Origin of the sequence: Halapricum salinum (assembly GCF_004799665.1) — an archaeon.
GTDB lineage: Archaea > Halobacteriota > Halobacteria > Halobacteriales > Haloarculaceae > Halapricum > Halapricum salinum.
Window position 1 is genome coordinate 3,374,911 of sequence record NZ_CP031310.1, and the last position, 55,901, is coordinate 3,430,811.

58 protein-coding genes (2 of these 58 only partly in view) are annotated in these 55,901 nt (G+C 64.5%); 41 read left to right on the top strand and 17 right to left on the bottom strand.

Translation table 11 applies throughout. From position 1 onward, the window contains the following. The 3 genes from DV733_RS16595 to DV733_RS16605 all read left to right on the top strand — a co-directional run. Window positions 1–327: the 3' portion of an arsinothricin resistance N-acetyltransferase ArsN1 family B gene (locus tag DV733_RS16595; protein ID WP_049993082.1), read on the top strand. Its footprint begins 273 nt before the window's first position; 327 of the gene's 600 nt are visible here — the last part of the coding sequence; its start codon lies beyond the left edge, outside the window; it ends in the stop codon at window positions 325–327. A gap of 62 nt (window positions 328–389) precedes the next feature. Continuing rightward, window positions 390–992: a DUF420 domain-containing protein gene (locus DV733_RS16600; protein WP_049993083.1), complete on the top strand. Its 603-nt coding sequence runs from the start codon at window positions 390–392 to the stop codon at window positions 990–992. Between the two features lie 52 nt (window positions 993–1,044). Next, complete coding sequence (locus DV733_RS16605) at window positions 1,045–2,100, top strand: ATPase domain-containing protein (RefSeq protein WP_049993084.1); 1,056 nt, start codon at window positions 1,045–1,047, stop codon at window positions 2,098–2,100. Here DV733_RS16605 and DV733_RS16610 read toward each other — a convergent pair. Next, window positions 2,095–3,366: a heptaprenylglyceryl phosphate synthase gene (locus DV733_RS16610; protein WP_049993085.1), complete on the bottom strand. Its 1,272-nt coding sequence runs from the start codon at window positions 3,364–3,366 to the stop codon at window positions 2,095–2,097. The genes DV733_RS16605 and DV733_RS16610 overlap by 6 nt on opposite strands. 73 nt (window positions 3,367–3,439) lie before the next feature. Beyond that, window positions 3,440–4,639: a hypothetical protein gene (locus DV733_RS16615; protein WP_049993086.1), complete on the bottom strand. Its 1,200-nt coding sequence runs from the start codon at window positions 4,637–4,639 to the stop codon at window positions 3,440–3,442. A gap of 158 nt (window positions 4,640–4,797) precedes the next feature. Between DV733_RS16615 and DV733_RS16620 the strand changes: the two genes are divergently transcribed. The 3 genes from DV733_RS16620 to DV733_RS16630 all read left to right on the top strand — a co-directional run bounded on the left by DV733_RS16620 (window position 4,798) and on the right by DV733_RS16630 (window position 7,829). Continuing rightward, window positions 4,798–6,078, top strand: coding sequence for an FG-GAP repeat protein (locus tag DV733_RS16620; protein WP_079979380.1), 1,281 nt, complete (start codon window positions 4,798–4,800; stop codon window positions 6,076–6,078). Window positions 6,079–6,168: 90 nt separating this feature from the next. Further along, window positions 6,169–7,005, top strand: coding sequence for an aldo/keto reductase (locus DV733_RS16625; protein ID WP_049993088.1), 837 nt, complete (start codon window positions 6,169–6,171; stop codon window positions 7,003–7,005). A gap of 80 nt (window positions 7,006–7,085) precedes the next feature. Then, window positions 7,086–7,829, top strand: a complete 744-nt coding sequence (locus DV733_RS16630; protein WP_049993089.1) for a hypothetical protein — start codon at window positions 7,086–7,088, stop codon at window positions 7,827–7,829. On the opposite strand, the gene DV733_RS16635 is transcribed toward DV733_RS16630, so the two are convergent. Further along, window positions 7,826–8,545, bottom strand: a complete 720-nt coding sequence (locus DV733_RS16635; protein WP_049993090.1) for a hypothetical protein — start codon at window positions 8,543–8,545, stop codon at window positions 7,826–7,828. The genes DV733_RS16630 and DV733_RS16635 overlap by 4 nt on opposite strands. Window positions 8,546–8,789: 244 nt before the next feature. Here DV733_RS16635 and DV733_RS16640 point away from each other — a divergent pair, with 244 nt between their 5' ends. Continuing rightward, window positions 8,790–11,447 carry a valine--tRNA ligase gene (locus DV733_RS16640; protein ID WP_049993091.1) on the top strand — a complete coding sequence of 886 codons (2,658 nt, stop codon included), beginning with the start codon at window positions 8,790–8,792 and terminating at the stop codon, window positions 11,445–11,447. Here the strand turns inward: DV733_RS16640 and DV733_RS16645 are convergent, their stop codons facing one another. From DV733_RS16645 to DV733_RS16655, 3 genes are all read right to left on the bottom strand, one after another. After that, window positions 11,448–12,404 (bottom strand): zinc-dependent metalloprotease, encoded by a 957-nt coding sequence (locus DV733_RS16645; protein WP_049993092.1) that lies wholly within the window; start codon window positions 12,402–12,404, stop codon window positions 11,448–11,450. Between the two features lie 75 nt (window positions 12,405–12,479). Then, the gene (locus DV733_RS16650; protein ID WP_049993093.1) at window positions 12,480–12,752 is read right to left on the bottom strand and encodes a hypothetical protein; all 273 of its coding nucleotides are present in this window, start codon (window positions 12,750–12,752) and stop codon (window positions 12,480–12,482) included. A gap of 40 nt (window positions 12,753–12,792) precedes the next feature. After that, window positions 12,793–13,227 carry a plastocyanin/azurin family copper-binding protein gene (locus DV733_RS16655; protein WP_049993094.1) on the bottom strand — a complete coding sequence of 145 codons (435 nt, stop codon included), beginning with the start codon at window positions 13,225–13,227 and terminating at the stop codon, window positions 12,793–12,795. A gap of 118 nt (window positions 13,228–13,345) precedes the next feature. Between DV733_RS16655 and DV733_RS16660 the strand changes: the two genes are divergently transcribed. Both DV733_RS16660 and DV733_RS16665 read left to right on the top strand, forming a co-directional pair. After that, window positions 13,346–13,870 (top strand): metal-dependent hydrolase, encoded by a 525-nt coding sequence (locus DV733_RS16660; RefSeq protein WP_049993095.1) that lies wholly within the window; start codon window positions 13,346–13,348, stop codon window positions 13,868–13,870. 88 nt (window positions 13,871–13,958) lie between these two features. Further along, window positions 13,959–15,815: a PINc/VapC family ATPase gene (locus DV733_RS16665; protein ID WP_049993096.1), complete on the top strand. Its 1,857-nt coding sequence runs from the start codon at window positions 13,959–13,961 to the stop codon at window positions 15,813–15,815. 16 nt (window positions 15,816–15,831) lie between these two features. Here the strand turns inward: DV733_RS16665 and DV733_RS16670 are convergent, their stop codons facing one another. Next, the gene (locus tag DV733_RS16670) at window positions 15,832–18,714 is read right to left on the bottom strand and encodes a GAF domain-containing protein (RefSeq protein ID WP_049993097.1); all 2,883 of its coding nucleotides are present in this window, start codon (window positions 18,712–18,714) and stop codon (window positions 15,832–15,834) included. A 204-nt stretch (window positions 18,715–18,918) separates the two neighbouring features. After that, window positions 18,919–19,242, bottom strand: a complete 324-nt coding sequence (locus tag DV733_RS16675; protein WP_049993098.1) for a response regulator — start codon at window positions 19,240–19,242, stop codon at window positions 18,919–18,921. Window positions 19,243–19,336: 94 nt separating this feature from the next. Here DV733_RS16675 and DV733_RS16680 point away from each other — a divergent pair, with 94 nt between their 5' ends. Together DV733_RS16680 and DV733_RS16685 are read left to right on the top strand one after the other, a co-directional pair. Further along, window positions 19,337–19,768, top strand: a complete 432-nt coding sequence (locus DV733_RS16680) for a universal stress protein (protein WP_049993099.1) — start codon at window positions 19,337–19,339, stop codon at window positions 19,766–19,768. 216 nt (window positions 19,769–19,984) lie between these two features. Beyond that, window positions 19,985–20,497: a CinA family protein gene (locus DV733_RS16685; protein WP_049994281.1), complete on the top strand. Its 513-nt coding sequence runs from the start codon at window positions 19,985–19,987 to the stop codon at window positions 20,495–20,497. A 147-nt stretch (window positions 20,498–20,644) separates the two neighbouring features. Here DV733_RS16685 and ligA read toward each other — a convergent pair whose 3' ends face one another. Further along, window positions 20,645–22,798, bottom strand: a complete 2,154-nt coding sequence (ligA, locus tag DV733_RS16690) for an NAD-dependent DNA ligase LigA (protein ID WP_049993100.1) — start codon at window positions 22,796–22,798, stop codon at window positions 20,645–20,647. A gap of 61 nt (window positions 22,799–22,859) precedes the next feature. Next, window positions 22,860–23,735, bottom strand: a complete 876-nt coding sequence (locus DV733_RS16695; protein WP_237560477.1) for a universal stress protein — start codon at window positions 23,733–23,735, stop codon at window positions 22,860–22,862. 193 nt (window positions 23,736–23,928) lie between these two features. On the opposite strand from DV733_RS16695, the gene ptsH1 reads away from it, so the two are divergent. The 5 genes from ptsH1 to DV733_RS17425 all read left to right on the top strand — a co-directional run bounded on the left by ptsH1 (window position 23,929) and on the right by DV733_RS17425 (window position 27,640). Then, window positions 23,929–24,201 (top strand): phosphocarrier protein HPr, encoded by a 273-nt coding sequence (ptsH1, locus tag DV733_RS16700; RefSeq protein WP_049994282.1) that lies wholly within the window; start codon window positions 23,929–23,931, stop codon window positions 24,199–24,201. Then, window positions 24,194–25,888 (top strand): phosphoenolpyruvate--protein phosphotransferase, encoded by a 1,695-nt coding sequence (gene ptsP, locus DV733_RS16705; protein WP_049993102.1) that lies wholly within the window; start codon window positions 24,194–24,196, stop codon window positions 25,886–25,888. The genes ptsH1 and ptsP overlap by 8 nt, the downstream gene beginning before the upstream one ends. Window positions 25,889–25,948: 60 nt before the next feature. Next, a complete protein-coding gene (locus tag DV733_RS16710) occupies window positions 25,949–26,371 on the top strand; it encodes a DUF2391 family protein (protein ID WP_049993103.1) in 423 nt (140 codons plus the stop codon). A gap of 67 nt (window positions 26,372–26,438) precedes the next feature. Continuing rightward, a complete protein-coding gene (gene fba / locus DV733_RS16715) occupies window positions 26,439–27,434 on the top strand; it encodes a class II fructose-bisphosphate aldolase (RefSeq protein WP_049993104.1) in 996 nt (331 codons plus the stop codon). Window positions 27,435–27,490: 56 nt separating this feature from the next. Continuing rightward, window positions 27,491–27,640 (top strand): DUF7557 family protein, encoded by a 150-nt coding sequence (locus DV733_RS17425; protein ID WP_170178717.1) that lies wholly within the window; start codon window positions 27,491–27,493, stop codon window positions 27,638–27,640. Here DV733_RS17425 and DV733_RS16720 read toward each other — a convergent pair whose 3' ends face one another. Beyond that, the gene (locus tag DV733_RS16720) at window positions 27,641–28,102 is read right to left on the bottom strand and encodes a DUF5799 family protein (protein WP_049993105.1); all 462 of its coding nucleotides are present in this window, start codon (window positions 28,100–28,102) and stop codon (window positions 27,641–27,643) included. A gap of 74 nt (window positions 28,103–28,176) precedes the next feature. On the opposite strand from DV733_RS16720, the gene DV733_RS16725 reads away from it, so the two are divergent. Continuing rightward, window positions 28,177–29,064, top strand: coding sequence for an NAD(P)-dependent oxidoreductase (locus DV733_RS16725; RefSeq protein ID WP_049993106.1), 888 nt, complete (start codon window positions 28,177–28,179; stop codon window positions 29,062–29,064). 6 nt (window positions 29,065–29,070) lie between these two features. Here DV733_RS16725 and DV733_RS16730 read toward each other — a convergent pair whose 3' ends face one another. After that, window positions 29,071–30,126, bottom strand: coding sequence for a hypothetical protein (locus DV733_RS16730; RefSeq protein WP_049993107.1), 1,056 nt, complete (start codon window positions 30,124–30,126; stop codon window positions 29,071–29,073). Window positions 30,127–30,193: 67 nt separating this feature from the next. Continuing rightward, window positions 30,194–30,904 carry a metal-dependent hydrolase gene (locus DV733_RS16735; protein ID WP_049993108.1) on the bottom strand — a complete coding sequence of 237 codons (711 nt, stop codon included), beginning with the start codon at window positions 30,902–30,904 and terminating at the stop codon, window positions 30,194–30,196. A 33-nt stretch (window positions 30,905–30,937) separates the two neighbouring features. Between DV733_RS16735 and DV733_RS16740 the strand changes: the two genes are divergently transcribed. Then, a complete protein-coding gene (locus DV733_RS16740) occupies window positions 30,938–31,762 on the top strand; it encodes a hypothetical protein (RefSeq protein WP_218960984.1) in 825 nt (274 codons plus the stop codon). A gap of 43 nt (window positions 31,763–31,805) precedes the next feature. Here the strand turns inward: DV733_RS16740 and DV733_RS17780 are convergent, their stop codons facing one another. The 3 genes from DV733_RS17780 to DV733_RS16750 all read right to left on the bottom strand — a co-directional run bounded on the left by DV733_RS17780 (window position 31,806) and on the right by DV733_RS16750 (window position 35,199). Next, the gene (locus DV733_RS17780) at window positions 31,806–31,940 is read right to left on the bottom strand and encodes a hypothetical protein (protein WP_257217570.1); all 135 of its coding nucleotides are present in this window, start codon (window positions 31,938–31,940) and stop codon (window positions 31,806–31,808) included. An 84-nt stretch (window positions 31,941–32,024) separates the two neighbouring features. Beyond that, a complete protein-coding gene (locus DV733_RS16745) occupies window positions 32,025–34,028 on the bottom strand; it encodes a hypothetical protein (RefSeq protein ID WP_049993110.1) in 2,004 nt (667 codons plus the stop codon). A 106-nt stretch (window positions 34,029–34,134) separates the two neighbouring features. After that, a complete protein-coding gene (locus DV733_RS16750) occupies window positions 34,135–35,199 on the bottom strand; it encodes a hypothetical protein (protein WP_049993111.1) in 1,065 nt (354 codons plus the stop codon). Window positions 35,200–35,539: 340 nt separating this feature from the next. Between DV733_RS16750 and DV733_RS16755 the strand changes: the two genes are divergently transcribed. The 23 genes from DV733_RS16755 to DV733_RS16865 all read left to right on the top strand — a co-directional run bounded on the left by DV733_RS16755 (window position 35,540) and on the right by DV733_RS16865 (window position 55,650). Beyond that, window positions 35,540–36,049, top strand: coding sequence for a FlaD/FlaE family flagellar protein (locus DV733_RS16755; protein ID WP_049993112.1), 510 nt, complete (start codon window positions 35,540–35,542; stop codon window positions 36,047–36,049). A 145-nt stretch (window positions 36,050–36,194) separates the two neighbouring features. Then, the gene (locus DV733_RS16760; protein WP_202594267.1) at window positions 36,195–37,022 is read left to right on the top strand and encodes a phosphatase PAP2 family protein; all 828 of its coding nucleotides are present in this window, start codon (window positions 36,195–36,197) and stop codon (window positions 37,020–37,022) included. A 213-nt stretch (window positions 37,023–37,235) separates the two neighbouring features. After that, window positions 37,236–37,685 carry a universal stress protein gene (locus tag DV733_RS16765; RefSeq protein WP_049993114.1) on the top strand — a complete coding sequence of 150 codons (450 nt, stop codon included), beginning with the start codon at window positions 37,236–37,238 and terminating at the stop codon, window positions 37,683–37,685. Further along, the gene (locus DV733_RS16770; protein ID WP_049993115.1) at window positions 37,678–39,930 is read left to right on the top strand and encodes an amino acid permease; all 2,253 of its coding nucleotides are present in this window, start codon (window positions 37,678–37,680) and stop codon (window positions 39,928–39,930) included. Before DV733_RS16765 ends, DV733_RS16770 begins: the two co-directional genes overlap by 8 nt. Window positions 39,931–40,123: 193 nt before the next feature. After that, window positions 40,124–40,777 carry a serine O-acetyltransferase gene (cysE, locus tag DV733_RS16775; RefSeq protein ID WP_079979381.1) on the top strand — a complete coding sequence of 218 codons (654 nt, stop codon included), beginning with the start codon at window positions 40,124–40,126 and terminating at the stop codon, window positions 40,775–40,777. After that, window positions 40,777–41,370: a DNA-3-methyladenine glycosylase family protein gene (locus tag DV733_RS16780; protein ID WP_049993116.1), complete on the top strand. Its 594-nt coding sequence runs from the start codon at window positions 40,777–40,779 to the stop codon at window positions 41,368–41,370. Before cysE ends, DV733_RS16780 begins: the two co-directional genes overlap by 1 nt. Window positions 41,371–41,432: 62 nt before the next feature. Continuing rightward, window positions 41,433–42,284 (top strand): aldo/keto reductase, encoded by an 852-nt coding sequence (locus DV733_RS16785; protein ID WP_049993117.1) that lies wholly within the window; start codon window positions 41,433–41,435, stop codon window positions 42,282–42,284. 51 nt (window positions 42,285–42,335) lie between these two features. Beyond that, the gene (gene coaBC / locus DV733_RS16790; protein WP_049993118.1) at window positions 42,336–43,496 is read left to right on the top strand and encodes a bifunctional phosphopantothenoylcysteine decarboxylase/phosphopantothenate--cysteine ligase CoaBC; all 1,161 of its coding nucleotides are present in this window, start codon (window positions 42,336–42,338) and stop codon (window positions 43,494–43,496) included. Window positions 43,497–43,645: 149 nt separating this feature from the next. Next, window positions 43,646–44,737, top strand: coding sequence for a monovalent cation/H+ antiporter subunit E (locus DV733_RS16795; protein ID WP_079979382.1), 1,092 nt, complete (start codon window positions 43,646–43,648; stop codon window positions 44,735–44,737). Next, window positions 44,730–45,005, top strand: a complete 276-nt coding sequence (locus tag DV733_RS16800; protein WP_049993119.1) for a cation:proton antiporter — start codon at window positions 44,730–44,732, stop codon at window positions 45,003–45,005. Before DV733_RS16795 ends, DV733_RS16800 begins: the two co-directional genes overlap by 8 nt. Beyond that, window positions 45,002–45,319: a monovalent cation/H(+) antiporter subunit G gene (mnhG, locus tag DV733_RS16805; RefSeq protein ID WP_049993120.1), complete on the top strand. Its 318-nt coding sequence runs from the start codon at window positions 45,002–45,004 to the stop codon at window positions 45,317–45,319. The genes DV733_RS16800 and mnhG overlap by 4 nt, the downstream gene beginning before the upstream one ends. 31 nt (window positions 45,320–45,350) lie before the next feature. Beyond that, entirely contained in the window at window positions 45,351–45,887 is a 537-nt protein-coding gene (locus tag DV733_RS16810; RefSeq protein WP_049993121.1) for a DUF4040 domain-containing protein, read from the top strand. Beyond that, window positions 45,884–46,378 carry a Na(+)/H(+) antiporter subunit B gene (locus tag DV733_RS16815; protein ID WP_049993122.1) on the top strand — a complete coding sequence of 165 codons (495 nt, stop codon included), beginning with the start codon at window positions 45,884–45,886 and terminating at the stop codon, window positions 46,376–46,378. Before DV733_RS16810 ends, DV733_RS16815 begins: the two co-directional genes overlap by 4 nt. Further along, window positions 46,375–46,737, top strand: a complete 363-nt coding sequence (locus DV733_RS16820; protein ID WP_049993123.1) for a cation:proton antiporter subunit C — start codon at window positions 46,375–46,377, stop codon at window positions 46,735–46,737. Before DV733_RS16815 ends, DV733_RS16820 begins: the two co-directional genes overlap by 4 nt. Beyond that, a complete protein-coding gene (locus tag DV733_RS16825) occupies window positions 46,730–48,220 on the top strand; it encodes a monovalent cation/H+ antiporter subunit D family protein (RefSeq protein WP_049993124.1) in 1,491 nt (496 codons plus the stop codon). The genes DV733_RS16820 and DV733_RS16825 overlap by 8 nt, the downstream gene beginning before the upstream one ends. A 2-nt stretch (window positions 48,221–48,222) precedes the next feature. Further along, complete coding sequence (locus DV733_RS16830; RefSeq protein ID WP_049993125.1) at window positions 48,223–49,926, top strand: cation:proton antiporter; 1,704 nt, start codon at window positions 48,223–48,225, stop codon at window positions 49,924–49,926. After that, window positions 49,926–51,707: a Na(+)/H(+) antiporter subunit D gene (locus DV733_RS16835; RefSeq protein ID WP_049993126.1), complete on the top strand. Its 1,782-nt coding sequence runs from the start codon at window positions 49,926–49,928 to the stop codon at window positions 51,705–51,707. The genes DV733_RS16830 and DV733_RS16835 overlap by 1 nt, the downstream gene beginning before the upstream one ends. Before the next feature lie 205 nt (window positions 51,708–51,912). Next, window positions 51,913–52,380, top strand: a complete 468-nt coding sequence (locus DV733_RS16840; RefSeq protein ID WP_049993127.1) for a type IV pilin — start codon at window positions 51,913–51,915, stop codon at window positions 52,378–52,380. Window positions 52,381–52,549: 169 nt separating this feature from the next. After that, window positions 52,550–53,296, top strand: a complete 747-nt coding sequence (fabG, locus tag DV733_RS16845) for a 3-oxoacyl-[acyl-carrier-protein] reductase (RefSeq protein WP_049994284.1) — start codon at window positions 52,550–52,552, stop codon at window positions 53,294–53,296. Then, a complete protein-coding gene (locus DV733_RS16850; RefSeq protein ID WP_049993128.1) occupies window positions 53,296–54,462 on the top strand; it encodes a thiolase domain-containing protein in 1,167 nt (388 codons plus the stop codon). The genes fabG and DV733_RS16850 overlap by 1 nt, the downstream gene beginning before the upstream one ends. After that, entirely contained in the window at window positions 54,459–54,842 is a 384-nt protein-coding gene (locus tag DV733_RS16855) for a Zn-ribbon domain-containing OB-fold protein (protein WP_049993129.1), read from the top strand. Before DV733_RS16850 ends, DV733_RS16855 begins: the two co-directional genes overlap by 4 nt. A gap of 82 nt (window positions 54,843–54,924) precedes the next feature. Beyond that, the gene (locus DV733_RS16860) at window positions 54,925–55,221 is read left to right on the top strand and encodes a toxin-antitoxin system TumE family protein (RefSeq protein ID WP_049993130.1); all 297 of its coding nucleotides are present in this window, start codon (window positions 54,925–54,927) and stop codon (window positions 55,219–55,221) included. A gap of 21 nt (window positions 55,222–55,242) precedes the next feature. Continuing rightward, the gene (locus DV733_RS16865; RefSeq protein WP_049993131.1) at window positions 55,243–55,650 is read left to right on the top strand and encodes an HVO_A0114 family putative DNA-binding protein; all 408 of its coding nucleotides are present in this window, start codon (window positions 55,243–55,245) and stop codon (window positions 55,648–55,650) included. Window positions 55,651–55,652: 2 nt separating this feature from the next. On the opposite strand, the gene DV733_RS16870 is transcribed toward DV733_RS16865, so the two are convergent. Beyond that, window positions 55,653–55,901, bottom strand: the end of a protein-coding gene (locus DV733_RS16870; RefSeq protein WP_049993132.1) for a GNAT family N-acetyltransferase. The gene runs 930 nt beyond the window's last position; 249 of the gene's 1,179 nt are visible here — the last part of the coding sequence; the start codon falls outside the window, past its right edge; it ends in the stop codon at window positions 55,653–55,655.

A 55,901-nucleotide genomic window follows, 5' to 3' on the forward strand; every position in this document is an offset into this window, starting at 1 on the left:
CAGGGTAACGGGATCGGAACGGCGCTGTACACTGCGCTGCTCGATATCCTTGCTGAACAGGGATTTTTCAACGCCTACGTCGCGATCACGCTCCCGAACGAGGCGAGCGTCGCCCTGCACGAGCGCCTCGGCTTCGAGGCGGTCGGGACGTTCCCCGGCGTCGGCCACAAACGCGACGCGTGGCACGACGTCCAGTGGTGGGCCAGGACTCTCGGCGAGCGACCGTCCGACCCCGATCCCCCGAAGCCGTTCGAGACACTCCGAGGGTCGCCAGCGATCGAGCGAGCCATCGACGCCGGGCAGGCCCGACTCGAACAGGGCGAGTGATCGATCCGAAGGTCGACCGCGGATGCCAAGGTAAAAATCGGTGCGGCCCCGAGCGTCGGTCGATGGCTGTCGCCACAGACCTCAAAGAGGGCGTGAAGGCCCGTCCGCGGGCCGTCGCGGCCGTGATTACGGTCGTCGGCTACGCGCTAGTGATGAATGCCTTCGAACAGTTCGTCCCGATCTTCCCGACGATCCCCGAATCAACAGTCAGAATGCTCTCGTCGGTCATCGTCGTCATCAACGCGGCGACGCTGACGACGCTGCTCGCGGGCGTCTACTTCATCAAACAACGCCAGATCGATCGCCATAGAACAGCGATGGTCACGGCGGTCGTTCTAGAATTTGGGTTTCTCGTGCTCTACCTCTGGAAGGTCGGCGGCGGCGGCGAGCTCTACATCCAGGCCACGGGAGCCTTCAAGACCGCCTATCTCGTGATCCTGGCGATCCACCTCGTCTGCTCGGCGCTCGCGGTCCCGGTCGTCGTCTACGCCGTCCTGCTCGGGTTGACGCACACCCCGGCCGAACTGGCCGAGACGGCCCACGCTCGAGTCGGGCGGATCGCCGTGGCCGTGTGGTCGATCAGCCTCGCGCTCGGGATCGTCACCAGCGGGATGCTCCGATACGCTGGCTCAGAGCTCAAGACTGTCGGAATGATCGTCTTCTAGGTTCGTCTCGGAGGCCCGTATCATTTTGACAGCGGGCGTTCTGTGATAGCACATGGCAAGCAACGGGGACGCAAACGAGACAGACCCCCCGACACCCAACAGCGGCGATCAGCGGGGGATCCATCGCTGTGACTACTGTCGACTACCGATCCCACACGACCCGATCGCGGTCGGACACGACGGCTACACCTACGAATTCTGTTCGCAAGCGTGCCGGGAGGCCCTCGAAGACAGTGAGCGAGTGTTCACACAGTATCACGGCCATCGACGCTTCGACCCTGGCGTCGACGCACTGCAGGCCAGCCTCCCGGAGGGAATCCCGCGTAACTCCTTCGTCATGCTGAGCGATCTGGCGGGCACGAGGACGGAAGCGGTCCGGGCCGAACTGGTCTGGCGCGCGCTCCAGCGCGGCGAGCCAGTCGTAGTCGTCTCGCTACTCGAACCACCCGTCTCGCTGTTGCAGTCGTTCGTCTCCCTGGAGTGGAACATCCTGCCGTATCTTGAACGCGACCGCTTGCGCATCGTCGACGGCTTCACCTACCGCGTCGAGGACCACGAGCGGATGGTCGGCCGGATGAACGCCTGGAACAGCCACCTCCGGGCGGTCGCCGCCGAGGCGACGACGACGGTCAGAGATCCAACGGAGATCCGCGAACTCCAGAGCCGGATCGACAACGCGATGGACGACCTGGGCATGCAAGAGCAGGGAATCGTCGTCATCGACTCGCTCACAGAGTTGGGGGCGCTCGTCCAGCCAGTCCAGTCGTACAACTTCGTCAAGGACGTCCGGGCCGACGTCTGCAAGGGTCGGTTCGTCCCCGTCTTCGCGAGCGCGACCATCACGACCGACGAGGAGCGCTTCCCCCACGACCTCGATTACATGGTCGACGGCATCGTCGAGATGCGGCTCAACGAGGAACTGGTCGAAGGCGCGCTCCTCAAGCAACTGCGCGTCCGGAAGATGAACGGCGTCCTCACGTATCCCGAATGGAAGTGCTACGAGTACACCAGCGGCCTCGGCATCGTCACCTTCGACCCGCACGAGGAGATGGAACGCTCCGAGGAGACAGTCGAAGAAGAGACCGTCGACGACAGCGAACGACTATAGTTCGAGACTGACGTGTTTGACCGGCAGGCCGTCGGTCTCGACGTCGTAGCGCGGCCCAGCGAGGTCGACGAGCACGTCTAACAGGTATCCCTCCGCGTCGAGGACCGCGTCGACCGCCGTGGTTCCCGGGAGGTCCGCCTCGCGGAACGCCGTCCGTATCTCCGTGGCCGAACTGGGCTCGTCGGTGTCGAGTTCCTCGAGGACGGACTGCACGGCCAGCCACGTCAGGATCGTCGTCTCGAGATACTCGCGGGCCCGGCCCTCGGGGTTCGAGACGTCGACGATCGTCGAGAGATACTTCGTCGCACTCGCTGCGTCGAGATCGACGTTCGAGTCGATCCACGCATCGACGTCGTCGCGCGAGGCGTCGGGATCGAGGTCGGCAACGACCTGTTCACAGACGTCGACTTCTTCGTCGGCGATCTCGTGGAACACGTTGCCGACGACGACGGCGTCCGCGCCGGCGTCGAGTACGCGCTGAGCGTTCTCACGGTTGTCGAGGCCACCGCCGTACCACAGTCGCGACCACGTGAGACCGTCGCTGACGGCCTCGAGGATATCCTCGGCTTCCTCGCCGCCGAAAGTCCCGGAGTATTCGAGGTAGACGAGTTCGCTTTCGAGGTGCTGTTCGGCCGCCAGCGCGCGCTGTTTGGCCGTCCCCGGATCGAGGAGGTCGTCCTCGGTGACGTTGCTCTCGCGGGCAGCCGCGCTGTCGAGATTCATGATGATGTAGGCCTCGAAGACGGCTTCTCGAAGCATCCACGCGGAGGCGAACTGTGACAGTCGGTCTTCGATCGCGCCACCCGGCGAGATCGGCAGTTTTTCCGCGATCATCTCCGGCGCGAGGTCGTCCTGAATATGTTCGATCCCGGCACCGAGCTGGCCGATGAGTGCGTCGACGTCGCCGTTGAGCACCTCGGGAATGGCCAGGAATTCCGCTTTCGAGCGCGTCTCGTCTGTCACCTGTGTGGGGCCGCTGGGTTCCTGGAAGGCCGGCACCGGACGGTCGGCGACCAGGTCGAGCGTCTCTTCGGTATTCTGGTCGGTAACGTCTCGGGAGCCGCCGACCTCGACGGCGCTCGTGTGCTGGAGGTAGAGCGGGTAGAGCAGCGGGAGCTGTTTCTCGTCTTCCGGGTCGATCTTGGTGATGTGTGTCCAGTCGCCCGGGACCGGGTTGGTATCCAGCGAGAGTAGCGTCCGAGCGGCGATACTCGCCGTGGCTGTGACGTCCTCGACACGCCGGGCGATAGCTGGGAGACTCGTCATTACCGACACGGTGGGTCCCCGTAGTATAAAAGCGTGGCAGATATTGCTCCGTTTCCCGCGTCAGACCCGGGCTTCAAGCCCCTGGGAGGACGTGGGGATCCCCGGAGTGATAGATGTACTCGGTGGCGATCCCGGTCAGCGGCGACTCGCTGTCGGTGGCGTTCTCGCGCGCGAGGTCGAGGTATCGCTCGGTGATCTCCCTGACGCGGCGTGCTGCTTCGCGGTCGGTGTCGGCCAGTACGTACTCAGCGGTGACCGGCGTGAGTTGGCCGTCTTCGAGATCCACACCGTAGTCGTCCACGTCATCGAGCCAGATCTGTGCGCCGATGATCGCCAGCACGATCGAGCGCTTGAACGCCTGGTCGACCGGGAGTCCAGTGTGACGGTACATCTCGATCATCGCGTCGTAGATGACACCCACCCGAGCGTACTGGGTCTTGAGATACGGCAGTTCGAGTTCCGCCTCAGTGAAGACGTCCGTCTCCACGTCGAAGGCGGCCTCGCGATACTCCGCGCGGATGGCCCCGACGGCGTCTTCCTCACCGTCGCGGGCGCGCTCGTAGAGTTCGCGGAATCGCGGATCACGATCCTGGTGGGCCTCCGAGACGTCGACCGCCCAGTCGTAGATCTCCTCGACCTCCGCGGGCAGTGCCGCAAGCGTCTCCGTCAGGTTCGCTTCGAGAGTTTGCTGGGCGACGCGCGCGACCGTCTCGTACTCGTCGGGTTCGATGTGGATCGACACCTCGAAGTCGTCGTACTCCTCGTCGTTGACGGCGTCGCGCATGTCGCCGTCCAGCAGCGCCTCGATGACGACCCGTGTCAGAAACTCCGCGCGGTCGACCAGCGCCTGGGGATTCTTCGGACTCCCCTCCCACGCCGTGGGGTCGTCGGGATCGCGGTAGTCGTCGCTCTCGACGCGGTTGGCGACCCGACCTGCCCAGGTGCTATACGCGACTGGATCGTCGTTGTTGGCCCGGAGCCGGGCCTCACGATAGAGATGGCCCAGCGTCAGCTGGGCGGGCAGGATGAGCTTCGTGTCGTACTCGAAGGTGACCGACTCGACGCCGAACTCCTCGGCGAGAGCGGACTCGATCATCGTGAAGACGTCCTCGACCATCGCTTCGGTGCGATCGTCGACCGTCGACTTCAGTCGGAGACTTTCGAGGTCGAACGCGCCCGAGTGGCCGTAGTAGCCGAAGACGGCGCGAACCGAAGTCGGGAACGCCGACCGATCGGCGAGCCAGCCGGCCGCGGCGCGGAGTGGTCCTGTCATCGTTGTGCCTGGCGAGACGTCGCTCGCTTTGGAAGGTGTCCGGCGGGTCGCATAAAGACGCTTGCCCTTTGGAACAGAAACAAACCAGATCCACCTCGGAGATACTCGAACTATTATTGGGGAGAACACACTTTGTCGTAATACTCCAATACAGATTCATGAACGAAAACAGACGACGGTTTCTCACTCTTGTGGGAGCATCCAGCGTGGGTTGGCTGGCAGGATGCGGCGGTGATGACGTTGGAGAAGACGAGTCACCCAATCCGCCCCAACAGATCACAACACTCACCCCGGGAGCTGAATCCGGGACACAGGATTTCGGAGAGTCAGTTGCGCTGTCGAGCGATAGCTCGACGATCGTCGTGTCGGATTCGAGGCGAGAATACGATACCGGAGCGGCATACGTGTTCGAGCGCTCCGGTGATGATTGGCGTTCCCAGCAGCGCCTCATTCCTGCGGACGCTGAGAGAGGCAGCAATGTGGCTGAGTCGCTCGCCATCTCGGACGACGGCAGGACCGTCGTGGTCGGGGCTCCTTCGATCGGTGGGGCCGACGAAACGCCGACCGAACGGAATGGTTCGGCGTACGTCTTCGAGCGTTCCGATGGCAGATGGGACCGGCAAGCGAAACTGACTGCCGAAGCTGACAGCGAGGACCTCTTCGGCATCTCGACCGCGATCTCGGGTGACAGTTCGACACTCCTCATTGCAGACCCAGGGAGAAACGCCGACGCTGGGGTTGCTTACGTATTCGAACAGTCCAACGAGTCGTGGAACCGACGAGCTACCCTAACCGCCGACGACGGCGACGATCAGGACCGGTTCGGTACTGGACTCTCTATCTCAGAGGATGGATCGACGATCGTTATCGGGGCACCGGGTGTTGAGAGTCCAGACGTGACGGGGACGGGAGCAGCATACGTGTTTGGAAAGATAGACAGAGAGTGGAGTCAACAGACGAAATTAGTCGCCGACGAGAATAGCGTCGGCCGGCACGGCAGTGCAGTCGCGATATCGAGTGACGGGCGGACTGTCATTGTTGGAGCCGATCACGTAGGCGATTCGAGGGAGGGTATTGCGGGGTTCGTGTCCGTATTCGAGCAGTCCGACGAGGAGTGGAACCAGACCGCTACATTCGCTCCTGAAGCCGACGGCAATGGATCGATCGGATCGCTCACAGTCTCTGACGACGGGGGGACGATAGCCCTCGGAGCCCCCGACGGATCGCCTGGCGAAACGAGCGGCTCGGCGTTCCTGTTCGAACAGTCCGAACGAGAGTGGAGGCAACAGGCGACGGTCACCCCACAGGATAGCGACACGCAAACGATCTTTGGCTGGTCAGTCGCAGTCTCGGGCGACGGGACAACGACGCTTGTCGGCGCTCCGAATGGCAGTCCTCCAGAACGAGGCGGTTCCGGGGAGGTCTACGTCTTCCAGTAGCGGCTATCAGAATAGGCCGTCGACTCGTACTTCGTCACCAACACCCACGCTTCAGAACCCCTTAGGTCGTCGCGTACGTCAGTGGAAGTGATGGCAACCGATCAACTCACCCCCGAGAGCGTGCCGCGCGCCCAGGACATGCCGATGCTCGGCCTCGGCACCTGGGAGAACGAGAACCCCGACCAGTGTGCCGACAGCGTCCGCACGGCCCTGGAGATGGGCTATCGACACGTCGACACCGCCCAGATCTACGGCAACGAGGACGCCGTCGGCGACGGGCTCGCCGCCGCGGACGTCGACCGCGAGGAGATCTTCCTCGCGACCAAGATCTGGATCTCGAATCTCGACTACGAGGGCGTTCTCGAGACCGCACAGGAGAGTCTCGACCGCCTCGGCACCGACTATCTCGACCTGCTGTATATCCACTGGCCGGCCCGCGCGTACGACCCCGAAGACACGCTGGCGGCGTTCGACGAACTCTACGACGAGGGGACGATCCGCAACGTCGGCGTCTCGAACTTCGAACCCCATCACGTCGAGGAGGCCCGCGAGCACCTCGACGCGCCGATCTTCGCCAATCAGGTCGAGATCCACCCGCTGCTCCAGCAGACCGAACTCCGGACGTTCGCCGCCGACACGGATCTCGAACTGGTCGCGTACTCGCCGCTGGCACGCGGTGACGTCTTCGACGTGCCCGAGTTGACCGAGATCGCAGAGAAACATGGTGTCAGCGAGCCGCAAGTCAGTCTCGCGTGGCTCCGCGAGAACGACATCACGGCAATCCCCAAAGCCACGAGCGAGGCCCACATCCGGGACAACTGGGAGAGTCTGACGCTGGAACTCGACGAGGAAGACCACGAAAAGATCGCCGGCATCGACCGGACGGACCGGAAGGTCGAACCCGGCTTCGCGCCGGACGCCTGGTAAGGTTCACCTTTTTCGGCGGCTCCGCGGGGGTGGGGCCAGAACCTACAACTATTAACCGCCGGGCAGTCGAATCGTCAGGTATGTCGGCCGCGACTTCGACGGGCCTGGTCGGTGCGATCCGGATCGACCTCAAGCGGCTCCACGAGACCTGGATGGAACTGATCTACCCGCGGCAGTTGAACGCCGAGCAGACGGTCCTCGGGAAGTGGCGACCCGATACGACCGGGAGTCTGCTCGCCTACCGTCTGTGGGCAGCGCTGGGCGTGCCCCTGATCGCGATCCTCTACCCGATCGTCCTCTTTGGGTACATTTTGCGCTTTCAGACGCGACGGATGGACAGCGCTGCGACGCGGATCGGCGTCGCCGGCGTCGTCGTCCTCTCGGTCGTCGTCTGGGGCGCGCTCTCGCTGGTGGCGCAGTTCGGAACGGAGATGAGTACGACAGGCGTGATCGCGGTCGTCGCCGCGGGCGTCGTCGCGACCGTCTCGGCGGCGCTCGCGCTGGTCACCAGCCGCGTCGGCGGCCGTCTCACAACGGTCCTGATCTCCTATCCGCTGGCAGTCACGGCGATCTTCCTGCCACCCGTGGTCGCCGGCCTCTATTCGGAAGCGGTCGCCAATCAGGTCTTCCCTCAGAGCGAGTCGCTGGCGATCTGGCTGCTGGACAACGTGCTCACGATCGGTGATCTCAACGAGTACCTCCGGGACAACTACCAGTTGCAGGGCCCGGCCTACGCCGCGATGTGGTTCGGCATCGCCGTCCCCGTCGGCTGGGTTCTGGGGACGATCGTCACGCTGGCGGATTACGTGCGCCCGAAAGACTAGAGACGAACCGTGTCTGGCCGGACGACGGCTTCTCCCTCGCGATTCGCGACGACCAGCGACGCCTCGCCCCCGAGCGTGATCGCCGTTCCCGAGAGAAGCGGCGCGATCACGCCAGCGACGACCGCACCGGGATCGTCCAGCGAGGCCGACAGCGCGACCCGTTCGACGGAATCGAGATCGTATTTGTCGACGGCCTGCTGGCCGGCCGCGAGGAGGTCCGCGTGGGAGAACGAGCCGGCGTCGGTATCCAGGGCCGTAGCGTCGGTCTCGACCGTCGCGGGGAACTGGACCGGGTTCTCGCTCCAGCGTTGCTCCTCGAAGTGGACGACAGTGGAGTCTTCGGGGGCGGTCCCGTAGCCCAGCGCCGTGGTCTCGGGGCGAAGTTGGTACTGGTCGATGTCGTCCGACGGAGCCACGAACGCGCGCCCGGGCGGGCTCTCGGGAGGGTCGACCCGGACGCTCGCCCCGAGGACCCACGCGCCGAACAGGGCGACGAGCGCTTGCGGTGAGGGTGTCGTCTCGTTTTCGCCTGTGCCGTCGGCTAGCGAGACGGTCGCGCCCTCGTGGACGCCGTAATGGCGCAACAGATTCCCGGCTTTCCAGGCGTCGATACAGAACTGGCGGCCGCTCCAGGAGCGGCTTCGAGAGCCGGGGCGGTGGATCCACACCGAGTCGCCGCCGCGGTCGGGGTCGACGAGGTCTCCGAGAACGTTCATAACTGGCCTTCGGCACCGCGAGCGCAAAAGCGCGCGGAATGTGTCGCGAGACCCCGACCGAAGGGACGGATCTCGATGCGGCGAACAGATCCGACCCTACGTGAGACACCGACACGGAAGCGAAAGTTTATACACAGAACGTGGCAATCACTCAGATATGGCTCTGATGTCGTCGGTAGTACGATAGCGACGCGGGAGTGTTTTTGCCGTCGATCCGACGACCAGCCACTACGCTACTCGACATATGACTGACCTTCCAGACAATTACGACCCGGACGAGCGAGAGGAGTACTGGCGCCAGCAGTGGCAGGAGATGGACGTCTATCACTACGACGCGGAGGCGGCCGACCCCGATACTGACTACGTGATCGACACGCCGCCCCCCTATCCGACGGGGAACCTCCACATCGGCAACGCGCTGGGCTGGTGTTACATGGATTTCTCGGCGCGCTATCGCCGCTTGCAGGGCCAGGAAGTCCTGTTCCCCCAGGGGTGGGACTGCCACGGGCTCCCGACCGAGGTCAAGGTCGAGGAGAACGAGGGTATCCACCGGACGGACGTCCCCCGCGACGAGTTCCGCCAGATGTGCATCGAGCACACCGAGGACCAGATCGACGCGATGAAAGAGACGATGCACACACTGGGGTTCTCCCAGGACTGGGATCACGAGTACAAGACGATGGATCCCGAGTACTGGGGCACCACTCAGGAGTCGTTCGTCGAGATGGCCGACGACGATCTGGTCTACCGGGACGAGCACCCGGTCAACTGGTGTCCGCGCTGTGAGACCGCCATCGCCGACGCCGAGGTCGAGACCGAGGAGGGCGTCGAGGGAACGCTCTACTACGTCACCTTCGAAGGAGTAGAGAACGACGACATCGAGATCGCCACCACGCGACCCGAACTGCTGGCAGCGTGTGTCTCGATGGCCGTCTCGCCCGACGACGAGCGCTACGAGGACCGGATCGGCGACACCTTCGAAGTCCCGATCTTCGGCCAGGAGGTCGAACTCATCGCAGACGAGGAAGCCGACGCCGAGTTCGGGACCGGCGCGGTGATGATCTGTACATTCGGGGACAAACAGGACGTGAACTGGTGGGCCGAACACGACCTGGACCTCCGAGCAGTCATCACCGAGGACGGCCATCTCAACGAGGAAGCCGGCGAGTACGAGGGGCTCTCGATCGAGGAGGCCAAGGAAACCATCGCCGAGGACCTCGACGACGCGGGCTACCTCAACGACACCGAACCCACCACCCAGAACGTCGGGCAGTGCTGGCGCTGTGATACCCCGATCGAGATCCTGAGCAAGGAACAGTGGTTCGTCGAGGTCGACGGCGAGGAGATTCTCGACCGTGCCCAGGAGGTCGAGTGGATCCCCGAGCACATGTACGATCGGCTGGAGGACTGGACCGAGGGCATGGAGTGGGACTGGGTGATCTCCCGCCAGCGCGTGTTCGCGACGCCGATCCCGGCCTGGTTCTGCGAGGATTGTGGCCACGTCCACGTCGCCGACGCCGACGAACTGCCGCTCGACCCGACCGACGAAGATCCTGCAGTCGGCGGTTGTCCCGAGTGCGGGTCGACCGAATGGCGCGGCGAAACCGACGTGATGGATACGTGGATGGACTCCTCTATCACGCCGCTGTTCGTCCGTGACTGGCCCGATTCGGAGTTTTACCCGACGACGCTGCGACCGCAGGGCCACGACATCATCCGGACGTGGGCGTTCTACACCCTCCTCCGAACGGCGGCACTGGAAGACGAGATCCCCTGGGAGGAGATCCTCATCAACGGGATGGTGTTCGGCGACGACGGCAACAAGATGTCCAAGTCCAAGGGCAACTTCGTCCAGCCCGAGGAAGTCGTCGAGGAGCACTCGGCCGACGCGTTCCGCCAGGCGATGGCGCTGGCTGGAAAACGCGGCGAGGACGTCCAGTTCCAGTGGAAGGAGGTTACCTCCGCGTCGCGGTTCAACACGAAGGTCTGGAACATCACGAAGTTCGCTTCGGGCCACCTCGACGAAGACCGCGAGCCGCTGGACAACCCCGCCTATCGCGACATCGACCGCTGGATCCTCTCGCGGTGTGCCGAGACCGCCGAAAACGTCGACGAGTACATGGACGACTACCGCTTCGACGCCGCCCTGCGCGAGCTTCGGGAGTTCGTCTGGCACGACCTGGCCGACGACTACCTCGAACTCATCAAGGGCCGCCTCTACGAGGGGCGACCGGGCGAGCGCGACGCCGCCCGACAGGGCCTCTTCATTACCCTAACTGCCTCGCTGAAGATGCTCGGGCCGTTCGCACCCTTCATCGCCGAAGAGGCCTACGACGCCCTGCCGAGCACCGAGGGCAGCGTCCACGCCGCCGAGTGGCCCGAGATCGACCTCCATCCCGAAGAAGTCGAGGACATGGCCGCCGTCGAGCAGGCCGGCGAGATCATCGTCGACGTCGCCTCGACGATCCGGGGCTGGAAGTCCGACGAAGGAATGGCACTCAACACGGAACTCGACAAGGTCGAGGTCTATCCCGACGACGCGCCCGAGGAACGCGCCATCGACACCTACGACCTGAGCGAGGCCGTCAACGCCCCCGTCCTCGTCCGCGAGGGCGTCCCGAACGTCGAACTGGTCCCGGTCGAGGTCGACCCGGACCACTCGGTCATCGGACCGGAGTTCCGCGACAAGGCCGGGCAGGTCGTCGGCGCGCTCGATTCGATGGACCCCGAAGAAGTCAAGACGCAGGTCGACCGCAACGCCGAGGTCGAGGTCGACATCGGCAGTGAGATTGCTGTGATCCCAGGCGACGCCGTCGATATCGTCGAGGAACACCGCGCGGCCTCAGGCGAGGAGGTCGTCGTGCTCGAATCCGAGACGGCGACGATTCTGGTCTATCGCTGATCAGTCCATCCGTTGCAGCCACAACCCAGGTTCCTCGATCTCGTCGTCACTCGGCAGATTCTCGGGCTGTTCCCACACTTTCCCAGCATACTCGATCCCGCGGGCGTCGGCGACCGAATCGAAGAAGTCCTTGCCGCGCTCGTACTGGCGGCGTTTCATGCTCAGACCGAGCACTCTCCGAATGAGTTTCTGAACCGGGCCACGGCCCTGGCGGCGTTTTTCGAGTTCCTCCCGGAGGTCCTCGTACTCGTCGTCGAACGCGCGGTCCATCAGGAGTTCGGCGTAGCCCTCGACGGCGGTCATCGTCGTGTCGAGTTCCCCCAGCGTCTCGCGGTCGACGTCGCCGTCGGCGAGGCGGTCGACGGCCTGCTCCATCCGGGTTTCGAGGTGGCCCGGCAGCCACGGAGCCGCGCCGAACTCCGCTGCGTGGGTCACTTCGTGGAAGGCGATCCAGCGCCGGAAGCGGTCGTTGTCCGCGTCGAGCGTGTCGGCGACGCGCTGGATGTTCGGGTGAACGAAGTAGAGGGCGTGCTCGTCAGCACCGACGCCTTCCGCGAGCAGGAGCGGGTCGTACTGCCCCAGGACGTTCCGTGCGAGAAAGGAGAGTGCGACCGTCATCGTCCCGGAGTTGATCTTGCGGGCGGCGCTCGGAAACATCCCGACGTGATCCTCCAGGGGGGCCATCACGCGTTCGAAGGTCTCGACGTTGTTGTCGGTCCAGTGGTGGCGATTGATGATCTCCACTGTTTCGGGAAGATCGAAATCGATCCCCGAGACCTCTCGGACGCGATTGCGGGCGTCCCGGACGTCCGTGGCGTACCCCTCGCGTTCGGCGTCGTCGATATCCAGCGACCCGGGGTCTGTCGCGGCCTTCGTCGCCTCGGCCACTGCCGACCAGTCGATCGCGCCGCTGCCGGAAGCACCGGTCACGGCGCGCATACTGCGATAGAGTCCCATGCACCTCGCTAAGCCAGCGGTGCACATAGGGTTTCTCCCCCAGGGGGCGTCCAGTGGTACTATCGGGCGACTGGGTTAGGCCTCGCTTTCGCTGCCGAGTCGCTTCTTGAGGATGATCGCAAGCACGACCAGCCCGAGGATCAGGATCAGCGGAGCCAGCGAGATTGTCGTCTCCTCGTCTTCGTCTTCGATCTCGACTGCTTCCACGTCCGACTCGTCGGCTTCGTCGCGCTCGCCAGTCGTCACGGTACTGAACGGCAGCGCAGTCACGGCGTCGGCGGTCGCTTGGGCTGTCCCGTCGATGTCGGCGTCGTCGAGGTGGATTTCGAGGAAGGTGAACTTCGGCATGGACCAAAGTTCGACGAGCGAGCGTATAGTCGTTGTCCTGTCACTCGACGATCACGGTTCCGATCATGTCCTGATTGACGTGTGGACCACAGACGTAGGTGTACTCGCCGGCCGTCTCGAAGGTGTGCTCGAAGACTTCACCAGGGTCGACGGGTTCGTACGCGCTGCCGTCCGCAGACATCGTTCCGAAGGGGTCGGCACCCTCCGGAATCGAGACTATGTCAGGGAACATCTCCGGATAGGCACAGACGTTGTGGCCACCTGACTCGAACTCCCAGGTGACAGTCTCACCGACGGCAATGGTGATCTCGTCGGGTTCGAACGCGTAGTTTACCGCGGAGACTGTGTTCCCGTCACCGCCGCCGTTTCCGTTGCCGCCGCCGTCTCCGCCACACCCTGCGAGAGCCGCGCCTGCGAGCACGCCGCCTGTCGATCGGAGTAGGGTTCGTCTATCGAGGGCTTTGTCGTGGGCCATGTATAGCCTAGCGTCTTCACACGCATAAGCCGCCGGGCAAACACGTTCGCAGAATCGCAAGACGGGTGTCAGACATCGGGGAAACGTTTGTGCGCTTGCAGTCCAACGGTGGACGTAGATGAACAAGCGCGGGCACGTGCTGAACGCAGTGCTATTGAGTATCGGGATCGGGTACATCATCCAGCCGTCCGGTGACGTCGAGACCTTCCGCACGATCGCCGAGGTGTCGGTGCCGATCGTCCTCGGGGCACTGTTCCCGGACGTCGACACCGCCTTCGGCAAGCACCGCAAGACTCTGCACAATCTGCTCGTGCTCGGGGTCGTCCTCGCCTATCCGATCTACTTCGACAACCTCCAGTTCGTCTGGATCGGCGTCGTCACCCACTACGTATTGGACGTGTTCGGCTCGAAACGCGGGATCGCACTGTTCTACCCGCTGTGGGACGAGGAGTTCGGCCTGCCGATCGGTGTGAACGTCTCCAGCAAGTGGGCCGACGCGATGATGCTCTCGGTCACGGCCTTCGAACTCGCCGTCGCCGCGTTCATCGTCTACGTCCTGCCGGCCGAGATCCAGGCCCAGGGCCAGCAGGCCGTGGGCCTCCGGGCAGTCGAGGGACTCCAGCAGGTCGTCGTCTTCTTGTAGGGACTCGTTGCCGGGGGGAGGAACTGCACGGCGAGACACACTGGTCCCCATCACGGCGTTTATCAGGCCACGTCTCCGACGAACGAGCATGGAAATCGTACCGGACACGAGCGTGGTCATCGACGGCCGCGTGTCCGAGCAGATCGCAGACGGCGAGTTCGCCGGCGCGACTGTCGTCGTCCCCGAGGCAGTCGTCGGTGAACTCGAAGCCCAGGCCAACGACGGCCGCCAGCAGGGGTGGGACGGGCTCGAAGAACTCCAGAAACTCGCCGACCTCCACGACGCCGGAGACGTCGCCGTCGAGTACGTGGGTCGTCGTCCCGACGCTATCGAGAAGCGCGAGGCCGGCGAGGGCCAGATCGACGCCCTCATCCGCGATCTCGCACAGGACCGCGACGCCACGCTCGTCACGAGCGACGTCGTCCAGAGCGAGGTCGCCCGCGCGAAGGGGCTGGAGGTCGTCTACCTCGAACCCCACGGCAGAGACGTCGAACGTCTCGAAATCGAAAACTTCTTCGACGAGTCGACGATGAGCCTCCACCTCAAAGTGGGGGTCGCCCCGAAGGCAAAGCGCGGGGACATCGGCGACATGCACTACCAGACGATTCGCGACGAACCCGCCGACGAGGCCGAACTGAAAGAGTACGCCCACGAGATCGAGGAGGGCGCACGCGCCAGCCCGGACGGGTTCATCGAGATCGACGAACCCGGCATGAGCATCGTTCAGTTCCGCCAGTACCGCATCGCCATCGCCCGACCCCCGTTCTCGGACGCGCTGGAAATCACGGCGGTTCGGCCGATCGTCAAGACCGATCTCGACGACTACGAGTACGCCGACGAACTCCGGGATCGCCTCGCGGAACGACAGCGCGGCGTCCTCATCTCGGGGTCACCCGGCGCGGGGAAATCGACGTTCGCCCAGGCCGTCGCGGAGTTCCTGAACGACAGCGACTACGCCGTCAAGACGATGGAGAAGCCGCGGGACCTCCAGGTCGGTTCGGACATCACCCAGTACACTGCGCTGGGCGGGAGTATGGAGAAGACCGCCGACTCCCTGCTGATGGTCCGGCCCGACTACACCATCTACGACGAAGTGCGAAAGACCGACGACTTCGAGGTGTTCGCGGACATGCGCCTCGCAGGCGTCGGGATGATCGGCGTCGTCCACGCGACCCGTGCCATCGACGCCCTCCAGCGCCTCGTGGGTCGGGTCGAACTGGGGATGATCCCCCAGATCGTCGACACCGTCGTCTATATCGAGGCCGGCGAGATCGCCAAAGTCTACGACGTCAACACCGAGGTCAAGGTCCCCGAGGGCCTGATGGAAGAGGACCTCGCCCGGCCCGTCATCACGATCGAGGACTTCGAGACCGGCCGGCCGGAGTACGAGATCTACACCTTCAACCGTCAGGTCGTGACGGTTCCGCTGACCGAGGGCGACAGCGACGAGAGCGGCGTCGATCGGATCGCTCGCCAGGAGATCCAGCGCGAGATCCGGTCGGTCGCGGACGGCCACGTCGAAGTCGAACTTCAGGGGAGCAATCGGGCGGTCGTCTGGGTCGAACAGCACGACATCAGCCACGTCATCGGCAAGGGCGGCGGCCGCATCTCGGACATCGAGAACCGCCTGGGCATCGAGATCGACGTCCGAACGTTCGACGAGCGCCCCGGCGGCGAGTCCGGCTCCAGCGGCGGCGGCGGGCAGTCGGCCCCGACGACAGCGCAGGGTGACGTCGTGACGCCCGAGATCACCTCTCGGCACGTGATCGTGCCGGCCCACGACTACACAGGAGAGACCGTCGAGGTCCAGGCCGACGGCGAGTACCTCTTTACCGCGACCGTCTCACGCGGCGGCGAAATCCAGGTCTCCCGTGGAAGTGCGATCGCCGAGGAACTCGAACAGGCAGTCGACCGTGGCAAGCAGATCAGCGTCGTGCCGTCCTGACGGCCCCGTCGGTCAGTCAGTCCGGTCGCTCGAACGTCAGGCGGAAGGTCGCGCCACCGCGGTCGTTGTCTTCGACGGTGATATCGCCGCCGTATGACGACATGATTTCGCTCACGAGGTAGAGCCCGAACCCGGATCCGGGGTCGTGGAAATCCCTGGAATTCCGGTCGAAGGCCGCCGCTTTTTGATCGTCCGGAATTCCGGGGCCGTTGTCTGCGACCGTCACTTCGACGCAGGTGTCGCCGACGGTCGCGTCGATCCATATCTGTGGATTCGGATCTGGATTGTGCTGGACGGCATTGAGCAGAATGTTGTCCAACAGCTCACCCAGCAGCTCGTCGGCGGCGACGTCGACCGAGGGAAGTGATTCGAGATGATACTCGGCGTCGGAATAGGTTCGCTGGGCACCCACGACGCGTGATTCGAGGACGTCGTCGAGCGGTCGCGGTTCGAGTTCCTGCTCACCGCCCCGACCGATCACGTTCGTCACCTTCCGCACCGTCTGGACGAAGTCGATCATCTCCTGGGTGCGATCAGTCGCGACCGCCAGGTCGTCGTGAACCTCGTAGTCGACTCGACCGTCGAGCAGGTCCAGCCGCGCATTGACGACGTTGAGGCTGTTGAGCATGTTGTGCCTGAGTAGCCGATTCATGAACTCCAGCCGATTGCGCTCGCGCTGGAGTTCGCGGTCGCGCTCGACGGAGGAGAGGGCGTACGCGAGAATCGAACCCAACCGTCTGAGGGCGTCGCGCTCCTCGTCGTCGAAGGCACTGACGCGACCGGAGTAGACGTTGAGCGTCCCGTGTATCTCGCCGTCGGCGATCGGGATCGACGCCGAGGCGCGATAGCCGTGGGTCTCGGCGTGCTCGCGCCAGTGTTCGTAGCGCGGATCGGTCGTGACGTCCTGAACGACCTGCATGTCGCCCGTCTCGTGGGCGACGGCCGTCGGTCCTGGGTCGCCTGTGGAGTCGTCGATAGCGAGGTCCAGATCGTCGAGATAGTCCTCGACACCGGCTTCTGCGTCGACGACGACGTCACCGCCGTCAACACTGCCGACCCAGGCGAACTCGAAGGAGTCCGAAGCTGCCAGCCGATCACAGACCAACTGCTGAATCTCGTCTTTCGAGGAGAGGCCGAACATCGACTCGGCGAGGCTGTGGACCAGCGAGTTGATGTCGTTGAGTGCGGCCAGTCTGTCGCGGCGGTCGCGAAGTTCGACTTCGTCCTGGTGGCGTTCGATAGCTGCCGCGAGGATGTTCGCCACCGACTGAACGAAGTTGACGTCGTATTCGCTGAAAACCTTCTCGTCAGTGTCGTGCGCGCCGAGGATCCCCCAGGGATCGTCGACGGGGCCGACGATCGTCGACACGCCGCTGGTCACGTCGTGGTCTCGCAGGAGATCCGGGCCGCTGAATCGCGTCTCGGCGTCGAGATCGGAGACGACGATCGGTTCGTCGCTCGCCAGCGTATGCGCGGCCTGGGAACCGTCGTCGATGGCCGAGACGGTCCCCGAGCCGACCACATCTTCGTCCCAGCCGACACCCTGGCGCAGCAACAGTTGCTCGCCCGCCTCATCGAGGTCGAGCACCTTGCAGTAGTCGGTGTCGAGCGTCTCGGCGACGAGCCGAGCCGCGTCGGCCATCAACTGATCGATGTCGTGGTTGGTCAGCACGAGTTTGCCGAACTCCGTGACACCCTCCTGCTGGACGATCCGCTTGCGGAGTCGCTGTTCGTCTTCGACGCGGTCGAGTGCGGCCGCGACGTTCGTCGCGATGACCTCGACGAGCTGTCGCATCTGGTCGTCGAAGGCCGCGCGGTCGGCAGCGACGGCCCCGAGGACGCCCCCATCCCCGACCGGAGCGGCCACCGCCGACTTGACCGGGGATCGCTCGGACGGTTGTTCGTACTGGGGCACGTCTCGGACGTCCGGGAAGTAGCGGGCCTCTCGGGTTTCGAAGACCAGGCCGGTGACGCTGCCCTCGCCTGGTGTGACCGCGTAGAACTCGACGTCGAGGATATCGGACGGGTCGTCGACTACTGGCGGCCCGAGCACGTCACGAGCTTCGTCGTACCCGAAATACAGCGAGGCTGGAGCGTCCAATACCTCTCGCAGGGCGTCTGTCGCGATGTCGACGACCTCCTCGCTCGATTCGGCCCGAACAAGGTTCCGACTGATCTCGTGCAACTCAACCAGCCGTCGCTCGAACTGCTTGCGCTCTGAGATGTCCCGGACGACGCCGACCCGGTCGCCATCCGGAAGCATCGAGAACGTCGCCTCGGCGTCGATCTCGGTGCCGTCGTTGCGCTCGATCGTCGCTTCGAGGGTAGCCGTTTCGCGCGTCCCCGCGCGCAGTTCGGCTTCGAGTTCGGCCGCCTGTTGTGCAGTGTCTGTATCGACGACCGTCGAGACGTGCGAGCCGAGGAGTTGCCCGCGATCGTAGCCGAGCAGCTCCGTGTACGCGTCGTTGACGAGTGTGAACGTCCCGTCTTCGTCGACGGCGTAGACACCGTCGTCCATCGTCTCGAAGATCCGTTCGTACTGTTCGAGGTCGCGTTCGCGCTCGACACGGTCGGTTACGTCACGGAAGTACACCGACAGCCCCGTCTCCGAGGGGTAGGCGGTGACCTCCACCCAGATCGAAAGCGGCGCGTAATACTCCTCGAAGGAGACCGGTTCCTGTGTCTCCATCGCCCGCTCGTATTCCTCCTGAAAGGTCGTCCCAGCGGCAGGTTCGAACGCTTCCCAGACGTTCTCGCCGAGGACGTGTTGGCGGTCGACGTTCAGCAGGTCTTCGGCCTGTTCGTTGAGATAGGTGAACCGCCACTGTTCGTCGAGCGCGAAGAAGGCGTCGTCGATCCGTTCGAGTACCTCAGTCGCTGTCGCATGTACGTTAGTCATTGTGGCGCGTCGAGTCGATAGCACCAACAGGCCGATCGCTCGGTTCGACAGCTGTCTCACTGGGACGCCCACCGCGGCGAATCGACGGATTCCGATCGATTTCGATTTCAGCAACTCCCATGCCGGAAATTGTAGAATTCTTGTGTTGCAGATGTTATAAAACTCGTGGTCACCCCAACGACAGCGACCTGACGAGGCTCTCGATCACGGACTGATCGGGAGCGAGGTACTCGCTATCGCGTCGATCGTTTCGAGGAGTTCGTCACGGCTCACTGGTTTCGTGAGGTAATAGTCGTACGTGTTCGCGTCGAGGTTGTCGTCCTGCTGGAGCGCACTGGCGATCACGACGAGACAGTCTGGGTAGGTCGACGCGCTCACCCGAGCGACTTCATCGCCGCTGGTCTCGGGCATCCGTCGATCGAGGATTGCGACGACGGTGGAGTCGTCGAGTCGGTCGAGCGCTTCGTCGCCGTCGGTGGCTGTCCGGGCCGTCACCTCCTGGACGCTCGTGAGCCACCGGTCGTACATCTCGAGGGATGGAAATTTGATACGTTCTGGTCAATCGAAACTCACGACGGTCGTGGGCGGCGTTTTATTGGCCTGCGGGATATTGCTCTCGGGTATGTTCGAGACGATTCTGGTGCCGACGAAACGCCGCGCCGAGGACGACGCCGCCGAGCGGCGAGCGGTCGACATCGCCGCGATTCACGGCGGGGAAGTCGTCGGGCTGTTCGTCGCCGATCCGCGAGCGACACCAGTCTCGACGAAACTCTCGGCCGAGGAGGTCAAAGAGGCCTTCCTCGAAGACACCGACCACCCGGCCACGACGCTCGAAGACCTCGCCGAAGAGCGGGACGTACCGGTGTCCAGGGCGACCCGCGTCGGTCGGCCGGCGAGCGAGATCGTCGCGTGTGCCGAGGCGATCGGTGCGGATCTGGTCGTCATGGACACCCACGCGCGCTCAGGGTTGAAACGCCACCTGCTTGGCAGTACGACCGAGCGTACGCTCCGACAGAGCGACGTACCAGTGCTCTGTATCCCCGTCTCGGAGTGAGCGCACCCTAATTATCTCGTTCAACGCTCGTATCGGTTCGAAGAGAGCGGCCAACAGCGGATCGTTGGTCGCCCCTTCAGAAGGACGCAGGCCGAACGACGTGACGACCCCAATTGCTACGGTCCTGGGCGACCCGCTCAAAGATACGATGCGCGAAGTGACAGCACAGCCGCCCGATCCGGCGGCCCGCGTCTGCTCTCGGTGGAGGTGCTGACAGTGCACCAGTTCGAGGGCGAGCCCCCGGTCCAGAGACAGGTCGCACAGACGCTCACCGAGGCCGGCGAGACGCTGGCGATCGCCGAGTCGCTCACCGGCGGACTCGTCGGGGCGCTCGTGACGGCAGTCCCGGGGTCGAGTGACTTTTTCGATCGATCGCTGGTCGCCTACACCCACGAGGCCAAACACGAGGAACTCTCGGTCCAGCAGCACGTGCTCGAAGAGATCGGAGCCGTCAACGAGACCGTCGCCGAGCAGATGGCCCGGGGCGTTCTCGAGGTGGCCGACACGACCTGGGGACTCTCGACGACCGGGATCGCCGGCCCGACCACCAACGACCGCGGAGATCCGGTCGGAGTCGTCTTCGTCGGCGTCGCCCGGGCACACGCGGACAGCGAAGATCACCCGTCGGCCACGGTTCAGCGATACGACTTCGAGGGAGAGCGCAGCGCAGTCAAGGAGAAAGCAGCACGGCAAGCGCTCGAAGACCTCCACGCGATGGCGACGGCGTAACTCGGTAGACGGGTACGATGGCAGTTCGGTAGGACGTCCAGCAGGCTGTCGATCAGACGGAGCGGTTCCTCGTCGACAGCCTCGACGACACCGGGATGAGGGCGACGCCGACGCTCGCCGATTTCGGCCACTCCCAGCCGACGTACTTCACCTCTCGACGTCCACGCCGCGGTCTTCGAGGACCTCGAAAAACGCCTCGGGATCAATCTGTGGGACGCCCTCGTCGTCGGCGTCCTCGCGCTTGGTCGTCCCCGGGTTCGACCCGACGACCAGATAGTCCGTGTTGCCGGAGACGCTGCCCGTGAGCGACCCGCCGTGGCGCTCGATCAGGTCTTCAATCTCGTCGCGCGTCCACCCATCGATACTCCCCGTGACGACGACCGTGAGGTCGGCGAGTTCCTCGCTGCCTTCCTCCTCGGCAGCCTGCGGTTCGACCCCGCGCTCGCGAAGCCGCTCGATCACCTCTCGATTGCGCTCGCTCTCGAAGAACTCGTGGATGTGGCCGGCGACGATCGGGCCGACGTCCCCGACCGCCTGTAGCTCGTCTTCGGAGGCGTCCATCACTGCGTCGAGCGACCCGAAATGCCGGGCGAGAGTTCGAGCCATCGTCGATCCCACCTCGGGAATGCCGATCGCCGAGAGGAACGTGGCCAGTTCGGGCGATTTCGAGGCGTGGAGCTGGTCGATCACCTTGCGAGCGCTCTTCGCGCCCCACCCCTCGAGACTCGCGAGGTCCTCGACCGTGAGATCGTACAGGTCCGCGACGCCGTGCTCGACGAGCCCTTCCTCGACGAGGGTGTCGGCGGCCTGTTCGCCGATACCCTCGATCTCCAGTCCGGCGTCGCTGGCGTAGTGCTCGACGGCCCGCTTCAGCTGTGCTGGACAGCTCAGTCCGCCGATACAGAAGTGCAGCGGCCCCTCACGCTCGACCGGGCTGCCACAGACCGGACACTCCTCGGGGAGTCGGAAGTAGTCCTCGGAGTGGGACTCGACGACCTCGTCGACGTACGGGATGACGTCGCCCGCGCGCTCGACGCGGACCTCGTCGCCGACGTCGACGCCCATCGACTCGATCTCGGCCTGGTTGTGCAGACTCGCTCGCGAGATGGTGACACCGCCGACGTCGACGGGATCGAGCAGCGCGACAGGCGTGAGACGGCCCGTGCGGCCGACCTGGACGACGATGTCCGAGATCGTCGTCTGCTCGGTCCGGGGCGGGAACTTGTAGGCGTAGGCCCAGCGGTAGTATCGCGAGGTGGTCCCGAGCGTCCCACACTGCTCGCGGTCGTTGACTTTGAGGACGACGCCGTCGATCTCGTAGTCCAGGTCGTCGCGCTGGTCGAGCAGGTCGTCGCGATAGTCGATGGCTTCCTCGATCGAGTCGACGAGCCGGCACGAGTCGTTGACTTTCAGTCCCCACTCCGGCAGCGTCTCGTGTTCGTCCCAGTGCGTATCGAGTCCCGCGAAGTCGATCGCACCGCTGGAGGCAGTAGCGTCCTCGACCACCGACTCGTTAGCGCCGGCGGCGAGCACGTCGTAAAAGAAACAGTCAAGCGGCCGCTCTGCCGTCACGCTCGGATCGAGTTGGCGGAGCGTCCCAGCGGCGGCGTTGCGGGGGTTGGCGAAGGGGTCTTCGCCGCGCTCGACTCGTTCGCGGTTGTACTGGTGGAACGCGGGCCTGGGAATGTATACCTCGCCCCGGACTGCGAGATAGTCGGGATAGTCTCCGCGGAGTCGCTGCGGGACCGAGCCGATGGTCCGGACGTTCTCGGTGACGTCCTCACCGGTCTGGCCGTCACCGCGGGTCGCCGCGCGCTGGTAGACGCCGTCGACGTAGATCACCTCGACGGAGAGACCGTCGAACTTCGGCTCGCAGACGTACTCGACCGCGTCGCCGACGGTTCGGTCGACGCGATCGGCGAAGGCGCGAACGTCATCGGCCTCGCCGCTGGAGTCGATCGACAGCAGCGGGACGACGTGCTCGACAGTCCCGAGTTCGTCGAGTGGCTCGCCACCGACGCGCCGGGTCGGCGAGTCCGCAGTTTGGATGTCGAATTCGTCTTCGAGGTCTTCGAGGCGGGCGAACAGCGCGTCGTATGTCCGGTCGGCGATCACTGGGTCGTTGCGGACGTAGTAGCGATAGTCGTGAAATCGGATCGCCTCCCGTAGATAGTCGGCCTGCTGCTCGGCCTCGCCTTCCGAGAGGTCCGCGACCGGACGAAAGTCCGTCTCCGGCTCGGAGACGTACGGATTGTCGTCGCTGACGTGGCTCTCTCCTGCGGATGCGTCGGTCCCGGCCATGCCAAAAGGCTGGCCCGTCGAGGGTAAAAATCGGTCGGGCTAGCCCGCCGGGGCCGGTCCGTCACTCGCTCTCGGGCGGAACCGCGAGCACGGGGACCTCGCTCGTGCGGATGGTCCGCTCGGCGACGCTACCCAGGAGCAGTCGTTCGAGGCCGCTGTGGCCGTGAGTCCCCATCGTCACGAGGTCGATCCCGTGCTTCGTGACGTACTCGCTGATGGCCTGGACCGGTGCGCCCTCGAAGACCGCCGTCTCGCAGTCGATACCGTGGGTTGCTGCACGATCGCGGACGGCGGCGACGGCGTCCTCGCGTTGGTCGGTCAGCGTCTCGATCACGTCCGGCAGCCCCGCGCCCATGTCCAGCCCCGAGGCCATCGCCTGCACGTCCACGGCCGAGAGGGCGTGGAGGGTCGCGTCACAGCGGTCCGCGATCGCCAGCGCGTGGTCGACCGCCCGCTCGGCGCAGCTGCTCCCGTCTGTGGGGACCAGCACGTCGTCGAAGCGCCCGACTTCGTCGCGCTGATGTGCCGTCAGAACGGGCACGGTCGACGTTCGGAGGAACCGCTCGGTCACGCTCCCCAGCAGGACGCGCTCGACGCCAGTTCGGCCGTGTGTCCCCATCGCCACCAGATCCGCACGCAGGTCGGCGACGGCGGCGGAGATGACGTCGTGGGGAAGCCCTCGCTCCACGAGGGTCTCGTGGGCGACGCCGGCGTCGGCGGCGTGGGTTTCGAGCCACTCGATCGCACGGGCAGTCTCCTCGTCGAGCGACCGACGGTCTGACCCGGTCACGACCTCGGAATCGGGGGGTTCCGGAACCTCGATCGCGGTCACTAGCGACAGGTGTGCGTCGAAACGCCGTGCGATCTCGATGGCCTCCTCGGCGGCGGCTACGGACGGGTCGCTCCCGTCGACGGGAACGAGTATCGTCTCGTACATCATCTAGACAATCAGCTGCAACGTTGATAATGGTCGGGTCTATCCGTGCGATCCATCGGCATGCTCGCCCAGCGCTCGAAAGCGACGAACCTGGCCGGGCCGTACAGCCAGGGCCAGCCGCGAGACGGACGACTCCGAAGCGCCAGGAATCGCCGAAAGAAGTATCGAGCGTCCTGACTAAGGTTCTCACATGATGGAGCGAACAGTCACGATCGTCCCCGAAGCTGGACTCCACGCCCGGCCGGCTTCGAAGTTCGTCGAGACAGCAAACCAGTTCGAGGCCGAGTTACAGATCGCAACCGAGGATGAAGAGCCAGTAAACGCCCGGAGCATGCTCGGCGTCTCCAGCCTCGGCGTCGAACACGGGGAGGAAGTCAGATTGATCGCCGACGGCGACGACGCCGAGGCGGCACTGGACGCGCTCGAAAAAGTGCTCACGACACCGGAATCTGAGTACGATGAGTGAACGCACGCTCTCGGGGACCGGCGTGACGCCACTGTCGGGCGTCGGCACCGTCGTCTGGTACGACCAGGACGTCGAACTCGACGAACCGCACGCACCCGAAGATGTCGACACCGCGGCCGAACAAGCGCGCTTCGAGAACGCCGTCGCCACCGCCCGCGAGGAACTGCAAACCGAGCGCGAGCGCACCGCCGAGAAGGTCGGCGAGAGCGAGGCGGAAATCTTCGACGCGCATCTCCAGTTTCTGAACGATCCGCAGATCACCGACGCAGTCGAGGAGTCGATCGACGAGGGGCTGCCGGCCGAGCACGCCACGCGCGAGGGATTCCAGCAGGGAATCGAACAGCTGGCGGCCGCAGGCGGCCGGATGGCCGAGCGCACCGACGACCTGCGGGACATCCGCGACCGGTTGGTCCGAATTCTCGCTGACGCCGAACGGATCGATCTCTCGGCGCTGCCGGAGGGGACGGTCCTGCTGGCTGAGATGCTCACCCCGAGCGATACCGCACAGCTCGACCCCGAGACTGTCGCCGGATTCGCAACCGCCGAGGGCGGCCGAACGTCTCATGCAGCGATCTTCGCGCGGTCGATCGGGATTCCGGCCGTCGTCGGCGTCGGCGACGACCTGCTGGGCGTCGAGGCCGACGAGACCGTCGTCGTCGACGGCGAGGCCGGCGACGTGATCGTCGATCCGAGCGCGGAGACCCGCGAACGAGCGAGCGAGCGTCGCGACGTCGAGATTCGGTCCGATCGCGTCGAGACGGCCGACGGAAAAGAGATCGAGGTTGCGGCGAACGTCGGGACGCTGGCCGAACTCGAAGGTGCGGTCGCCCAGGGCGCGGACGCGATCGGCCTCTTCCGGACGGAGTTTCTCTTTCTCGACCGGGAAGCGCCACCGGACGAGGACGAGCAGGTCGACACGTACGTCGAGGCACTCGACGCCTTCCCGGAGGGGCGGGTCGTCGTCCGAACGCTGGACGTCGGCGGCGACAAGCCGATCCCCTACATCGAGGCCGACGAAGAGGACAATCCCTTCCTCGGGATGCGCGGGATTCGCCGGTCGCTCGGCCCCGACGCCGAGCTGTTCGAGACACAGATCCGGGCTCTGTTGCGCGCCGGCGCGGTCGGCGACGGCGACCTCGCGGTGATGTTCCCGCTCGTGGCCACAGTCGGGGAGGTCGAGCAAGCCCTCGACGTCGTCGAGGACGTCGCCGGGGATCTCGAATCCGAGGGTGTCGACTACGCGATGCCAGAACTGGGCGTGATGATCGAGACGCCGGCGGCGGTGTTCGTCGGCGACGCGCTGGCCGAGCGGCTAGACTTCTTCAGCATCGGGACCAACGACCTCGCACAGTACGTGATGGCCGCCTCCCGGCAGAACGAACACGTCGCGGATCTCCACGATCCCAGCGATCCGGCCGTCCTCCGGGCGATCGATCGGGCCGTCGAAGCCGCCCACGACGGCGACATCTGGATCGGGATGTGCGGCGAGATGGCCGGCGATCCAGACCTGACGGAGTTGCTGATCGGCCTCGGTCTCGACGAACTGAGCATGAGCGCGGTCACGATCCCCGACGTCAAAGCGAACGTCGTTGACGTCTCGACGGCCGACGCGAGAACACTGGCCGAGACGGCACTCCGAGCAGCGACGAAAGACGAAGTGAGAGCGGCGCTGTCAGAGGACACATAGCGCCTCGTCGCGGGCGCCCCCGGCCGAAACGATATCTGCGAGAACCGACACTAACAGTATATGCAAGAGCGACAGCGACACAAACTGGCGGACACAGCACAGCAGATCGTCGGGGGGTTCCTGCTGTCCGGACCCTTCGTCGTGACCGGCGAGGTGTGGCAACTGGCCCGGAACATGACCGTCTTCCACAGTCTGTTCCTCGTAGCTGTCATCATGGCTATCGGCTACGGTGGCCTCTACGGAGCCGATAACGACCGCGACCCCCGGAGGGAAGCTGCGATACTCGGTGTCCCGGTGCGGTTCATCTCGCTACTGATCGTCGCGTTCGGGTCGGTCACCCTGCTGGCGTTCGCGATTACCGCGCCGTCGGTCTTCCTCGCCGATCTGGACCCCGCGGGCAGACTGGCTGTCACGGCGCGCACTGTCAGCGTCGCGGCTATCTTCAGCGTCGTGGGGGCGGTGACCACTGACAGTCTTTTCTGAGGTCTCCCGACGGGTATTCCGCATCCATTATTACGGAGGCGAGTAAACGCTCATACGGTGACAACGAATGCCGTTCTACGGCGGAAGTGAACTCAGTCAGGTGTACGACAAGGCTCTGGAGGAGGACTTCGGGCTGGTGGCCAGCAACATCGCCGAAGCGGACGTGATGATGGGGCTGATGGAGGGTGCTTCGCAGGTAAACTCCGATCTGCTCATCCAGATGAGCGCTGGTGCATGTAGTTTCGCGGGCAACGGCGACCCCGAGGCCGGCTTGCGCGCGATGGGGAACTACATCGACGTCATCGCCGAGCAGTACGACATCGGCGTGTTCCTCAACATGGACCACCAGACGGACATGGACTTCATCGACATGCAGATCGAGACGGAGATCCCCTCCTCGATCATGATCGACGCCTCCCACGAGGACTTCGAGGAGAACATCCGCCAGTCCAAAGCAGTCGTCGACAAGATCGACGAGGCCGACGCGGACATCCTCGTCGAGGCCGAACTCGGCCGGATCAAGGGCGTCGAAGACGAGATCGTCGCCGAGGAAGCCTTCTACACCGACCCCGAGGACGCCGTCGAGTTCGTCGAGCGCACGGGCTGTGACCTGCTCGCTATCTCCGTCGGGACCCAGCACGGCGTCGCGAAGGGCAAAGACCTCGAACTCAAACCCGACCTCGCCAGCGAGATTAGCCAGACGCTGGCCGATCACGGTCTCGAGATCCCGCTGGTGCTCCACGGCTCGTCGGGTCTGCAGCCCCCGCAGGTCGAGGACTTCATGCACCGTGGCATCTGCAAGATGAACAAGGACACGCGCTACCAGTACGAGTACACGCGCACCCTGTTCGACCACTACCTCGACCACAAGGACGAACTCGTCCCGCCGGAGGGCGTCGAGGACCAGAAAGACACCTTCTACAACGACGTCGACTGGTCGCCGAACAAGGATCACTTCGATCCGCGCGTCGGCGGTCGGCTCGTCCGCGAGCGCATCGCCGACGTTCACGCCGGTCTCGCGGAACTGTCCGGCAGCGCCGGCAACTCGATGTTCCCGAAGTAAACGACTCGAAACACCGCAGCCGCGGATTTATTGTTTCTCGGACTGTTCGTCTAGATATGCCCACAGTCGACCTCGACGAGGAGACGATCGAGCGTCTCGACGGCCTCCGCGTCGAAGACGAGAGCTACGACGAGATCGTCACCGAGTTGATCAACATCTACCAGGCCGAAGAGCTGACGCTGTTCCACGGCGGCGACGAGTACTGATTACTCTCCGGCAGCCTGCTCGCAGATCGTCTCCCAGCGACCGCGTTTTTCGAGGTGGGACTGCAGTTTCTCGGTGTACTCCGCTGCCAGTTCTTCGGCTTCATGCTGGAGTGCGCCACCGCCTCCGCCACCGCCGCCGAACAGGCCCGCGATCTTGCCCAGTATACCGCCGCCCCCGCTGCCGCTGCCGCCAGCTCTGCCACCGCCCGACGGACTGGCCATGCCGCCACCGCGCTTGTCGAGGTTCTTGATCTCGGACATCACGCTCGATAGCTTGCTCGTATCCGCTCGCAGTGTCGCCTCTTTCGGGTTCTCTGGACCGTCGATCTCGAAATCGGCGGCCGTCATCACCAGCCCCCACTGCTGTCGGGAGAACGACGAGGCCTCGAGTTGGTCCTCGAACTTCCGGTCGACACGCATCCGTTCGGCGGCGAGCATGTCCGTCCAGTCGCTGTCACTCATACCGGGGGCTTCGACCCGCCGCCCAATCAGCGTTTCCCGACGCTCAAGTACACCCGCCTCCAAGTGCCCACCGTATGCAAACGATCGGATTCGTCGGACTGGGCGCGATGGGAGCGCCGATGGCGTGGAATCTCGACGACGCGGGCTACGAACTGCTCGTCTACAACCGCAGCGACGGCCCGACCGAACCGTTCGCCGACGCCGGCATCGAGGTCGCCGAGTCGCCGCGCGAACTGGGCCAGCAGGCCGACGTCGTGATCACGATGGTCACCGACGACGAGGCACTCGCAGCCGTACTCGACGGCCCGGACGGCCTGCTGACGGGTATCAACGGCTCCAATACCGTGATCCAGATGAGTACGGTCACGCCCGACGCCACGCTGGCGGCGGCCGAAACCGTTCGCGCGCAGAACTCACGATTCGTCGACGCTCCCGTCTCGGGGACGGTCGGTCCCGCCGAAGAGGGGACGCTGACTGTCCTGGCTGGCGGTGAAGACGACGTCCTCGACGACGTCGAGGCGATTCTCGAAGCGATGGGCGAACCGGTCGTCCGCTGCGGTGGCGTGGGCGACGGCGCGCGCATGAAGCTGTTCGTCAACCTCCTGCTGGGGGACATGATGAGCGCCTACGCCGAAGCGCTGACCTTCGGTGCGGCCCAGGACCTGAATCTCGACGCGATGCAGCAGGTCGTCGAGGCCGGCGCGGTCGACTCGCCGCTGTTCCGGATCAAAGGCGAGTTGATCGCAGCACGTGACTTCGAACCGCGCTTCCCGGTCGATCTGCAGTTCAAGGATCTCCGGTATGCCAACGAAGTCGCCAACGACGTGGGGCTGACGCTGCCCCAGACTGCGGCCGCTCGCGAGTCGTTCTCGGCCGCGAGCGCGATGGGCCACGGCAACGAAGACATGACGGCGGTGCTGAAGTACCTGGAGTCGGTCGCTGGCGTGACAGTCGGCGAGTAGGCCGTCTCAGGAAGGCCCCCTCGACTCGACCGTACGATCGCCGCTGATCGACGCCGCGATCCAGGACTCGTCGTCTCCAGTACGCTGCTCGACGAGGTCGACAAACGTCTCGACAGTGATCGGTCTGTCCAGCCGATTCATCGCCCGGAAGACGTCTATCAGTGTGTCCTGACCGCCGGTGTCGGCCCTGATCTCCGCGTCGACAGCCCCGAGCAGACGAGCGCCGACGTGGTAGTTCGCGCTCGTCCCGCGCCACGTCGTCTGATTCGCGAGCGCGACCCCCTCGTGTGCCGGGAAGGCCTCCAGGCGCGCCTGCAGGTCAGTTTCCGAGACCTCGCCGTACTGCTCTTCCATGATCCGGTAGCTCAGGTACTCCGCGCTTGCCTCGCGGAACCACGTCATCTCGGGGTCGAGACGGAAGTTCTGCCGGGCGTGGAGGTACTCGTGGATCCAGACGCTCCCGACGTCGCCGTCCCAGAACGCCTCGATCGTCACGTACCCCCGGTCGTCGCCGTACATGGCGCCCTCGTGGCTCAGTCCGCGGGGTGCGGCGACGAGCACGACCCGCTCGGGCGTGTCGGGATCCAGCGCGTAGGGGTCGACGAACTGTCTCAAGAAGCCGGCCTTCCGGGTCGGATCGACGTTCCGACCGGCCGGAGCGACGACGGTCAGCGTCGCCTCGCCGATCGAGACTGTCGCGTTCGTACTCGCGCCGACGAGTGCCCACTCGCCGAACCCGACGACACTGGACCCAGGCGTTCTCGATACCGCCTGCAGCGGCGACGGGAGCGCCGAGCGCTCGACGATCGCCCAGCCGTCGACCGCGCTGGACAGGCCCGGGTCCGTGTCGGCCACGACCGTCTGCGAACTACCACTCCCGTCCGTGTACCTGATCGTGACGGTCGCGTCGCCAGAAACGGACTCGACCACGACACGGTCGTCGGCCGCTGCCGAGGTGTCGACCCACGGTGTCCCGACGAACAGAGCGACGACGGCCACCAGAACGACGACGCTCACGAGGCCGATCGCGGCTTGCATGCGGGTCACTGGCTGGCCGTCCATCACGCAGAACCGTCGTGCCCAGAGGATAAAAACAGTCGTGAGAGTCCCCGGGTGAGGAGAACCCGGTTCAGAGTTCGAACGTCTCGTCGCCGTCGAGGACGTGGACCTCGGCGTCGCTGCCGGTGGCTGTGACCTCTTTGACGAAGTCGTCGGTGTCGATCTCGATCGGTGGGAACGAGTCGTAGTGCATCGGGAAGGCGTGATCGACGTCGAGCCAGTCGACGGCGATGGCGGCCTGCATCGGCCCCATTGTGAAGTGGTCTCCACAGGGCACTGCCGCAGCGTCGGGTTCGAGATACGGGGCGATGACGTCGCGCATCTCGGACATCAGTCCGGTGTCACCGGCGTGGTAGAACGTAGTCGAGTCGGCGTCTGAGACCTGTGTGGGCTTGGTATCCGAGATGATGTATCCAGCGGGCATCCCGCCAGTCGCGCCGTAGTCGGTGTCCATGCCGTTGGTGTGGTCTGCCCGGTGCATCGTCACGTAGGCATCGCCCAGTTCGACCGTACCGCCGAGGTTGAACCCCATCGTATCCTTGACACCGTAGGTGTCTTCGACGTAGCTGACGACCTCCGGTGTACCGACCGTAGTCGTCCCGCGGAAGCGATCGCAATCGCCGATGTGGTCGGCGTGGCCGTGCGTCAACAGGACGTAGTCCGGATCGAGTTCTTCAGGATCGGTGTCTGTCATCGGGTTGTCGAAGAACGGATCGATGAGCAAGTCAGTCGATCCGACCGAGACGAGCCACGTCGAGTGTCCGTGCCAGGTGAGTTCCATAGTACGGCCGAATGTACAGGGCACGATCACTTAATGCTACCACCCAACCTAAGGGATCGCGACGCGACAGTCTACTCGATGGAGGCGTTTCCCGCGGTCGCGAACCTCGACGACGGCGAATCGATGGGAGAGGGACATCTCTGGATCCTCGAACGCGTCGAAGGGGTTCCGCTGCGGTTCATGCTTCAGGATGACGGTCGGCTCGTCTTCGGTGACGAGAACCGTCGGCTCGATCCGAGATCGGCTCCGCCAGCCATCAGTCCGGCCATCGACGCCGTCCAGTCTGGGTTCGACAGGGGCGCCTTGCGCCAGGCAGTCGCCGACGTCTCGGCCGTCACCTTCTACGGGATCGCGACCTGCCAGCACCGAATCGAGTACGACTGGGAAGCGCTTCCGGACTTCGTCGGGTACGACGTCCTCTCGACCACACGAGACGGGCTGCTCACGCCGGACGCCGCGAACGCGATCTTCGAGCGGCTCGGGCTGACTCCCGCCCCGGCGCTCGAACGCGAAGTCAGAGCAGACGCTGTCTCGCCCGATCGCTACTCGTTTCCCGAGTCTCGATGGGCCGACACGACCGTAGCGGGCGTCCGACTCGCTGACAAACACGGCTGGCGGGGCCGACTCGACAATCCCGATCTGCCGTCCGAACCAACGGCGTCGTTTGCGGACGCCGAGGCCGCCGCCCGAGCGCTGGTGACCGACGATCATCGCTCCGCCTTCGAGGCTGGCGAAACTGTGGATCGGCTCCGGGATCGACTCGCGCGCGAACACCGAGCAGAACTCTCGATCGCCGGAATCGACCCGGACTCGAAGGCGTTTCGGAGTGCCGTCGCCAGGGCACTCCAAGGGGCGTAGCTACTGTAAGGATACTCGACTCGCCGAGAATCAGCCGACGTGATCAGGCCGCGTGCGTGACGTCCGTCTCTTTGTACTCGATCTCCACGCGGTGGCAGTTCGAGCAGACGTACTCTGTGAGTTTCGTCGTCTCGTCGTTGTAGCTCATCCGCCGACCACACTGTGGACACTTCGGCATTACAGGTCCCTAATATACACTTAACAGTAATAATTTTTCCTGTTGATACGGCCGAGTTCTCATCACCACAGCCGCGTCGGAATTTCAGACGGTCGCGTCCGGCAGGTAGTCAGTGAGCGACTCGCGTTCGACGATACCGGCGAGCGACTCGGCATCGATCAGTTCGACGTCGGTCGCGATCGCCCGACGGGCGGCACTCGGGGCGACGGTCACGTTCGCCACGAGCACGGCTCGATCGGCCCCGGCAGAATTACGTCGGTCGACGAGACCCTCGACATCGGCTTCGGTCGTCGTCCCCTCCGTGACGACTCCGAGGACGAGTTCCTCGGCCATCGGGGCTTCGCGGCTCGCCCTGACGCCCGGCGCCCCCTCGATCCGTGCGGTTGACCAGCCGAGTGTCGACCAGACGGCGTCGACGAGCTCCGACAGTTCCGACGCGTCGAGTGTCTCTATTGCATCGACTACAGTGGCGTCAGGATCCGAATCCTCGACGACCGCGTCCCGAAGTGAGTCCTCGTTACGTGGGGCTTCCCCCTGCGGTGAGCGGTCGACGTCAGGCCCGACGCTATCGTCGAACGAGCGGTCTTCCTCTGCGTCGATCGGATCGAGTCCAGTCGGCTCAGATTGGTGATCGGTGTGGTCCTCCTCGGCCAGCGTCACCCAGTTGTCGAAGTCGTCGTAGTCCGTCGACGAGTCGTCCGTCTCGGTTCCCGCCTGGGAGGTGGAGGGGTCCTCACGAGCCACGTCACCTGACTCAGTCGGGTCCGCGGTCGCCTCGGAGACGGTGGTCGTCGCCCCACGAATCCGTTCTTCCAACGTCTCCAGGCGTTCCTGCAGTTCCGGGACGGCGTCGGGGTCGAACTCACTAGCGAGGTCGGTCGCCGCTTCGAGGTTGTCCATCGCCTCGGCGTAGGCAGACCGGGCCCCGGAGTAGTCGTCGTGTTCGAGCAACTGTTCGGCGTCGTCGACCCGATCGTCCGTGAGTTCACGTCTGGCAGCCAGTATCTCCTCGACGACGCCGACGACACGATCGCGAACGAGGTCAACATCGCCATCGAATCGCTTCTGTTCGTGACCCCAGTCGAGTTCGATCACCCGTCGGTACAGTTCGAGGGCGTCTCCCCAGTGCTCGAGTGCTTCGGCTGTCGTCGAAGCGTCCCGCGCTCGAGAACAGGCTTCGTTCGCACGTCTGAGCGGGGCTTTCGAGAGGTGATCCAGATTGCCGTCGACGTGGGCGATCCGCTCGCGCATCGCGTCGGCCTTGTCGGGGTCGAGACCGTAGATATCCAGGATTGTCGTGTACTCTTCGCGGGCAGCACTGAACTGATCGTATGCGCGTTCGAACTGGTCGTCACGCCAGTGTCGCTCGGCTTCGTCGACCAGATGTGTCGCCCTGGAAGCGTGAACGCGCCGTTTGGTTTCACGATACCGCCGTTCGACCTGGTCGATCCTGTCGTGGATGCCCGAACTGGCTTCCGACGAGAGGTCGTCGGTGGCCCCGTCGGCCTCGTCGAGAGTCCGACGAGCACGAGCGACCGCCTCTTTTGCCGCGTCGTAGTCGCGAGACTTCTCCCCCTGGGATGCGTCGACGAGGTGTTTCCGAGCGTCGTCGAGGAGTTCCTCGACTTTGATCCACGCCCACGATACTGTCTCGAGAAACGAGACGACACGGTCGGTGTCGACATCTTTGAGATAGACGTGATACGTCGACCCATCGTTGGCGTCGATCGTCAGTTGCTCGCGGATCAACCCGCTGTCGACCGAGACCCGATCGACATCCGACAGACGGACGCTTTCGTCCCAGTCGCCGTCCTCACGGCCACCGCCGACGACGAACTGGACGCGTCGGTCGGTGATGGCTGTGATCGCTCGATACCCCGATCCGGGGACGATACGCTCGGTGTCGCCCGATCGCTCGCGTGTGAGACCGCGCTTGCCGCTTCCGAATACAAACAGTGGCGTCTCTTCCTGATCCAGATACGAAATCAGCGGCGCACCTTCCAGATACCCGTCAGTGAACAGTCCGCCGCGACCCGTCTCTGTCAGGAGTTCGTCGTCGACTTGCCATTGGTCCCCGCCAGGTTTCATCGATGATACTCAGATGTACGTTATCGGGGTTCTTTAATACCACAGTAATAATTTTGATATGATTATTCGAGTTAAAAAAATACCCCGAATCGTGACGGACAGAGCGCTACTCGATGAGGTGGGAGGCGATTCGCTGGGCACCGAGTGTCGCGGCGAGGTCGGGTTGGTCGGAGGTCGTCGCTTCGATGTCGCGGTTCAACTCCTCGCTGGCGCGTTCGGCGAACTCGTCGACGATACCGGGGACGCAGGCCATCCCGCCGGTGAGGACGACCGGTTTCTCCAGTGCCAGTTTGTACACTTTCATGTAGTCGTTGGCCAGTTCCGGGAGGAACGTGTTACAGAACTCCTCGACGGCGTCGTCGACGTACTCGTCGACCGCGTCCATGACGCTGCGCTCGATCGTGAACTCGTGGGCGCCGCCGCCGGGCTGCTGGATGATGTCGGTAAAGGGCTCGTAATCTTCGAAGTCGGCGTGCTCTTCCTTGTACTCGCGAGCAGTCTGGACGTCGATGTTGACCCGGCCCTGCGTCTCCTCTTCGACGTAGTTCGCGATGACACGATCGACCTCGTTGCCAGTGACTGCGCCAGTGGTGAACGGAGCGAGTTGCTCACCCCGCCGGTACGCCGAGGCTTCGAGGTTGGTCGAGCCCATGTTCACAGCCAGGAAGATCTCGTTGATCGCCTCCAGATCGTCGCCGAAGGCTGGGATCGAGCCACACAGCGACTCGGGATAGCTCTGGACTAACTCCTCGCCGATGGAACTGTCTCCGATGACGCTTTCGAGATTTGCCAGCCCTTTCTCGTTGTCTATCGTCGGAATCGCGTAGACGACCGCGCTGTCGGTCGGGATGTCGTTGGCGTCGATGACCTCCTCGAAGAACGTCGACGTGAGTTCGGCCCGATCGTCGTCCTCGGGAAGCCCGGACCGCAGCATGAACTCGACGCGGTCTGGGTACTCCCTGGCGGCCTCCTCACCGTAGAGGACGCGCTCCTCGCCCGTCAGAGCGTCCTCGTAGGTCGCCAGACACGTCAGCGTCCGGATGACTTCCATCTCCCCGTCTTCGTCGGGGTATGCGATGACCGTCCGCGTACTCCCCAGTTTGACGCCGATCGGAACCGGCCCGTCGGTCGACTGATCGTCCGCATCGTCGTCCGTGTCGTCGTCGCTCATACGCTCGCCTGATTGTCCCCCCGAAGTATATAACTGCACGCAAAAAGTAATATACCTGATGTGATTCGACCGGGCTGGAGCCGCCGGATTGGATTCCAGTCGTCATTGACGCGCAGCCGTGCCGGCCGTCGACACAACATCTCCCGGCTGGACTACTCGCAGACGAGACTGCTCACGAGCCGCCGTCGACACAACGTCTCCCGGCTGGACTACTCGCGCATGAACGCGCTCACGAGCCGCCGTCGACACAACTTCTCCCCTCTTGCACCCGTCAGACGACCGTCAGACCCGGGTACAAGATTTAACACCTCGCAGAATCAATATTGCTGTAATAACCAGCATGACGATCAATCCGAAGGATTACGACCTCGACGAGCTCAGGAAGATGGCCCGCAAGCGGGGGTCGAAGCGGGCCGTTCCCGACGAAGAAGAGAGTGTCCCGGAGCCGGAACCCGAGCCCGATCTCGACTGGGAGCCGCTCGAAGACGGCGACCCCTCGATGGGCGAAGACGCGTTTCGGGCCAGACTGTACCGGGAGCTGATGCCACTGACAGCCGGGAGTCAGGAGATGTCGAAACCGTATCTCGCGGCGCTGCCCGAGACCGAAGCCGCCGAGTTTCTCATCTTCGAGTGGCTGGAGTTTCTGCTGTTGCACGGCGACTTTCGCGGCGCTCAGGAAGCGCTGACCTACTACGAGTCGATCGAGTGGATCACCGAGGACGTCGCTTCGACACTGGGCGACTACCTGCTGGGAATCGAAGACGTCGGAGCGGCCGACACGGCCGCCCTCGACGTCGACGACCACCTCCTCAGTCTCGTCTACATCGCGAAACTGGCTGCGATGCACTGATCGGCGCTTTCGCGAGAATTCTCGAGGACGGCCGTCCGTTGGCGGGCGGTCGAGAAACCAAAGCTTATACATCTCTCATTCGAAGCGTCTCCAGAACTGATAGTACTCGAAAATGTCCCTCGCTACAGTCATTGCTATCGTCGGTGTGGTGGTCCTCTCGAGTCTCGCGACCACCTGTGCCCTCTGCATCGACCGCAAGCGTTTCCGTCGTGAGTTCGCGTCGCTCGACGAGACGCTATACGAGGTGTTTCCCTACCTCGCAGTCATCGGGACCGTCCTCATGTTCAAAGGCGTCGTCCACGAGCCCAGCGTCCAGTTCTCGCGGGCACTGAACTGGGATATCACGGCTGAGATATACGCCATCGAAGGGCTGTTCGTCGCATACGTACAGGACCTGACACCCGAGGTACTCGTCCCTGTGTTCTCGGGGTTCTACATGTTCGGGTTCACGTACCTGTTGATCGCCCCGATTCTCGTGTACTTCCTCACATCGACGGTGCGCCCCCTGAAGGAACTGCTCGTCGCCTACTCCCTGAATTATCTCGTCGGGATCACGTTCTACACCCTCTTTGTGGCCTATGGACCTCGTCTTTACCTCGGTTCCCGCGTAGAGGGGTCGATGTATGCCCTGTTCCCCGAGACGCAGACCCTGACGCAGGCAGTCTCGGCAAATACGAACGTGTTCCCGTCGCTACATGCGTCACTGTCGATTATCGTCCTGTTGTTCGCCTGGCAGACACGCGACCGACACTCCAGGTGGCTCGCCATCGCGTCGGTCGTCGCGACCAGCGTCGTCCTCTCGACGATGATCCTCGGGATTCACTGGCTCACGGACGTCGTGGCGGGCGTCGTACTGGCGGTCGTGTGCGTCCTCGGAGCCGATCGGATCGTCTCCGCCATCGATGGCGGAGAACACCGGTCCGCATTCGATCACGAAACCGATGGGGCGACTTCGACGCGCTCGGACGACTAGCAGTGTCGACGGCCGGCACGGCTGCACGTTTCTGCTGCAGCCAGTCCAGCCGGGAGACGTTGTGTCGACGGCCGGCTCGTGAGCGGTCTCGTCTGCGAGTAGTCCGAGGACGACTGACCAGAGTTAAGGTCGTCGCGTCAATTCTCTCGGGTATGAGACATTCACCAGCCCCGCTTCTCTCTACGATGCGAATGAGCCTGCGGAGGGACGACGATGGCTGAGCTGTTCGAAAAGATCCTCGTGCCGGTCGCGAGCCGGGAGGACGCGAGCGCGACAGCAGCCGCGCTGGCGGGCCACGAGGCCGGTGATATCGTCGCCGTCCACGTGATCGAGAAGGCTGGCGGCGCCATCGACAAGGCTGGCGTGGAACAGCGTGAGCTGGAGGCCGAGGAGATTTTCGATGACTTCCGGGAGGCACTAGGGCGCCCCATCGAGACGAAGATCACCTACGGCACGGACGTCGCCGAGGCGATCTTCGATGTCGCCCACGACGTCGGCGCGAGCAGTATCGTCATCACGCCACGCGGCGGAAGCCGCTGGATTCGACTGCTGACGGGCGATGTCGCGCTCTCGCTGGTCACCGAGTCCGACCTTCCAGTGGTCGTCTTACCCGACCAGACCCAGGAAGGACCAACCGACGAGGAGGCAATCGAGGATGAGTAGCGGGGACGAAGAACTCGCGAAAGACCTCGGGCCGCTGGCGGCGCTGACGATCGGCGTCGGGACGATGATCGGCGCCGGGATCTTCGTGTTGCCGGGCGCGGCCGTCGAGACCGCGGGGTCGCTGGCGGTCGCGGCGTTCGTCGTCGGCGGGGCAATTGCACTGCTGACGGCGCTCTCGGCGTCGGAACTCGGGACTGCCATGCCCAAATCCGGCGGCGCGTACTTCTACGTCAACCACGCGCTCGGGCCGCTGTTCGGCTCGATCGCCGGCTGGGCCAACTGGCTCGGGCTGGCCTTTGCCTCGGCCTTCTACATGGTCGGCTTCGGCGAGTACATCCAGTTGATCATCGGCGTCTCCGGGGCGATCAGCCTCGGCCCCGTCTCTCTGAACGTCGCCACGATCATCGGGCTCGTCGGCGCAGCCTTCTTCGTCGGCGTCAACTACGTCGGTGCCAAGGAGACCGGTGCGCTCCAGAACGTCATCGTCATCATCCTGGTGGCGATCCTGGCAGTCTTCACGTTCATCGGGGGCCTCCAGGCCGATATCTCGAATCTGCCCGCGAACGAAGGTCTGCCCAACATGCTCACGGCCACGGGATTCATTTTCGTCTCGTATCTCGGGTTCGTCCAGATCACGAGCGTCGCCGAGGAGATCAAAGAACCGGGGAAGAACCTCCCGCGCGCCGTCATCGGGAGCGTCGTCCTCGTGACCGGGATCTACGCCCTGGTGCTGTTCGTGATGAGCGGGGCCGTCGAGCCCGGATTCATCGCGGGCATCGGCGGCGACGATATCGCCGTCGTCGAGGTCGCCGACATCCTGATGGGGCCGGTCGGGGCGGTCGCGATGCTGTTCGGTGGGTTGCTGGCGACTGCCTCGTCGGCCAATGCCTCGATCCTGGCCTCCTCGCGGATCAACTTCGCGATGGGCCGGGACGAGATCGTCTCGCCGGACCTCAACGAGGTCCACCCGCGGTTCGCGACGCCGTACAAGTCCATCGCGATCACGGGCGGATTGATCCTCGCCTTCATTCTGGGGTCCGACCTGATCGGCGGGGACGCCATCCTCACGCTGTCGGGGACGGCGAGTTTCCTCCATCTGGTCATCTACGGGCTGCTCAACATCGCACTGATCGTGATGCGGGTCGCAGATCCCGCCGAATACAAGCCTGATTTCCGGGTGCCGCTGTATCCGATCACACCGATTATAGGAGCGATCACGTCGTTCGCGCTGATCTACTACATCGATCCGCTCGTCGTCGCGTTCGGGAGTCTGATCGTCGGTGGGGCAGTCCTCTGGTACGTCTTCTACGCTCGCACCCGGACGACCAAACAGGGCATTCTCAGCGAATACATCCTCGACCGCTCCGAGGAGATGCCCGAACCAGCCGTCTCGGCGGCAGCGTCGGTCCAACCCGACGGTGGAGAGTACAAGGTGATGGTCCCGCTGGCCAACCCCGAACACGAGACGGACCTGATCACGCTCGCGAGTGCGATCGCCAAGCAGCGAAACGGGACTGTCGAGGCGATCCACGTCGTCACCGTCCCGGACCAGACCTCCCTGCAGTACGGGGCCGATCATATCGACGACCTCGACGCGGAGTCGGGGAATCTCCTCCAGCGCGCTCGCGAGGACGCAGAGACGTTCGGGGTCGATCTCGAAACGAGTACGATCATCTCCCACGAGTCCTTCGAAGAGATCTTCGACGCGGCCCGGGATCACGCGGCCGACCTCGTCGTGATGGGGTGGGGTGAAGATTCGCACGGGTCGCCCGGCCGCGCCGAGAGCGCGATGGACGAGGTCATGCAGGACATCCCCTGTGACTTCCTCGTGCTCAAAGATCGTGGCTTCGATCCATCGAAGATCCTGCTCCCGACCGCAGGCGGTCCCGACTCGGATCTGAGCGCCGAGATAGCCAAGGTTCTGGCAGCGGAGTACGACTCCGAGATCACGCTCCTCCACGTCGGTGACACCGAAGCGGAGGCACAGGACTTCCTCGAACTGTGGGCCGACGAACACGGTCTCGACGACGCCGAGTTGCGTGCGGCGACAGGTGACGTCGAACAGGCGATCGAGGACGCGGCCCGCGAGTCGACGATGGTCGTCATCGGCGCGACCGAACGCGGCCTGCTCGAACGACTCGTCTCGGGATCGCTCGTGCTGGACGTCGCCGCCGACGTCGAGTGTTCCGTGTTGCTGGCCGAGCAGGCGCGAAAGCGCTCGTTGTGGCAGCGGCTGTTCGGCTAGGACTGATCGCCCTCCCTGCCAATCAGGTGATTTTTGGTCGTGCCTCCCATACCCACGTGACATGCAGGATCTGCGTCCCGTCGCAGTCCGCCCCGGAACTGACAGCCAGCCACGCGCTCGCGGATCAGGCTGTCGCTGTCGATAACTTCTCCACTCGCCTGTATCGACTCCGAGGACACTACGCAATCCACCAATGTTCGATCGTATCCGCGAGGACGTCCGGACTGCCCGCGCGAAAGACCCGGCAGCGGTCAGTTCCTTCGAAGTCCTCCTCACCTACCCCGGCCTGCACGCTATCTGGTTGTACCGCGTCGCACACACCCTCCACGACCACGGGTTCGGCCTGACAGCCCGCCTTCTTTCCCACCTCACCCGCTGGCTGACCGGCGTCGAGATCCACCCCGCCGCGACCGTCGGCCGGCGGTTCTTCATCGACCACGGCATGGGGACCGTGATCGGCGAAACGTCGGAGATCGGTGACGACGTCCTGATGTACCATGGCGTTACCCTCGGCGGAAACTCCATGCGTCGCGAGAAGCGCCACCCGACGCTGGAAGACGGCGTGACGATCGGCGCGAACGCGACGCTGATCGGCGACGTGACGATCGGCGAGGGCGCGACCGTCGGGGCCGGCGCAGTCGTCGTCGAAGACGTCCCCGCAGACGCGACTGTCGTCGGCAACCCTGCTCGCGTGATCGACCGCGAGGACGTGCCCCTCGAAGAAGGGGCCGCCGCCGTGACCGAGGGCGATGGTTCGGTGGCGGACACAGACGCAGAGTCGTCCGCCGGCAGCGGCGACGCGCTGCTCGGCGCGAACTACTGTGACGACGACACTGGTCTCGACTGATGACGACCGTCACCGACTCGCCACACGCCGCGCTCCGGAGCGACGAGTATCTCGGGCCGCTGGTCGAACGCCACGGTCCCGTCGAAGTGGAACCGGCAGAGGACTTCTTCCAGCGGTTCGTCGTCTCGATCCTGCGTCAGCAGGTGTCGATGGAATCGGCCGCGGCCACCCGCGAACGGCTGTTCGAGTCAGTCGAGGTGACGCCGAACGGGATTCTCGCGGCAGACAAGCAAGTGCTCCGGGACGCGGGGCTCTCGCGACAGAAGACCCGCTACGTCCGAAACGTCGCCGAGGCCTTCATCGAGGAGGGGTACTCGCGCGCCTATTTCGAGGGGATGGACGACGACGCCGTCCGTGCCGAACTGACCGAGATCCCCGGTGTCGGGCCCTGGACCGCGGATATGCAACTGCTGTTTTCGCTGGGGCGGCCGGACGTCTTCCCGGTCGGCGACCTCGGTATCAGGACGAGGATGGCGCGACTGTTCGATGATCTGGCCGTCGAGGATCGGGCGGTCATGCGGGAGCGTTCCGAGCGGTGGAAACCCTACCGGAGCTACGCGAGTCTGTACCTCTGGCGGGCGACCGAGAGCTGACGGGTCGAGACCCGATATAGTGGGGGCGAACTGACTTCAGGGTGACGCCCGTCGTCTAATCCATGAGCCTCCGCAACCGGAGCGACACCTTCGAACTGGACGGCGAGACGACCATCCACCGCCTCGGCTACGGCGCGATGCGGATCACCGGCGAGGACATCATCGGCCGGCCCGACGACGAGGAGAACGCCCGGCAGGTCCTCCACGAGACCATCGCCGCAGGCGTGGACTTCATCGACACCGCCGACTCGTACGGTCCGGGCGTCAGCGAGCGACTCATCCGCGAAGCGCTCGCGCCCTACCCCGAGGACCTCGTCGTCGCGACCAAGGGCGGCCTCCTCCGGAACACCGACGGCGACTGGAAGCCCCGCGGGGACCCGGACTACCTCCGCAACGCAGTCCTCGCCAGCCGGGACCGACTCGGTGTCGAGACGATCGACCTCTATCAGTTCCACCGGCCGGATCCCGAGACGCCCTTCGAGGACTCCGTGCACGCGCTCGCGGAGATGCAAGACGAGGGATTGATCCGCCACGTCGGCCTGAGCAACGTCTCCGTCGAGCAGTTAGAGACGGCTCGCGACATCGTCGACGTGGCCACGGTCCAGAATCAGTACAACATCGCGAACCGCGAGGACGAGGACGTCCTCCAGGCCTGTGAGGAGTACGATATCGGCTTCATCCCGTGGTTCCCGCTCGCGGCAGGTGACCTGGGCGAGACAGGTGCGGTCATCGACGATGTCGCCGCAACCCATGACGCCACGCGCCAGCAGATCGCGCTGGCGTGGCTGCTCCAGCACTCGCCGGTCACGCTACCGATTCCGGGGACGTCGAGTGTCGGCCATCTCAAAGAGAACGTCGAAGCGGCGTCGATCGAGTTGACCGACGACGAACTGGGGCGGCTGTCCGATCTGTAAGCTCGCTCCGGGGCGGAGATTTGATAGGCTGCCCCCTCGAACTCGGAGTGAATGCTTCAGGGAGTCAACGTCGCGCTCGGGGTGACAGGGTCGATCGCCGCCGTGCGAGTCGTGGAGTTCGTCCACGAACTCCGCCGGGAGGGTGCGACCGTCCGGGCCGTCATGTCCGAGTCGTCGACGAACATCGTCCACCCGTGGGCCGTCGAGTTCGCCACCGAGCACGACGTCGTGACCGATCTCACCGGCGCGGTCGAGCACGTCGAGTTGTGTGGCGTCGACGGCTGGGCCGACGTCTTCCTGATCGCGCCCGCGACGGCCAATAGCGTCGGGAAGATGGCTGCGGCGATCGACGACACGCCCGTCACGACCTGCGCGACGACGGCACTGGGCGCTGACGTCCCCGTCGTCGTCGCACCAGCGATGCACGAGCCGATGTACGACCACCCCGGCGTGATCGAATCGATCGAGACGCTCGAATCCTGGGGCGTCGGGTTCGTCGATCCGCGGATCGAAGAGGGCAAGGCCAAGATCGCCACCGACGAGGCCATCGCCACCGGAGTCGCACGCGCTGTCACGGAGCAGTCACTCGCCGGCGAGCACGTCGTCGTCACCAGCGGCGCGACCACCGAGTCGATCGACCCGATCCGGACGCTCTCCAATCGCGCCTCGGGCACGACCGGGCGGGAAGTCGCTCGTGCCTGTCACATTCGCGGGGCAGACGTGACGCTCGTCCACGACGGGCCGGACGTGCCCTATGCAGATGTCGCGTACGTAGAGAGCGCCGCGGGGATGCTGGAAGCCGTCGAAGACGCCGTCGCGGGGGCCGACGCGCTCGTCTCTGCGGCGGCGATCAGCGACTACACCGTCGATACAGCCGAAGAGAAGATCCGGTCCGGTCAGGAATCGCTGACGCTCGAACTCCAACGCGTCCCGAAGCTGATCGATACGATCCGTGCGGACCGTCCCGAGTTACCGATCGTCGGATTCAAGGCAGAGACGTCGGGTGACGACGCGGCGATGATCGAACAGGCGCGGACTCTTCGCGAGCGCGTGGAACTCGCGTTCGTCGTCGCCAACGACGCCAGCGTGATGGGTGAAACAGAGACGCGCGCGCTGCTGGTCGACGGCTCAGGTGATCCACTGGAAGTCTGCGGCGAGAAGACGGCCCTCGGTAGCGCCGTCGCAGAGAAGCTAGCTATGACCCTCGGATAGCGGCATATACTGCCGACATACGCCGAGCGCCCATCTATTTCGACACGGGCGGCCAGTCCATCCCGTAATAGTTATCCACGCGTCGCCATTTGCCCCATATAACAGTCGTATAGCGCGAAAACCGGAGATACAGTTCTGAAATATCGATCGTGACACACCCAACCGCACATCGGCTGCTGGTGCCCGTCGGCGACTCCGTGACGATCCGTGAGACCGTCGCGTACGTCGTTCGACGGGCCAGCGAGGCCCTCGAAGACGGTCAGGCGGTCGAACTACACTTCGTGTCGATCTCGGTCATGGGCGCGACTTCCGAGGAGTCCGGCGAGGACCACGAGCGCCTCAGAGAGTTGATCGACGCGTGGCTCACCGAGGACTTCGGTGAGGAGATCCCTGCCGACGTGACCGTCGAGACGGCCATCGTCGGACAGGATCAGTACCTGTTCAGTCCCGACGACTACGCCAACGTCCTGCTCGAATACGCCTCGAATCACGACCTCGACCGAGTCGTCATGGATCCGGAGTACAACCCGGAGGGGACGATACCCCTGCTCGCACCGATCGAATCGCGTTTGCGTGCGAGTGACCTCGACGTCGAGCAAGCGTCGGTCGAGCGAGAAGCCAGACAGCCCGTGCTCGCCCGCGCAGCCTCGCTCCCGAAGTACCTCGCGATCTTCGCCGTCTCCTTCGGTTTCTATCTCTCGATCGGCTCGCTGGTGCTGTTCGATCTGGTCACCGGTGCGATCACCGCCGGAGTGGTGTCGATCTTTCTGACGCCGGTCGCGTTCCGGCGGAATCCGTCGTTCACACGGGCACTCCGCCAGCTCGTCCGGCTGCCGCTGTACGCGTTCTACTTGCTATGGGAGATCGCCAAGGCCAACGTCGCGATGGCGTACGTCATCCTCCACCCGTCGCTGCCGATCGACCCGAAGATGGTCGAACTCCGAGCGGCGCTGTGGGGCGACGTCCCGATCACGACGCTGGCCAACAGTATCACGCTCACGCCCGGGACGCTCACCGTGACGGTTACCCAGCGGACGTTTCTCGTCCACTCGCTGACGGGGTCCTCGCGAGACGATCTCTCCGCTGGCGGGCTCGAACGCGCAGTCCGATTCGTCTTCTACGGCCGCAGCGGCGCGCGAATCCCGTCGCCGCGCGAGCGTGACGATTACACCGACGAGGTGACGCCGACTGATCCAGACGCGGCGGCCGAACCCGAGACGGAGGTGCAGGCCGGTGGTTGAGCTCGCGACACTGTTGCTCGGTGCAGCCGCGGCGTTCGTCGTCTTCGCGATCGTCGGCCTCTATCGAGTCTACGCCGGGCCCACAGCGCCGGACCGCGTCATCGCGACCAGCGTCGTCGGGACCAACACTGTCATCGTGATCGCGCTACTTGCGGCGGTGCTCGACGAGCCGGTCTACCTCGACATCGCCCTCGTGTATGGCCTGCTGAACTTCCTGCTAGCCATCGCGTTCTCGAAGTTCTCGGTCGAACGGGGTGAGGTCCTGTGACGCCGCTGGAGTGGCTCGCGGTCGTGCTGGCGGCCGGCGGTGTATTCTTCGGGTTCGTGACAGCGGTCGGCCTCGTTCGGCTGCCCGACGTCTACACTCGCTCGCACGCGGCCTCCAAGAGCGACACGCTCGGGTCGGTGCTATCGCTTGCGGCGGTCGCCATCGCGCTGCAGTCGGGCATCGCGACGATCAAGGCATTGCTGTTGTTGTTGTTCCTGTTCCTGACCAGCCCGACGGCCGCCCACGCGGTCACGCGGTCCGCCGAGGATCAGGGAATCGAGCCGTGGACACGCGACTCGGAGGGAGACGAATGACGCGAGCGACAGCCAGTCCGGAGGTGTACCGATGACGGCGACTGTGATCGAGGGCGTCCTGTTAGCGTTCGTGCTGGGCTGTGCGCTCGGTGCGGCCGTCATGAAGGACGTGCTGGCGTCGGTGATCGCCTTCGCGGCGTACAGCCTCGGCGTCTCGGTCATCTGGGTCGTCCTGCAGGCACCGGATGTCGGGCTGACCGAGGCCGCCGTCGGGGCCGGGATCATGACGATCCTGTTCCTGCTGGCGCTGTCGAACACGGTCCGACCCAGCCACGAGCAGTTCTTCGAGTCGATCCGCCTCCGCACGGCGCTCGGCGTCGGGGCGTTCGTCCTCGTGATGGCCGCGACCGTACCGGCGCTGCCGGAGATCGGCAGTTCCGCGCCGGTCTCGACTGGCGTAGTCACAGAATACTACATCGTTAACGCCTACCCCGAGACGCAGGTCCACAACGCTGTGACGGCCGTACTGGCGGCCTACCGCGGATTCGACACGCTGGGTGAGGCGGTCGTCGTCTTCGCAGCGGGCGCGGTGGCACTGGGCGTCCTCAGGCGGGAGGTGTTCGCATGAGCGCCGACGAGGATCAGAGCCGCGAGCGACGGGAGACACCGGGACTCTACGTCGAGAGCACGGTCATCATGACGACGGTGCGGGTCGTCGCGCCGTTCGTCCTCACGTTCGGGCTGTTCATCATGTTCCACGGTGCGGACACACCCGGGGGCGGCTTCCAGGGTGGGGTCGTCGCCGGCGCGGTCGTGATGATGCTGGCATTTGCCTACGGGATCGACGCCACGCGCGACTGGGTGGACGCCCGGCTGATCGCACTGCTCGGCGCGCTCGGCGTGCTGACGTTCGTCGCCGTGGGGCTCGGGTCGATCGCGCTCGGCGGCGTCTTCCTCGAGTACCCGCTGTACCCCATCAAGAAAGCCAGCAAGTACGGGATGGAACTGGTCGAACTCGGGATCGGTGCGATCGTCGCCTCGATCGCCGTCGGCCTGTTCTTCCTGCTCGCGGCCGGCTTCGGCCACGCGATGGACGAACCAGAAGGTGATGAGTCGTGATCGACCTACTACTCACGCGGTACAACTACTACGCCACGATGCTGTTGCTCGGGATCGGCCTGTACATGCTCGTCGAGAGCGAGAACCTCGTCAAGAAGGTCATCGGGATGAACATCTTCCAGACCGGGATCTTCCTGTTTTTCATCTCGCTGGCCTACGTCGACGGGGCCTCGGCGCCGATCGTCGACAAGGGGTCCGAGGTCGGCCAGCACGTCAGCCCGCTGCCGCACGTCCTGATCCTGACGGCCATCGTCGTCGGGGTCGCGCTGACTGCGGTCGCGCTGGCGCTGGTCATCCGGATCTACGCGGAGTACGGTACGCTCAACGAAACGACGATCAAGGAGCTGGACCATGATTGAACACGCGCCAGTCCTGCTGGTCGTCGTCCCGATCGTCGCGGCGTCGCTGCCGATCGTCGCGAGCATCGTGACCGACCGTGCCGGTTGGCCGATCGCCGTGCTCGGGCTCGCCGTCCACACCGGGCTCGCGGGCTGGCTGCTCGTCCACGTCCACACCGAGGGCGTCGTCTCGACGGTGCTGGCCGGGTTCGAGGCCCCCTACGGGATCGAACTCTACGTCGACGGGCTGTCGGCGGTCGTGGTCGCACTCGTCGGCGTCACGTCGTTCGGATTGCTGGCGTACGCCCGGAAAGCACAGCCGCGCTCGAACGCCTTCTACGCGCAGTACCTGCTGCTCGTCGCAGGTCTGACGGGGATGACCGTTACCGGCGACGTGTTCAACCTTTACGTCTTCCTCGAGATCACAGGACTAGCGGCCTACGGACTGGTCGCGACGGGTCGGAAGGGGAGTTCGGCTGTCGCCGCGCTCAAGTACCTCCTGCTGGGGACGATCGGCGCGTCGCTGTACCTGCTGGGCGTGGGCTACCTGCTCGCGGCGACCGGGACGCTGAACATGGAGGATCTGGCCGAGAAGATCCCCGAAATGGCGGGCTATGACTCGACATTGATCGTGACGGCCTTCGGCCTGATCGTCGGCGGGCTCGCGGTCAAGGTCGCGCTGTTCCCGGTCCACACCTGGCAGCCCGACGCCTACTCGCGCTCCCCTGATACGGTGAGCGCGCTCATCTCCGCACTCGTCTCGACGGTCTCGGCCTACGCGCTGGCTCGACTGCTCCTGTCGGTCTTTACCGTCGAGTTCCTCGCGGAGGTCCAACTCGCTCAGTGGGGCCTCCTGGCGGTCGCGTCGATCTCGATCGTCGCCGGGAGCGCACTCGCCGTCTCCCAGTCCGACGTGCAACGGATGCTCGCCTACTCGTCCGTGTCGCAGTTCGGGCTGGTCGTCGCCGGCTTCGCCATCGCGACGCCGCTGGCGGTCGTCGGGGCGACCGTCCACCTGATCGGCCACGCGATCATGAAGGGCGGCCTGTTCGCCGCGACCGGGATCGTCCGCCGGAAGACCGGCGCGACCACCGTCTCCGAATACGCCGGCCTCGGCAGCCGCGTGCCGCTGGGCGCGGGCGGGTTCGCCGTGCTGGCAGTCGCGATGGTCGGCGTTCCGCCGGCGGTCGGCTTCGTCGGCAAGTGGTACATCGTGATCGGAGCGGTCGAGGCCGAGATCTGGCCCGTCGTCGCCGTCGTGCTGGCCTCAACGCTGTTGACGCTGGCGTACTTCGCCCGCCTGATCGAGCGCCTGTACTTCGCCGAGGGCGAACCGATCGAAACGGCGACCGAGTCCGAACAGCCGCTGGCCGACGGCAGCGGTGAGGTCTCGTTCGGCATGAAGGCCGTCGTCGTCGCCGCTGCGGTGCTCACGGTCGCACTGGCGGCCGCCGTACCGATCTACGAACCGACGTTGACCGAGACGCTTCCACAACTACTCTAACAATGACGGATATCAGACCACTTCTGGCGATACTCGTGTCGGCGGTAGCGATCCCGTTGATCCTCGCGTTGCGCTCGCGGCCTAACCTCCGAGAAGGCGTGACGCTGGTCGTCGCGCTGGCGAAGTTCGCCATCGTGGCGAGTCTCGTTCCGGGCGTGCTCGAGGGCGAGGAGTACGTCTTCTCGTTCGGTGAGTTCGCCGCCGGGATCGAATTCGCCTTCCGGGCCGACGCGCTCGGCGTCCTTTTCGCCTCTCTTGCGAGCCTCCTGTGGATCGTCACGAGTCTCTACAGCATCGGCTACATGCGCGGGCTGGACGAGCACGCCCAGACGCGCTACTTCGCGTCGTTCGCGGCCAGCCTCGCGACGGTGATGGGCGTCGCGTTCGCGTCAAATCTTCTGACGCTGTTCGTCTTCTACGAACTCCTGACCGTGGCGACCTACCCGCTGGTCACCCACGACGAGACCGACGAAGCCCGCGCCGCCGGCCGGAAGTACCTCGCGTACACCTTCGGCGGCGGCATCGCGGTGCTGGGCGGCACGGCACTCGTCTTCTGGCTGACCGGCGGGCTGGCGGGCGGGACCACCTCCTTCGCCCACGGCGGAATCGACGGCCTGGCCACTGCTGATCCACTCTGGGCTCGGGCAGCGTTCGTCCTGTTGGCCGGCGGCTTCGGCGTCAAAGCGGGGCTGATGCCGGTCCACTCCTGGCTGCCGGACGCGATGGTCGCGCCGACGCCCGTCTCCGGACTGTTGCACGCCGTCGCGGTCGTGAAAAGCGGCGTCTTCGGTGTCGCTCGCGTCGTCCTCGACGTCTACGGGACCGATGGCGTCGCCGAGATCGGGATGGGGCTGCCCCTGGCGGCCATCGCGGCGTTCACGCTCGTGGCCGCGAGTATCATCGCGTTGCGCCAGGACAACCTCAAGCGTCGGCTGGCGTTCTCGACGGTCAGTCAGCTCTCCTACATCGTGCTCGGCCTCGCCCTGCTGGAGGGCAACGCCCTGATCGGCGGGCTGTTGCACATCCCCGCCCACGCCTTCATGAAGCTCACGCTGTTCTTCTGTGCGGGTGCGATCCACGTCGAGACCCACACCGACGACATTTCGGATATGGCCGGGATCGGCAGACGCATGCCACTGACGATGGCCGCCTTCGCGGTCGCAGCGGCCGGAATGGCCGGAATTCCGCTCGTGGCCGGGTTCGTCAGCAAGTGGTATCTCGTGATCGGCGCGCTGGAGGCCGAGGGGCTGATCTTCGCCGCGGCATTGCTCGCCTCGGGCGTCCTGAATATCGCGTACTTCTGGCCGATCGTCTACCAGGCCTTCTTCGAGTCACCCGAGGGCCACGACGAGAAACCGCTCGTCTCCGGGCCGCTGGGCGGACGCTTCGCGTCTGGTGACGACAGTCCAGCCCGAGCCGACGGCGGCGTCGAGGAAGGTGACGTCCCCGAAGACGATGACGTCCCCGACCCGTCCCACGTCGACCACCTCGGGAAGTTCCACGAGGATCACGAACATCACGGCGGGCCGCCTGAAGACGGCTGGGACGATAGCGGCTGGCGCGGTGGTGAGAGCACCTGGTTCATGCTCGGGCCGATCATGGCGACCGCGACCGGGTCGCTCCTGCTTGGCATCGTCCCGTCGACGGCCGTCTTCCTCCAGATCGTGACTCGCGTCGTCGAGAATCTACCGGGGGTGGTGCTCTGATGTCCTGGTTGACGACTGTGCCGCCCGCTGTCGTCTTGCTCGCGGTTGCCGTCGCCGTCGCGAAACTCCCGCGGAAGATCGGCCACGCGCTCGGCGCGCTCGCCTCGGCGGGTGCGCTCGCGTGGGCCATCGTCGTCCCCGATGGAACCTACCTCACCGACCTCCAGTTCCTCGGGTTCAAGACGGCGCTGTTGCACGTCGACGACTTCTCGCGACTGATGGGCCTCATCTTCGGGCTAATCGCGACCGTCGCAGTCGTCTATTCGTACTACACCGAGGCCGAGCCGATCCAGACCGGCTTCGCGCTGTCGTACGTCGCAACAAGCTTCGGCGCGGTCTTCGCGGGCGACTGGCTCACGCTCCTCTTTTTCTGGGAGCTGATGGCTGTCACCTCGACGCTGCTGGTGTGGCACTACGGCGGGAAAGCCGTCCGGGCGGGCTACCGCTATGCCTTGCTGCACGGACTCGGCGGGACCCTGCTGATGGCCGGCATTCTGGGCCACTACGTCGAGGTCGGCACGTTCCTGTTCGCCGTGGCTGGCGGTCCCGAGACCGCAGGCATTACCGCTGGGCTCCCGCAGGCGCTCGCCGCAGTCGGAATCGGCGTCAACGTCGGGTTCGTCGGCCTGCACGCCTGGCTGCCCGACACTTACCCGCGCCCGCACATCGCCGCCAGCGTCTTCCTCTGTGTGTTCACCACGAAGACCGGCGTCTACGGGATGTACCGGGCGTTCCCGAACGGCCACGAGGCCATCGCCTACATGGGCGGTGCGATGGCGGTCTTCGGCGTGATCTTCGCGTTGTTGCAGAACGATATGCGCCGACTACTCTCCTACCACATCCAGTCCCAGGTCGGATACATGATCGCCGGCGTCGGAATCGGCGGCGCGCTCGCCCAGTCCGGCGCGTTCGCACACGTCTTCAACCACATCCTCTACAAGAGCCTCCTGTTCATGACCGCCGGGATGGTCATCTACCGCACCGGCGAGGAGGACCTGAAGAAACTCGGCGGCCTCGCCCGGAAGATGCCCGTTACGACTGTGGCCTTTACTGTGGCGGCGCTGTCGATCGCCGGCTTCCCCGGGTTCAACGGGTTCGTCAGCAAGGGGATCGTCATCTCGGCGAGTCACTACACCTTCGAGAAGGGGCCGTTGGCGTTCGGTGACTTCACCACCCTCGAATGGATGCTCCTGCTCGGTGGTATCGGGACGTTCATGTCGTTCATCAAGTTCGGCTACTACGCCTTCTTCCACGGCAGCTACGACGGCGAGGTGAAACGCGCGGGCTACGGCACCTCGGCGGCGATGGGGCTCGTGGCGGTGCTGTGTGTCGTCTACGGGCTGTTCGACAGCACGCTGTTCGCGATCCTTCCCTTCGACGTCACCAGCAAGGCTGTCGTCGAAAAGGCGTACACGACCTACACCGTCGACCACCTCGTCGAGGGCGTTGCCCTGGCCGTGATCGGGCTGGTCGGCTTCTTCGCGACGAAGAAACCCCTCTCGAAGCTCGGCCGGGTCCCCGACGTCGATCGCCTGTACAATCCCCTGGTATTCTACGGGACGCGAGCCGTCGTCGTCGGCGTGACCGAACTGTACGCGGCCGTCGATAGAGTAGTGGTCGCCGCAGCGTCGACGACCGTGTGGACCGTCAAACAGCCACGTGAGGCCATCGCGGCGGTCGGCGCCAGTGATGAAGAGCCCCTGTCGCTCCGCGCAGGGATCGGAACGAGTGTCCTCGTCCTCGCAGTCGTCGTCGCCGTCGGACTGGTCGTAATGCTGTGATCGGCTGGAACTCCATTCAGGAGACTTGGCCCGTCAAATAATTGTCTCTTCGGGAGACGGCACCGTTTTCAAATTTGCTAATCGGGGACTACCCTTTATATTCGATGACGACGACTGTTCGATAGAACACGCGAACGGCGGGGCCGACGGCAGGGCCACCACCCGAAGTGGCGGGCCCGCGTCGCGTGGACTACCACCCCCAACTATGAAAGTACGCGAACTCTTCGCAGACGACGACGCAGTCAGTCCAGTTATCGGCGTGATCCTGATGGTCGCTATCACGGTCATCCTCGCGGCCGTGATCGCCACGTTCGTCCTCGGACTGGGTGAATCGGTCAGCGAGACCGCACCGCAAGCGAACTTTGCGACCGACTACAGCGCTGGTGACACGACAAGTACGTCCTTCGGGCAGTCCGGTTCACCGGACGGTTCGTTGGCGATTACCCACACTAGCGGCGATTCAGTTCAGGCTCAGAACCTGTACGTGACTGGTGGTATCGGTGATCGATTCTCCTGGACAGACGCCAGTGCGTACGGTTCTGGTAGCGAGATCGATGCCGGTGATTCCGTTGATTACCTAGTCAACTCCGACGACACGGTTCGCGTTCTCTGGTCGGACGGCTCCGGCGGGAGCTCCGCAGAGCTGAAGAAGTGGACCGGCCCGGACGCCTGATCTGACCACTCACTTTTCGATTTCGCGATTGCCCAGGAGTGGCTACGCGACCGAATTTCGCTTATTTTTGATTCGATATAGTTAGTTTCGGGCCGTTCAGCCGGTGATGCAGATATAAAGATAAATGTCGTGTCTCGATGAACCTTCGACCACCGTCACGGAGTTCACGATGACACTACAGAATCGAACGTGCGTCGTCACGGGCGCATCACGCGGGATCGGGGCAGAGATCGCCAAAGAACTGGCAGACTACGGCGCGAACGTCGTCGTCAACTATCGTTCTTCAGAAACCCAGGCAGCCGATGTTGCGGCCCACGTCGACGAGGAGACGCCCGGCGAAGCCATCACGGTCCAGGCCGACGTCAGCGAACCCGAAGACGTCGACGCGATGGTCGAGCAGACCCACGAGGCGTTCGGGCCGGCCGACGTGCTGGTCAACAACGCCGGGATCACGCTGGACGGTCGCTTCGAGAACATCGACCGCGACAAATGGGAGACGGTCATCGACGTCAATCTCACTGGAGTCTACAACTGTACGGACGCCTTCTACGACGACATCAAAGCCAGCGACCAGGGCCGGATCGTCAACATGTCCTCGATCGTCGGCGAGGCCGGCAACTTCGGCCAGGCCAACTACGCCGCCAGCAAGGCCGGCGTCATCGGCTTCACGAAGACGCTCGCGCGCGAACTCGCACCGAAAGGGTCGACGGCCAACTGCGTCGCACCGGGGTTCATCGAGACGGACATGCTCGCGGACGTCCCCGAGAAGATCCGCGAGGGAATCCTCGAAGACGTCCCGCTCGATCGCTTCGGCGAGCCAGAGGAGATCGCAGACGCGGTTCGGTTCCTCGCCAGCGGTGACTCAAGTTATATGACTGGCCAGACCCTCAGTGTGAACGGAGGGAAACATCTCTAATGTCACCGCCACATATCGCCGGGGTCGGCATGACCAAATTCGGGAAAGTACCCGAACGCACTGGTCGCGACCTCTTTGCTGAAGCCGGCAGTACCGCTATCGAGGACGCCGGGATCGACCGTGACGACATCGACGCGCTGTACGTCGGGAACTTCATGGGCGAACTCTCGGAGAATCAGGGCCATATGGGCCCGCTGATGGCCAAGGCCATCGGGCTGGACGTCCCCGCGACACGGGTCGAGAGCGCCTGTGCCTCGGGCGGGATGGCCGTCCGCCAGGGCGTCAGGGACGTTCGCAACGGCGAAGCAGACGTGGTTCTCGTCTCCGGGGTCGAACGCATGCACAACATGGGCACCGCCGGAGCGACCGGTGGGCTCTCCGTGGCCGCAGACGACCTCTGGGAAATTCGGCAGGGAATCACCTTCCCCGGCGCCTACGCGCTGATGGCCCAGCGCTACTTCGCGGTCCACGGCGGCGACAAGGAAGACCTCGCACACGTCGCGGTGAAGAACCACGCTAACGCCGCGAACAACCCGCTCGCGCAGTACCAGTCCGAGATCTCCGTCGAGAAAGTGCTGGAGGCCCCGCCCGTCGCGATGCCGATGGGGCTGTTCGACTCCTCGCCGATCACCGACGGCGCGGCCGCCGCGCTGCTGGTCAGCGAGGACTACGCCGAAGAGCACGATCTGGACGCGCCCGTCGCCATCACCGGAACCGGCCAGGGCACGGACAACCTCGCGCTGGCCGAACGCGACTCGCTGGTCTGGACGCCCGCTACCCGCGACGCCGGCCAGGAAGCCTACGACGACGCCGGGATCTCGACCGACGACGTCGACTTCCTGGAAGTCCACGACTGCTTCACCATCGCCGAGGTTCTGGCGCTCGAAGGCCTGGGCTTCTACGAGGAAGGCGAGGGAATCACCGCCGCGCGCGAGGGCGAGACGACCGCCGACGGTGACCTGCCCGTGAACCTCTCGGGCGGGCTGAAGGCGAAGGGCCACCCCGTCGGTGCGACGGGCGTCGCCCAGCTCACCGAGATGACCAAGCTGTTCCGCGGCGACCACGTCAACAGCGACGCAGTCGAGGACGCGAGCGTCGGCCTGACCCACAACGCGGGTGGCACGGTCGCGTCTGCCGTGGTCCACGTTCTGGAGGTGGCAGAATGAGCGACGAAATCACCAACGACGGGTACGATCAGGCGATCGAAGCGATCGGTGCGGGCGAACCGTACGCGCTCGAATGTCCGAACGGGCATCACTCGATGCCGCCGCGCCGAGTCTGTCCCGAGTGTGGCGAGTCGGAACTGGAGGAGGTCGACATCCCCACCTCGGGCGAGTTGCTGACCTACAACGTCACGCACGTCCCGACACCGGACTTCGCCGACGACGTCCCGTTCGTCCTCGGCATCGCCGAGTTCGGCGGCGTTCGGCTGACGGGTCGTGTCCAGGCAGACGCGGACGAGGTCGAAGTCGGCATCCCGGTCGAACTCGGGCTGGGCGAATCCGAGACGACCGAGCGTCCGCTGATCACGTTCGATCTGGCGTAGATCGTCGACTTTCCTCGATATTTTCGCGTGTTAGTCCCGACCCTAACAACTATACTGTGAGGGTACATCCTCCCAAACACGGATGGGTGGTGACGTCACAGTCGTCCGCGACGAGACGAGCGCCTACGACGACGACACGGTCGCCAGCGTTCGAGTGCTGTCGGTTCCCACCTCCGAACAGTACCCCCAAGGCGTCAAATACGCCTTTCACTACGGCAAAGCCGGAGCGGAAGACCCAGTCGTTCGATTCGACAACCACCACGGCCCCCACGAACTCCACCTCGGCTCGGAGACGTACGAGATCGAGTATCCAGGTTTGGAGATGCTCTACGAGGCGTGGCGGGCCGCGTTACCTCCAGAGAAACGAATCGACTGGTAACCACGAAAGGAGGAGTCTCACATGAGCCAGACCCTGCACGTTCAAATTGGTACGCGCCCAGATCGAAGCGATCTGAAGGAAACGCTTGCGTCGATCGACGACGGAGAAACCGTCGAGCCGGAGCCGTCACGGCTCGTCGTCGAGAGTCTGGAGACGTTCGGGCGAGTCTTTCGGGCGACAAACCTCGAATTGCTCGAAGCTATCGCCGAACACGAGCCCGACAGTATCCGCGAACTCGCGCGGCTCGTCGACCGACATCCGCCCGAAGTGTCCGAGAACGTAAGTGAACTCGAAGACTACGGACTCGTCAGGATCGACGACCACGGCCGATCGAAACGGCCGCGCGTCTGGTACGACGAGATCGAGATCTCCGGCGACGTCCCGCTCCGAAATCTCGGAGACAGCAGTGACGCCACCGCTACGCCGTGAGATTAGAAAAACTCCCGTAGACACACCGTCGTCGTCGGGAATAGCGTTTGCAGCCGTTTTCTGATCTCTTCAGAAGTGTCGAGCCTATCCCCGCGAACCGCGTCGACGTCTCGATAGCCGACCTCCAGCTGTGAGAGCGTTCCGACGGCGACGGTCGCGTCCGGTTCGGCGGACGTCTGCTCGCACGTCCCGCTCCCGTCGCTGACCGAGAGTTCGTAGCGTCCGTCGACGGCCGAGAGCGGATCGCTGAC

Bases quoted from the DNA above. Each gene is read 5' to 3' on its own strand.
- DV733_RS16735 (WP_049993108.1), bottom strand. From the start codon at position 30,904: ATGGAACTCACCTGGCACGGACACTCGACGTGGCTCGTCTCGGTCGGA.
- DV733_RS16835 (WP_049993126.1), top strand. From the start codon at position 49,926: ATGTCCTGGTTGACGACTGTGCCGCCCGCTGTCGTCTTGCTCGCGGTT.
- DV733_RS16610 (WP_049993085.1), bottom strand. From the start codon at position 3,366: ATGACGAGTCTCCCAGCTATCGCCCGGCGTGTCGAGGACGTCACAGCC.
- DV733_RS16710 (WP_049993103.1), top strand. From the start codon at position 25,949: ATGCAAGAGCGACAGCGACACAAACTGGCGGACACAGCACAGCAGATC.
- DV733_RS17780 (WP_257217570.1), bottom strand. From the start codon at position 31,940: ATGCCGAAGTGTCCACAGTGTGGTCGGCGGATGAGCTACAACGACGAG.
- ligA (WP_049993100.1), bottom strand. From the start codon at position 22,798: ATGGCCGGGACCGACGCATCCGCAGGAGAGAGCCACGTCAGCGACGAC.
- DV733_RS16740 (WP_218960984.1), top strand. From the start codon at position 30,938: ATGCTACCACCCAACCTAAGGGATCGCGACGCGACAGTCTACTCGATG.
- fba (WP_049993104.1), top strand. From the start codon at position 26,439: ATGCCGTTCTACGGCGGAAGTGAACTCAGTCAGGTGTACGACAAGGCT.
- DV733_RS16605 (WP_049993084.1), top strand. From the start codon at position 1,045: ATGGCAAGCAACGGGGACGCAAACGAGACAGACCCCCCGACACCCAAC.
- ptsH1 (WP_049994282.1), top strand. From the start codon at position 23,929: ATGGAGCGAACAGTCACGATCGTCCCCGAAGCTGGACTCCACGCCCGG.
- DV733_RS16860 (WP_049993130.1), top strand. From the start codon at position 54,925: ATGGGTGGTGACGTCACAGTCGTCCGCGACGAGACGAGCGCCTACGAC.
- DV733_RS16650 (WP_049993093.1), bottom strand. From the start codon at position 12,752: ATGCCGAAGTTCACCTTCCTCGAAATCCACCTCGACGACGCCGACATC.
- DV733_RS16630 (WP_049993089.1), top strand. From the start codon at position 7,086: ATGTCGGCCGCGACTTCGACGGGCCTGGTCGGTGCGATCCGGATCGAC.
- DV733_RS16840 (WP_049993127.1), top strand. From the start codon at position 51,913: ATGAAAGTACGCGAACTCTTCGCAGACGACGACGCAGTCAGTCCAGTT.
- DV733_RS16815 (WP_049993122.1), top strand. From the start codon at position 45,884: ATGAGCGCCGACGAGGATCAGAGCCGCGAGCGACGGGAGACACCGGGA.
- DV733_RS16780 (WP_049993116.1), top strand. From the start codon at position 40,777: ATGACGACCGTCACCGACTCGCCACACGCCGCGCTCCGGAGCGACGAG.
- DV733_RS16865 (WP_049993131.1), top strand. From the start codon at position 55,243: ATGAGCCAGACCCTGCACGTTCAAATTGGTACGCGCCCAGATCGAAGC.
- DV733_RS16810 (WP_049993121.1), top strand. From the start codon at position 45,351: ATGACGGCGACTGTGATCGAGGGCGTCCTGTTAGCGTTCGTGCTGGGC.
- DV733_RS16785 (WP_049993117.1), top strand. From the start codon at position 41,433: ATGAGCCTCCGCAACCGGAGCGACACCTTCGAACTGGACGGCGAGACG.
- ptsP (WP_049993102.1), top strand. From the start codon at position 24,194: ATGAGTGAACGCACGCTCTCGGGGACCGGCGTGACGCCACTGTCGGGC.
- DV733_RS16850 (WP_049993128.1), top strand. From the start codon at position 53,296: ATGTCACCGCCACATATCGCCGGGGTCGGCATGACCAAATTCGGGAAA.
- DV733_RS16675 (WP_049993098.1), bottom strand. From the start codon at position 19,242: ATGTACGACCGGTGGCTCACGAGCGTCCAGGAGGTGACGGCCCGGACA.
- cysE (WP_079979381.1), top strand. From the start codon at position 40,124: ATGTTCGATCGTATCCGCGAGGACGTCCGGACTGCCCGCGCGAAAGAC.
- DV733_RS16655 (WP_049993094.1), bottom strand. From the start codon at position 13,227: ATGGCCCACGACAAAGCCCTCGATAGACGAACCCTACTCCGATCGACA.
- DV733_RS16625 (WP_049993088.1), top strand. From the start codon at position 6,169: ATGGCAACCGATCAACTCACCCCCGAGAGCGTGCCGCGCGCCCAGGAC.
- DV733_RS16670 (WP_049993097.1), bottom strand. From the start codon at position 18,714: ATGACTAACGTACATGCGACAGCGACTGAGGTACTCGAACGGATCGAC.
- fabG (WP_049994284.1), top strand. From the start codon at position 52,550: ATGACACTACAGAATCGAACGTGCGTCGTCACGGGCGCATCACGCGGG.
- DV733_RS16830 (WP_049993125.1), top strand. From the start codon at position 48,223: ATGACGGATATCAGACCACTTCTGGCGATACTCGTGTCGGCGGTAGCG.
- DV733_RS16665 (WP_049993096.1), top strand. From the start codon at position 13,959: ATGGAAATCGTACCGGACACGAGCGTGGTCATCGACGGCCGCGTGTCC.
- DV733_RS16620 (WP_079979380.1), top strand. From the start codon at position 4,798: ATGAACGAAAACAGACGACGGTTTCTCACTCTTGTGGGAGCATCCAGC.
- DV733_RS16615 (WP_049993086.1), bottom strand. From the start codon at position 4,639: ATGACAGGACCACTCCGCGCCGCGGCCGGCTGGCTCGCCGATCGGTCG.
- DV733_RS16720 (WP_049993105.1), bottom strand. From the start codon at position 28,102: ATGAGTGACAGCGACTGGACGGACATGCTCGCCGCCGAACGGATGCGT.
- DV733_RS16825 (WP_049993124.1), top strand. From the start codon at position 46,730: ATGATTGAACACGCGCCAGTCCTGCTGGTCGTCGTCCCGATCGTCGCG.
- DV733_RS16640 (WP_049993091.1), top strand. From the start codon at position 8,790: ATGACTGACCTTCCAGACAATTACGACCCGGACGAGCGAGAGGAGTAC.
- DV733_RS16745 (WP_049993110.1), bottom strand. From the start codon at position 34,028: ATGAAACCTGGCGGGGACCAATGGCAAGTCGACGACGAACTCCTGACA.
- DV733_RS16765 (WP_049993114.1), top strand. From the start codon at position 37,236: ATGGCTGAGCTGTTCGAAAAGATCCTCGTGCCGGTCGCGAGCCGGGAG.
- DV733_RS16660 (WP_049993095.1), top strand. From the start codon at position 13,346: ATGAACAAGCGCGGGCACGTGCTGAACGCAGTGCTATTGAGTATCGGG.
- DV733_RS16855 (WP_049993129.1), top strand. From the start codon at position 54,459: ATGAGCGACGAAATCACCAACGACGGGTACGATCAGGCGATCGAAGCG.
- DV733_RS16645 (WP_049993092.1), bottom strand. From the start codon at position 12,404: ATGGGACTCTATCGCAGTATGCGCGCCGTGACCGGTGCTTCCGGCAGC.
- DV733_RS16750 (WP_049993111.1), bottom strand. From the start codon at position 35,199: ATGAGCGACGACGACACGGACGACGATGCGGACGATCAGTCGACCGAC.
- DV733_RS17425 (WP_170178717.1), top strand. From the start codon at position 27,491: ATGCCCACAGTCGACCTCGACGAGGAGACGATCGAGCGTCTCGACGGC.
- DV733_RS16695 (WP_237560477.1), bottom strand. From the start codon at position 23,735: ATGTACGAGACGATACTCGTTCCCGTCGACGGGAGCGACCCGTCCGTA.
- DV733_RS16770 (WP_049993115.1), top strand. From the start codon at position 37,678: ATGAGTAGCGGGGACGAAGAACTCGCGAAAGACCTCGGGCCGCTGGCG.
- DV733_RS16755 (WP_049993112.1), top strand. From the start codon at position 35,540: ATGACGATCAATCCGAAGGATTACGACCTCGACGAGCTCAGGAAGATG.
- coaBC (WP_049993118.1), top strand. From the start codon at position 42,336: ATGCTTCAGGGAGTCAACGTCGCGCTCGGGGTGACAGGGTCGATCGCC.
- DV733_RS16635 (WP_049993090.1), bottom strand. From the start codon at position 8,545: ATGAACGTTCTCGGAGACCTCGTCGACCCCGACCGCGGCGGCGACTCG.
- DV733_RS16600 (WP_049993083.1), top strand. From the start codon at position 390: ATGGCTGTCGCCACAGACCTCAAAGAGGGCGTGAAGGCCCGTCCGCGG.
- DV733_RS16725 (WP_049993106.1), top strand. From the start codon at position 28,177: ATGCAAACGATCGGATTCGTCGGACTGGGCGCGATGGGAGCGCCGATG.
- DV733_RS16680 (WP_049993099.1), top strand. From the start codon at position 19,337: ATGTTCGAGACGATTCTGGTGCCGACGAAACGCCGCGCCGAGGACGAC.
- DV733_RS16730 (WP_049993107.1), bottom strand. From the start codon at position 30,126: ATGGACGGCCAGCCAGTGACCCGCATGCAAGCCGCGATCGGCCTCGTG.